Annotated in this window: 34 protein-coding genes and 1 riboswitch; of the genes, 5 read left to right on the top strand and 29 right to left on the bottom strand. The window is 45.0% G+C overall.

Features of this window, described 5'->3' with window-relative positions:
- Positions 1–217: 217 nt before the first annotated feature.
- From NE665_RS18040 to NE665_RS17985, 12 genes are all read right to left on the bottom strand, one after another.
- Positions 218–760: a DUF6560 family protein gene (locus NE665_RS18040; RefSeq protein ID WP_003432337.1), complete on the bottom strand. Its 543-nt coding sequence runs from the start codon at positions 758–760 to the stop codon at positions 218–220.
- A gap of 94 nt (positions 761–854) precedes the next feature.
- Entirely contained in the window at positions 855–1,238 is a 384-nt protein-coding gene (locus NE665_RS18035) for a YdcP family protein (protein WP_074441435.1), read from the bottom strand.
- Between the two features lie 15 nt (positions 1,239–1,253).
- Entirely contained in the window at positions 1,254–1,580 is a 327-nt protein-coding gene (locus NE665_RS18030) for a YdcP family protein (RefSeq protein ID WP_025487347.1), read from the bottom strand.
- A gap of 238 nt (positions 1,581–1,818) precedes the next feature.
- Entirely contained in the window at positions 1,819–4,872 is a 3,054-nt protein-coding gene (locus NE665_RS18025) for an SrtB-anchored collagen-binding adhesin (protein WP_074441434.1), read from the bottom strand.
- Between the two features lie 504 nt (positions 4,873–5,376).
- Positions 5,377–6,108 (bottom strand): ABC transporter permease, encoded by a 732-nt coding sequence (locus NE665_RS18020; protein WP_117443050.1) that lies wholly within the window; start codon positions 6,106–6,108, stop codon positions 5,377–5,379.
- Entirely contained in the window at positions 6,101–7,027 is a 927-nt protein-coding gene (locus tag NE665_RS18015; protein ID WP_117443051.1) for an ATP-binding cassette domain-containing protein, read from the bottom strand. Before NE665_RS18015 ends, NE665_RS18020 begins: the two co-directional genes overlap by 8 nt.
- A 68-nt stretch (positions 7,028–7,095) precedes the next feature.
- Complete coding sequence (locus NE665_RS18010) at positions 7,096–7,998, bottom strand: HAMP domain-containing sensor histidine kinase (protein WP_117443052.1); 903 nt, start codon at positions 7,996–7,998, stop codon at positions 7,096–7,098.
- A gap of 2 nt (positions 7,999–8,000) precedes the next feature.
- Positions 8,001–8,693 carry a response regulator transcription factor gene (locus NE665_RS18005; protein WP_117443053.1) on the bottom strand — a complete coding sequence of 231 codons (693 nt, stop codon included), beginning with the start codon at positions 8,691–8,693 and terminating at the stop codon, positions 8,001–8,003.
- Positions 8,694–9,295: 602 nt separating this feature from the next.
- Positions 9,296–9,478 carry a hypothetical protein gene (locus NE665_RS18000; protein WP_117443054.1) on the bottom strand — a complete coding sequence of 61 codons (183 nt, stop codon included), beginning with the start codon at positions 9,476–9,478 and terminating at the stop codon, positions 9,296–9,298.
- Positions 9,479–9,542: 64 nt separating this feature from the next.
- Entirely contained in the window at positions 9,543–10,337 is a 795-nt protein-coding gene (locus NE665_RS17995; protein WP_117443055.1) for a MerR family transcriptional regulator, read from the bottom strand.
- 75 nt (positions 10,338–10,412) lie between these two features.
- A complete protein-coding gene (gene murB / locus NE665_RS17990) occupies positions 10,413–11,330 on the bottom strand; it encodes a UDP-N-acetylmuramate dehydrogenase (RefSeq protein WP_256302591.1) in 918 nt (305 codons plus the stop codon).
- 104 nt (positions 11,331–11,434) lie between these two features.
- Entirely contained in the window at positions 11,435–12,385 is a 951-nt protein-coding gene (locus NE665_RS17985) for an NAD(P)-dependent oxidoreductase (protein WP_117443057.1), read from the bottom strand.
- 148 nt (positions 12,386–12,533) lie between these two features.
- Between NE665_RS17985 and NE665_RS17980 the strand changes: the two genes are divergently transcribed.
- The gene (locus tag NE665_RS17980; RefSeq protein WP_117443058.1) at positions 12,534–13,589 is read left to right on the top strand and encodes a lysylphosphatidylglycerol synthase transmembrane domain-containing protein; all 1,056 of its coding nucleotides are present in this window, start codon (positions 12,534–12,536) and stop codon (positions 13,587–13,589) included.
- Positions 13,590–14,008: 419 nt separating this feature from the next.
- On the opposite strand, the gene NE665_RS17975 is transcribed toward NE665_RS17980, so the two are convergent.
- The gene (locus NE665_RS17975; RefSeq protein WP_117443059.1) at positions 14,009–15,283 is read right to left on the bottom strand and encodes an L-serine ammonia-lyase, iron-sulfur-dependent, subunit alpha; all 1,275 of its coding nucleotides are present in this window, start codon (positions 15,281–15,283) and stop codon (positions 14,009–14,011) included.
- A gap of 122 nt (positions 15,284–15,405) precedes the next feature.
- Here NE665_RS17975 and NE665_RS17970 point away from each other — a divergent pair, with 122 nt between their 5' ends.
- Positions 15,406–16,278, top strand: coding sequence for a LysR family transcriptional regulator (locus NE665_RS17970; protein WP_117443060.1), 873 nt, complete (start codon positions 15,406–15,408; stop codon positions 16,276–16,278).
- Between the two features lie 278 nt (positions 16,279–16,556).
- Here NE665_RS17970 and NE665_RS17965 read toward each other — a convergent pair whose 3' ends face one another.
- Positions 16,557–17,528 (bottom strand): phosphotransacetylase, encoded by a 972-nt coding sequence (locus NE665_RS17965; RefSeq protein ID WP_118654570.1) that lies wholly within the window; start codon positions 17,526–17,528, stop codon positions 16,557–16,559.
- Positions 17,529–17,706: 178 nt separating this feature from the next.
- Between NE665_RS17965 and NE665_RS17960 the strand changes: the two genes are divergently transcribed.
- Both NE665_RS17960 and NE665_RS17955 read left to right on the top strand, forming a co-directional pair.
- Positions 17,707–18,057 (top strand): DsrE family protein, encoded by a 351-nt coding sequence (locus NE665_RS17960; protein ID WP_117443062.1) that lies wholly within the window; start codon positions 17,707–17,709, stop codon positions 18,055–18,057.
- A gap of 84 nt (positions 18,058–18,141) precedes the next feature.
- The gene (locus tag NE665_RS17955; protein WP_117443063.1) at positions 18,142–18,831 is read left to right on the top strand and encodes a phosphatase PAP2 family protein; all 690 of its coding nucleotides are present in this window, start codon (positions 18,142–18,144) and stop codon (positions 18,829–18,831) included.
- A 162-nt stretch (positions 18,832–18,993) separates the two neighbouring features.
- On the opposite strand, the gene NE665_RS17950 is transcribed toward NE665_RS17955, so the two are convergent.
- The 14 genes from NE665_RS17950 to NE665_RS17885 all read right to left on the bottom strand — a co-directional run bounded on the left by NE665_RS17950 (position 18,994) and on the right by NE665_RS17885 (position 38,499).
- Positions 18,994–19,659 carry a class I fructose-bisphosphate aldolase gene (locus NE665_RS17950; RefSeq protein ID WP_117443064.1) on the bottom strand — a complete coding sequence of 222 codons (666 nt, stop codon included), beginning with the start codon at positions 19,657–19,659 and terminating at the stop codon, positions 18,994–18,996.
- Positions 19,660–19,829: 170 nt separating this feature from the next.
- Positions 19,830–20,570, bottom strand: a complete 741-nt coding sequence (gene pflA / locus NE665_RS17945) for a pyruvate formate-lyase-activating protein (protein ID WP_117443065.1) — start codon at positions 20,568–20,570, stop codon at positions 19,830–19,832.
- A 61-nt stretch (positions 20,571–20,631) separates the two neighbouring features.
- Entirely contained in the window at positions 20,632–22,884 is a 2,253-nt protein-coding gene (gene pflB / locus NE665_RS17940; protein WP_021420860.1) for a formate C-acetyltransferase, read from the bottom strand.
- 104 nt (positions 22,885–22,988) lie between these two features.
- Positions 22,989–23,067: riboswitch (ZMP/ZTP riboswitch) on the bottom strand.
- A gap of 602 nt (positions 23,068–23,669) precedes the next feature.
- Positions 23,670–24,428 carry an SDR family NAD(P)-dependent oxidoreductase gene (locus tag NE665_RS17935; RefSeq protein ID WP_117443066.1) on the bottom strand — a complete coding sequence of 253 codons (759 nt, stop codon included), beginning with the start codon at positions 24,426–24,428 and terminating at the stop codon, positions 23,670–23,672.
- A 168-nt stretch (positions 24,429–24,596) separates the two neighbouring features.
- Entirely contained in the window at positions 24,597–27,815 is a 3,219-nt protein-coding gene (carB, locus tag NE665_RS17930; protein ID WP_117443067.1) for a carbamoyl-phosphate synthase large subunit, read from the bottom strand.
- A 2-nt stretch (positions 27,816–27,817) separates the two neighbouring features.
- Positions 27,818–28,894, bottom strand: coding sequence for a carbamoyl phosphate synthase small subunit (locus NE665_RS17925; protein ID WP_117443068.1), 1,077 nt, complete (start codon positions 28,892–28,894; stop codon positions 27,818–27,820).
- A 96-nt stretch (positions 28,895–28,990) separates the two neighbouring features.
- Positions 28,991–29,629, bottom strand: coding sequence for an orotate phosphoribosyltransferase (pyrE, locus tag NE665_RS17920; RefSeq protein ID WP_117443069.1), 639 nt, complete (start codon positions 29,627–29,629; stop codon positions 28,991–28,993).
- Positions 29,630–30,331: an orotidine-5'-phosphate decarboxylase gene (gene pyrF, locus NE665_RS17915; RefSeq protein ID WP_118654571.1), complete on the bottom strand. Its 702-nt coding sequence runs from the start codon at positions 30,329–30,331 to the stop codon at positions 29,630–29,632.
- On the bottom strand, positions 30,331–31,239 hold the full coding sequence (locus tag NE665_RS17910) for a dihydroorotate dehydrogenase (protein WP_117443071.1): 909 nt from the start codon (positions 31,237–31,239) through the stop codon (positions 30,331–30,333). The genes pyrF and NE665_RS17910 overlap by 1 nt, the downstream gene beginning before the upstream one ends.
- Positions 31,239–31,985 carry a dihydroorotate dehydrogenase electron transfer subunit gene (locus tag NE665_RS17905; RefSeq protein WP_117443072.1) on the bottom strand — a complete coding sequence of 249 codons (747 nt, stop codon included), beginning with the start codon at positions 31,983–31,985 and terminating at the stop codon, positions 31,239–31,241. Before NE665_RS17905 ends, NE665_RS17910 begins: the two co-directional genes overlap by 1 nt.
- Position 31,986: 1 nt before the next feature.
- Positions 31,987–35,202, bottom strand: coding sequence for a carbamoyl-phosphate synthase large subunit (carB, locus tag NE665_RS17900; RefSeq protein WP_117443073.1), 3,216 nt, complete (start codon positions 35,200–35,202; stop codon positions 31,987–31,989).
- A 1-nt stretch (position 35,203) separates the two neighbouring features.
- A complete protein-coding gene (gene carA, locus NE665_RS17895; RefSeq protein ID WP_117443074.1) occupies positions 35,204–36,283 on the bottom strand; it encodes a glutamine-hydrolyzing carbamoyl-phosphate synthase small subunit in 1,080 nt (359 codons plus the stop codon).
- Positions 36,280–37,572 (bottom strand): dihydroorotase, encoded by a 1,293-nt coding sequence (locus NE665_RS17890; RefSeq protein ID WP_117443075.1) that lies wholly within the window; start codon positions 37,570–37,572, stop codon positions 36,280–36,282. The genes carA and NE665_RS17890 overlap by 4 nt, the downstream gene beginning before the upstream one ends.
- A 36-nt stretch (positions 37,573–37,608) precedes the next feature.
- Positions 37,609–38,499, bottom strand: coding sequence for an aspartate carbamoyltransferase catalytic subunit (locus NE665_RS17885; RefSeq protein WP_117443076.1), 891 nt, complete (start codon positions 38,497–38,499; stop codon positions 37,609–37,611).
- 604 nt (positions 38,500–39,103) lie between these two features.
- Here NE665_RS17885 and NE665_RS17880 point away from each other — a divergent pair.
- Positions 39,104–39,355, top strand: a complete 252-nt coding sequence (locus tag NE665_RS17880) for an SdpI family protein (protein ID WP_233104751.1) — start codon at positions 39,104–39,106, stop codon at positions 39,353–39,355.
- Positions 39,356–39,715: 360 nt separating this feature from the next.
- Here NE665_RS17880 and NE665_RS17875 read toward each other — a convergent pair whose 3' ends face one another.
- A complete protein-coding gene (locus NE665_RS17875; protein WP_117443077.1) occupies positions 39,716–41,299 on the bottom strand; it encodes a tetratricopeptide repeat-containing diguanylate cyclase in 1,584 nt (527 codons plus the stop codon).
- Positions 41,300–41,765 lie beyond the last annotated feature (466 nt).

The following is a 41,765-nucleotide window of genomic DNA, read 5'->3' as shown; positions in this document are numbered from 1 at the left end:
TTTAACTATAGTTCTTTTCAACATATTTACATTCACAATTTCAAAGATCGAATACTATATTTTCAAGTATTTTATATTTCATACTTTTTCATAAATTACTACTTGACTTTAATATAGTTGTCTTTCTGGGTATGAAAAAAAGCAGTCAATCCTAAGACTAACTGCTTTGTGTATATGGATATGAAGTTTTCAAACTCGAATTTACTATTCCAGCAACTCAATTCGTATCTTTTGGCTCTGGAATAATAATCTCTTTTCCCTCTTTTTCCATCCGTTTTATAAAGTTATCAAAATGGTCTGTCATACCATCAACAAAAAATGCTTTTTTCTTTCTTCCATTGACATACACATTCATACCACCGCGTTTCATTTTACAATAAGATATGTCTGATATTTTCCAATATCTTCTAAAAATAAACATTTTAATAACCGTGATATTATCTTCTTCAACTTTTATCTCCCACACTCCCTTTAAAGGAGCAATCATACCAAAAAGAGTAACTCCAAACCAAATAATAGAAAATGGGATAATGAACATCAAATATCTTTTAGAACAAAAATTTTCAGGTTCACTCCAAAATCCCCAAATAAAGACAACAAGTACAAACAAAGCACCTATTGCACATATAAATGATACATCTGATATTGTTCGAATAGAAAATTTATTTAAAGATTTTGTTGTTTTATGATTTCTTTTTTGCATTATATCTAAAATAAATAAAACGATATATGCAACTAAAATTGTGCCTAAATATTTCATGTCTTACCTCCAAAACTTCATATTTGTCCGTTTCTTCATATCCATATTATAACAGTTCCATATATCCACTACAATGAAAATCTATTTAGCAAGCCTATTTTTTCGGCTGTCCCTGCGGTGTATGGTTCTGTGGACTGCCTGCGTTCTGGTTGCCTTTATTCTTCAATACAATATCCTCTGCCTTTACATACCAGTCCACATCTGCACCCGTATAGGTTTTTCGTGATACCGTATCGGCTACTGGATTGACAAGTTCCACAACTGCATTGTACGGAAATTCCTTTAACTGTACTTCTGGCGGTACAGATACGGGGATAATTCCTCCATGCAGACTGCACTTTAAATCATATATACGCTTTTTAAGCTGGGTACTCGGTGTCCCGTCCTCATTCTGCAAGAACACATCACGCACCGCTGTAAATTTTAATTCTCCAAATGTTTTTTCTTTGTCAATAACAAACCCGTTTGATAATCTCATAAATTCTTCACTCCTTTACTTTTCTTCAACTGCTACAATATCATCAGCAACTAATACATAATCGGTATGTCCCATATTCCCGATTGCGTAACCTCTGCCGTACAACTTCGGATTGACAAGTTTTACTTTCTGTTCATACTTGAACTTCTTTTCGCCAGCCTGCACGGGAATTTCTACCACAACATTTTCGCCTTTCTGTACGTCGGAATAAAGGTTATAGCTTCGTCTGGCTAAGACCCTGCGGTTATTTTTATCTCTTTCAAAGATAGGCTCGCTTTCGCCTGCAAATTCAAGAGTTCCAAAAGACTGTGCCATATCTGGCACGACATATTTCATTTCCATATTGTTTTACCTCGTTTCTTTCTATTTTTGATAAGTTAATTGATTGTGATTTCTTATTCTGGCGGTTTGGGAAGTACCAGCAATCCCCCAGATAGTAAAGGGTAAAATCAATGCTTACGCACCCTTGACTATCCGTGTTCTTGCAGGTTGTTGGCAGACAAGCCAGAATAAGCAAAAGTCTGCCGTTTGACCGCTTCGGCGGAGAGCGTGATTTTTCTTTCCTCATACCGTTACCGCCTTATGATTTTTTCATTTTACGGCGTTTGTAGAAGAAGATACCTGCCAGTCCAGCACCAGAGGTCAAAAGAAGTGCAAGCAGTCCGTAAAGGTTTGTGTTATCGCCCGTTTTGGGACTGTCGCTCGGTCTGTTTGGCTTTTCTGGTGTCGGTGGTGTTTCGGGTTTCTCTGGTTCGTCTGGAACTTCTGGCTTTTCCTTAAAGGTAATCGTCTGTCCCTTATCCTCAATGTCCTTATGTTCAGTAACTTTCTTCGGTTCGTCTGGATTGCTCAAGTCGTACAATTCCTCAAAAGTTACAAGCTGTTTGCCGTCAAGAGAAGTAGCGTCAAAGGTAAAGGCAACTTCCACTTTCATAGTTTCGCTGTCAGCAGTAAAAGTGTAATCACTTTCCACACGTTTTCCATTGATAAGAAGCTCTGCATTTTCTTCTTTCAACATCTGCCAGCCCACAAGTTTGTACTGTGTGCCGACTTCCAAGCCCTTTAAGGTTACGGTATCAATGATTGTAACGTCTTTTCCAGCTTCAAGCTCTTTGTTGCCGTCCTTGTCGGTAGCAGTCGTATGAATTTTGATGATACGCTCTGTGATTAAAACGGTCTGCCCGTCGTCCTCAATGTCCTTATGTTCCGCAACTTTTACGGGTTCGTCTGGATTGCTCAAGTCGTATAATTCCTCGAATGTTACCAGATTTTTACCGCCAAGCTCGGACGCATTGAATGTATAGGAAATTTCTACTTTCATTTCTTCATCATCAGCGACAAAAGTATAATCGTTTTCTACACGTTTCCCGTCAATGATAAGCTCTGTATTTTCTTCTTTTAACATCTGCCAGCCTTTGAGCTGATACTTTGTGCCTTTTGTAAGTCCGTCTAATTTGACAGTATCAACGATTGTTACCTCTTTTCCTGCAAGGATAGTCTTTTCGCCGTCTTTGCTGGTCGCTGTGGTATGGATAGAGATTTCTTTTTCGTATTCATCAGTCAGCGTTCCTAAATCGACCACAAGGTTATTTCTTGATACCACGATTTCAAAAGGTGGGATAAGTTCAAAACCTTTGTTACTGTCGCAACGCATTTCTTCAATGATGTAGGTATCATAAGGCAACGCACCCTTGCTGTCGTCTGGTTCAGAAGTTCCAAACCACACACCGTCCTCGCTGGTCTTTCCTGCGTTTGTATTGTGCTTATGTGAAGCCCAGTCAGCAGAAGTGGAGAATTGCCCGTTATCATCAGTTACCACTACATGATTTTCGCCCGTCGTCTTGCTTGTGATCCTAAAGGGAACATCAGCAAGACGCTTGTGTGTGCCTGCACCGATTTTTACACCCTCAATATCGCCACGCTTAATCTGATTGTAGATAGAATGGGCTTCGTCGGTTAAGTCCACGATTTTTCCATTTTCTGTGATTGCAAAATCAATCGGCTTCGCACCGTCTGTCAAATATCCGTCTGGTGCTTCGCTCTCAACGATACGGAAGTTTCCATAAGGTAAAAGGTCAGCAGAAGTAGAAGCGATACCCTCAATATCGGTACGAATTGTCTTTACCACTTCATTTTTCTTATAGAGCTTGCCCTCAACCAATACTGCATTATCATTTAAGGAAATGATGTCAAAGGCAGTATCTTTTAAAGTTGCACTTCCTTGTGGTTTGGTATCGCCCGTTTCTAAATCTCGTTTCTGAATTTTCACACCGCCACGGATAACCTTATCAGATACGGAAAACTGATTACTTCCAGTTAATACGGCAAGGTCGCCGTCCTCGGTAATCTGTGTTACATATAAGCCCTTAATTTGTTCGGACTTATCGCCAGCCTGCATATATGCACCCTCTAACAAGTAGCCGTTTGGAGCTTTTGTTTCTTCTACGGTTAGTGTTCCTAAAGGAAGAACGGCTTTCCCGTCCTGCATATAGAAGTTGTCGCCAGATACCTTGTATGCGTCTGCTAATTTTGTGATGTAGTGGGTTGACCCGTCGCTGTCTGTTTCAGCGATTGTCTTTGTAACCCATGTACGAGTAGCTTCGGCAGGGAGAGTGTCTTTGTTATAGAATCCTGCATAATACTTCCATGTAAATTCCGCACCTGCTAGAGAAGCGTTACCCTGCGGATTTTCTTTCTGTGTTTCCATATCTATCTTGAAAAGCTCAATCAAAGTGTCTGTTACTTTCGGTGTATCTGATACTTTCAAAGTCGCTGTTTTTCCAGCTTCAACCTTTAAGGAATATACAGTTTTATCTACTTTATATCCTGCTGGTGCGGATAATTCCTTGATATAAACTGTACCAGCCTTTACCTCTACAACATCTGTATTTCCGTTTTCATCAGTCGTAAGGGTGGCAAGCTGTTTCGTGCAGTCCTTATCAGAAAAGACACCGTATGTTGCACCAGCGATTGAGTAATTCCCGTTGCCGTCTGTAATGCTGGTATTACTGGAAGTCTTTTGCAGTTTCGCATTTCCGACATTCAGTTTCGCCCAGAATTGCCCCAATTCCTGCCCCTCGCCAGAGTAGATATAACCGCCACATTCATAGCGTCCTTTATTTTCTTTGGCAAAGGCTCTTGCACCAGAGAAAACTTCGTCCTGCGTTGCCTTTGGAATTTCATCATAAGAAGCTCGCACGTTATCGCATTGCCAGCCAAGATGTACGCTTAATCTCTGCCAGACAACAAGCTGTCTTAAAAGGTAGGCATGATTGTTGCTTATTCCGCTGTGGCTGTCTGTGTACTGTTTCACATATTCGATAGATAAGGCAACGTCGCTTATCTGGTCGGCACTCATACGGGTGCTTGCGTCAGCTCTGGTCTTGTAGCCGTTCCTAAAATCTGTGTTAATGTCGATACAGTAAGCGTCCTCGCCCTCAACGGTCAAATGTCCCTCGTTAAAGGTAGAACCAATCGAACCGTCATTCATTACTTTTTCAACGATACCGACACGCTCTTTTGACTCCGTCCAGTATTGCTTGCTTTCTGCATGAACGGGTGTCGTCGGTAAAGCAGTAACGACAGTTGCAAGAGCTAAGAAGCCCGTACACAATCGTTTTAACATCTTTTTCATAAATCTAATGCTCCTTTCATTTTGGGTAATAAAATAGCCGTCCAATAAGAACGGCTGGAAATAGAAAAGGAACGTCATGTTAGGCGTTCCATAGTCTATAAGTTATTCAATTTTTTCTTGTTTCAATACTGATGTGTTGTACCATATCTTTGCATATCTAGGAAAACTTGCGTATCAAGGCTCATTCGTTAGTAGTAAATAAGTAGTAAATTGATGTGTTTGTTTCCTTGAAAATGCTGATAGATACTGTGTTTTAGCGGATAATCAGATTTTTATTGTGTTTTTTTCTAAAAAATTCTTCCAGTATGTATAAATAGGTTTTCTTTTACCTCGTTCCCATGATAATACAGTATGATAGTCTACACCAAGATACTTCGCTACATCAGATGTCTTTAGCCCGTGTTCCTGTTTAAAGGCCTTTATAACACCACCATAATCACAATACAGGTATTCAAGTTCATAGTTCCCTATATGTATCAGCCTACACCTCACAGCTATTACCTCTTATAGATCCTGCTTGTTAAACTCATGAAGCGATAGACCTATTCCAACAATTCCAGCGCAAAGCACGGAAGCAATGCAAATATATAAATACTGGCTATTTTGCGGCAGCATAGTAGATATCTGTATTGCTAGCCACGGTACAAAACTTGCTACTGGAAGTAATTCCTCTGATACCTGTGCACCTATCGATTGCAATAATACAAAAACGAGCGTACACAGCATACTCGGATAAAATAATGTTCTCTGCCTTATAGCAATCCAGATAATCGGTAACGATGCAATGTAGCTTAAAAAACCAATTTGTGTGAATAACTGTATTGTAAAACAAATCGTCGCTGGTGTAACTTGTGTAGGGAACAACATCAATGAACCAACGATTGTCAAACACTCTGTAACCATCATAACGACGAAGCACCAGCAAAACCACACCGCAATTTTGCTCAATACAAAAGTTTTTCTGTTTACTGGTGCAGTAACAATATTGATAATGGTTTTTTCCCCATATTCTTTTTGCATGGACTGTGTAATAAAAAATCCACTCATAATAGGCAACACTACATTTACCAGCATAGAAACGGTCATAATCCATTCGTGATAATCAATTTTTGTTTTATCAATTAGGATCGACTTTAAAATCAGTAGAATAGGAATAGAAATTGTAACAGCAAAGCCAATAAGAGCCATGTTGTTTTTCTTTAATTTTAGAATTTCCGTTTGAAAGGCATCATTCAAATCTCGCACCCCCAGTCAATGAAGTAAAATATTCTTCCAATGTTTCATGTTTCCAATACAAGGATGATACTCCTACGCCATGTGAAACCAAACAATTTGCTAATTCTTCTGTATCCAAAGCTTCATCATATATTTCTATACAGTTTATATCTGTAACAGAATAGTTTTTACATTTCATTACATTCTCTAATAATTGCGCAGCTATAGGAACATGATTCACTTTAATTTCAATATACTTTTTATTCTTTTCTTCCAGTTCATTCATAGAAATTTCTTTCAATAAATGACCATCATGCAGTATTCCTATATCATCAGCAAGTAAAGAAATCTCAGATAAAATATGACTTGAAATAATAATAGTTTTCCCTTGCTCATGACACAATGACTGCAAAAATTTTCTGATTTCAACGATTCCCACCGGGTCAAGTCCGTTTGTTGGCTCATCTAATATTAAAATTTCAGAATCGTTCAAAATAGCATTTGCGATTCCTAGTCGTTGTTTCATTCCCAATGAATAAGAAGAGAATGGTTTCTTATCTTTATAAGGCAGTCCAACTATTTCTAAAGCACCTTTTACAGCATTCTTTTTGATTGTCCCTCTTAATCTGGAAAAAACTTCTAAATTTTCTGTTCCCGTTAAATAAGAATAAAAACCGGGTGTTTCAATAATAGAACCTATTCTTGTATAAATATCTTTTTCATTTCCTTTTAACTGTTTTCCGAAAATCTCTATTTCCCCAGAAGAAATAGAAATCAGCCCAAGAACCATTTTCATTATGGTAGTTTTCCCAGCACCATTTCTTCCTAACAATCCATATATACGCCCTTTTCTGACATTTAAGTTTATGTTCTCAACTGCTGTAATATCCCCATATTTTTTCGTCAGCTGTCTGGTAGCAAGAATAATTCCATCGTCCATTTTCTAGCCTCCTTTCTCTAATTAAATCACACAAACCTTGCCAAAACCTTGCCATAATTATGCTTTCTTCATGTTTTGTTAAATTTTAAATTGAAAGTTGTACCTTTTCCATAACAGCTATCTACCACGATGGTTCCATCGAGGGCAGTTATCAGTTCTTTTGCAATCGCCAATCCTAAACCATTACTATTTTCTGTGCGTGACGTATCACATTTATACAAGCGGTCAAATATAAAAGGTACATCCTTTTCTTCTATTCCAACACCATTGTCTGTGATAGCGATTTGTATTTCATCTTGGATCGCAAGAATTTGCACAATCAGTCTGTTTGCATGACTATGCTTTATTGTATTTGCCAATAAATTATTGATAATTCTATGATAAGCATTTCTATCCATGTTCACGTATAACGCTTTTTCTGGTATATCAAAATGAAAATCAATCTTATTTTCTTCAAATTTCATTATCCACTCAGCAAGGACTAATCTGGTCAATTCACAAATGTTTTCTGTTTGGAAATCATACACCCATTCTCCAGACTCTAATTTCAACCATGCAAACAAAGATTGTATATAATCACTTAAATATTGTGCCTTTTCATTGGCAATCTGTAAAAACCTCTGCTGTTCAGCATAACTCAAATCATCCTTTTCTAACACCTCTAAATATCCAACAAGAGAGGATAATGGTGTACGAATATCATGGGATAAACTGGTAACTAATTGTTTGTACGCTTTTTTTGACGCATTTGATGCTAATAGCTCGTTTTTATCCTTGATTACAATTTCATTGATTTTGTAAACAAGGTTACTCATTTCCGTATGTTCATGAACAATCAGTCGTCTATCTAAATTTCCCAAATAAATTTCATCAAGAATTTGTTCAATTTCTTTTATCTTTTTTCGTGTTTGATACAGATGATTTACGAGAGCGAGTATGCAAAGAGAAAGTATGATTACAAGATATATCATAATCAAACCCCTAAGCAAAAACGATACCCTATACCATGAATGGTTTGAATATAATCGATATCCAGTTTCTCATTCTTTATTTTCTTTCGTAATTTGCTGACAAAAGACATGATATTTCTATCATCATAAGAATACTCATTACCCCAAACATGAGTGTAAATTTGTTCTTTTGTAAACACTTTTCCCTGATTAGAAGCAAGAAAATATAATAAATCAAATTCCTTAGCTGTTACATAAACTTCACTGTCATTGATCCGTACCATCCTTGATATTACATCTATCTGCAATCCTTTAAATATTAAGGGGATGCTTTCTTCTGCTTGGTTATTGAAAACTGTAAATCTTCTGATAAGTGACTGTACCCTTGCAATAAATTCAGACATTAAGAAGGGCTTTGTCAAATAATCATCAGCACCTAATCTCAGACCAGATACCGTATCAGCTTCAGAGTCTTTTGCAGTCAACATTAAAACGGGGACATTATTTAATTTTCTTATCTCAGTCAAAACATCATACCCATTCATAACAGGAAGCATGATATCCAAAATGACTAGCTGATACTTTTGTTTCTTAAAAGTGTCAAGTCCTGTTTTTCCATCATGGCATACAATAATTTCAAAATTTTCTTTTTTTAATTCACGCTCTAACAGATTACATAAATCCTTATCATCATCAATAAGCAATATTTTATTCACGGCTTTTCCTCTTTTCATAATAGCAATTATCAAAACCTAGTTTATTTTGTAAATGTGTACAAATATTCTTCAGGTATAGGGCGCTCATTGCCAGCATTCTTTCTGAAATTTTCCTGCACATCTGGGTCTCACTTCATCAATCGCCGCTTCCATAAACGCTTGAACATCAAATTCTGTCCTTCCTCATTTTCTATCGCAAAATGAAGTATGTTTCCAACATTATGATAAAAATATACCGCGCAAAAGAAAATAAGTCAATAAATGAACTCGCTTGATCCTCCTATAATCTTCCTGTTACTCTCCTTATACAAAACAAGCTCATACGGTGAAACTAAAGCTGCCGTTGTCTGGTGATCAAGAACGAAGCTGAAACGCGCATTTTTTTTAGCTTATCCCATTCTTGACCTGAAGCATAGGATGATTCCAATGCTGAAAAAGAAGAAAGTCCTGTTTTGATAGGATGATTTCAGGCATCTGTCCCTTTTATTTCAAGCAAGCTAAGCCGTCAAACGAAACATCTTATGCCAATAGAAATTGCATATATAAAGACCTCCATCAGCATTCAATTCACTTGTATCGCACAGCCATTATAAAAAAAGATTTCAGAACACATCCTCTGAAACCTTTTTCTTACAAACATTATGGCCGATTCCTTTTTCAGGACTACATGTCCCTCTGCTAATCACATGAACCTGAATACCGTTTTTGAGCGGTGCTATGAAAAATCCAGTAATCACACCAAGCAGAAATGCATTCAGGAGATACGACTTCTGATGCTGTCCCATAAAAGCTCCTCCTGTAATCCCCTACAGAATAGCATGAAACATATACAAACGCAAGACTGATTCCCTATATCCTTGCGTATGGAATCGCCAACAGCTCCATCACCAGCGGTTCCTGTTCCTTTGAAAATGTGCGGTACACCTGACGGCTGTAAACCTCACCGCTCCGCTTCAGCTTATGCTCCTTGAAAAAAGAGCGAACCGTATCCGATATTCCTGCATCTGTCTGTAAATTGTCGAATGTGCATAAAATAGCATGCGTTGCCCCCCGCAGATGAAAATACGGATTTTCGCAATATTGTGCATATTCTGCACAATCCTTATAAATGCCGAAGCCCTTCTCGTTTCTCCAAACACCGTTTTCCTCATAGTAATGCGTGCTTTGGAAAAAGAGATCCGCATGATTGGAGAAATTGCGAAACCCCTTTGGCTGCTCTTGTGCAAAGGAGGACTGGATGCAATGCTTTGTCGATATAAAATACATATCCGGACGCATTCCATACATACACTTCCCCCTTGACTGCTCTGCAGTTTGTAGAATATCCAGGCAGTTCATCAAGTTGCTGGCTTTCATCTGCAAAATTCTCAGACGCTCCTGTGTAGCTTGCAGGGTATCCGCGATCACCTGCTCATAGGAATGCAGAGAACCATTCAGAAACTGTTCCCGTATCAGCTGCAGGCTGATTCCCATCTGTGACAGGCGCTGTATGTACAGCAGCTGGCTCAGCTGCTCCTCCGTAAAGTAGCGATACTTGGTCTGTGGATCCTTTTCCGGTCTGATCAGTCCCATGCGCTCATAATGTCGTATCGCTTCTGTTGTAACCCCCATAACCTTTGCAATATCGCCGATTTTATACATCATGGCATTCACCCCCTTGCTATTGTAATCCTCTTTCCAAATTCTGTATAGTAAAACACTCGGCTTTAACACACAGCATCATCGCTGATTTTTCAGAAAACGGATTTCACACTCCAGCTCATAGCCGCTATGTGCTTTGACCTCCTGCTGCACCTTGTGAATCAGCTCCAAAAAATCCTGACTGCTGGCAGCACTGCGATTGATGAGAAAGCCGGCATGCTTTGTCGATACCTGGGCATCATGAACCTTTGTACCCATCAATCCTGCATCCCGTATCAAAGCTGATGCATAATTACCCTGTGGACGCTTAAAGGTAGAACCGGCACTATAGGCATCCAGCGGCTGCTTTTCTCTTCGCCGCCGCATCAGCTCCTCCATTTGTGCCAGAATTGCCTCCTGCCTTCCAGGGGTCAATGCATATACAGCTTCCAGCACGATACCGCCATGCTTTGAAAATCGACTGTGTCGATATGACAGCTCCAGCTGTGCAGCGCAGCTTGTATGAAGACTTCCGTTTTCATCCATCCAAACAGCTTCCAGCAATACATCCTTTGTTTCTCCGCCATATGCGCCGGCATTCATATATACAGCTCCTCCGACGCTTCCCGGAATTCCGCAGGCAAATTCCAGACCACTTAAAGAATGCGCGGCACAAAATGCACTAACCGCCTTGATGGCTGCCCCGCTTTGTGCACGTACACGATTTTCCTTCTCCAGATGGATGCTGTTATAATTCGTTGACAGAACAATGACCATACCCAAAAAGCCTTCATCCATTGCCAGAACATTGCTGCCATTTCCAAGCAGAAACCATTCTATGCGATATTTCTTACATATTGCCAGACATTGCTGAATCTGCGCAATACTGGACGGCTCTGCCAGAATCTGTGCCTCACCTCCGATATGCAGGGTTGTATATTGTTTTAATTCGATATGTCTTCTCGCCGCAATCCCTTCATCCTGAAGAAACTGGAATGCCTTTTCTAATGTATCCACATGTATCATCCTCTCACCTCTATTATATGTAGAATCTGATAATGTTAAATAGAAATGCCCGTAAAATTCATATCCGCCGTAAAAGAAAGACTGCACACCGGCAGTCAGACAACGCGATTGATAACAGCTCCCTTTAGATATGCTTCAATATTACCAGCCACCAGCTGCAAAAGACGCTGTCTGGTTTCCAAACCCCGCCATCCCATATGCGGTGTAACAATAACATTTGGCATAGTAAACAATGGATTATCCTCACGCATCGGCTCCTCTTCCTGCACATCCAGGGCAGCTTTGGCAATCTGCTTGCTCTGCAAGGCAGCTATCAGCGCCTGTTCATCGATAAGGGCACCTCGCGCCGTATTGATGATCGCGGCAGAAGGCTTCATCATAGACAGATGAGCTTCATCAATCAGATGTCTGGTTTGCGAGGTAAGCGGACAATGCAGAGAAACATAATCACTTTCCTTCAGAAGCGTTGTCAGGGAAACAAAACGCACGCCCTCAACATGCTCCCGCGGTGTTCTTGTGTACACCAGAATATGCATGTCCAGAACCCGCGCAATACGGATTACCTCCTGTCCGATACTGCCATAGCCGATAACGCCCAGCGTCTTATCATTGACCTCGGTATGCTCCACCATCATATGCCTTGTGAAATTTCGGTAATCTTTATGTTCCAGCATTTGCAGCTGCTCGCGCATGGAGCTGCTGAGGCTTAAAAGCAGCATGATCGCCGTATGTGCCACACGCTTTGTGGAATAGGCAGGCGTATTGCAGACGATGATCCCCTTTTTGCGGCAGGCTTCCAGATCAATATTGTTATAGCCGGTTCCTGCCTCACAAATCAGTTGGACACTGTCTGGAAACTGCTCAATCAGTGCTTTGGATAGCTCCAGCTCCTTACTGACTACGATTTCACAGCCCTGAACACGCTGCAGAATCTGCTGGGAATCACTGTCCTCATAGGCTATAACCTCTCCCTTTATACAGCTGGTATCCAGCTTATGATCATAATTGATTCTTGCAATATTTAAAATACAGATACGATGCTTCATGTCTTCTCCTCCTGTAAGATACACCCTACATTTCGTAAATTGTCTTCCGATAGCTCTTTCCTTACATGACATTATTTTATCATGTTTTGCTAGGATATCTGTCTTTTTTTACAAAATTGTAGTATCCTTATGCATATGAGGTAAGATTATGAAGGAATGGTTGAAGCATACAGTAAAATATGTGCTGCTGGCATTGTTTGTTGCCGGCATGCTCTACATCAATATCAAAGACCATGCTGCGGAAATTATCGATACGCTGCAGCATTTGCAGCTGCGCTACACATTTGTGCTGATTCTGCTCAGTGCTTCCGTCTATGTGATTGGAGGAATCGGAATCTATGTGCTTTGCAGAAAGGTCAATCCTGCTTATCGTATGAAAAGCGGGATATCCAATTCACTGATTTCTCTGTTTCTGATGAATGTCAGTGCATCCGCTGTTGCAAAGGCGGCGCAAATGCTGTTATTCAAGGTCAAGAGCATTTCATGGGAACAGGGCTGCAGCATCCTTGTCATGGATCAGCTTCTGTATCAGATTTCCTATATGGCACTCAGCGCCTGCGCTGTCTTCATCAGCTGTGATCTTCTGATTCCTTTATTTCCGGAGGAAAGCATTCTGGCTCTGACCGGCTTTGTAATCAGTACCGTTCCCATTCTGGCAGTCGCACTGCTGTTTCTGTGTCCGGGAGTTTTCACAGGATTGAGCAAGGGCATCGGTTTTCTGATTGACAAGCTGCAGCTGCCATTTGATCAGCTGTCCATTCAGCAGGCATTGCAGCGCTTCGCGGACTCTCTGCAGACAGCAAACGGTCTGTATAAAAAAGATTATCGCCTGATGCTGAAGGTTCATCTGCTGAACACATTAAAGCTGAGTGTGCGGCATTCCCTGCCGCTTTTCATAGCATTCTTTCTGCAAATTGATATTCATCCGCAGGATATACCACTCTTTTTTTCGGCATCCTTTTTCGTAGATCTCATCTTATCTGCGCTGCCGGTATATGGCAAGCATGGCGTGGCAGAAACAACCTTTACCCTTATCTTTACGCCGCTTGTCACAGCAGCCCAGGCCGCCAGCATCATGCTGGTATGGCGGGCAATCACCTTTTATACCAATACCGTACTTGGCGGCATCTGTATGCTTTTATCACCGGATATCAGCCGCAGCAGTCTGAAAAAAATCAAACAGAATACCGAGATGTCTGCTTAACAGACGTCGATTGTTGAGCGCTGAGACAAACGCAGCCACCCACAGACACATGATTCTGCGGAAGCAATTACTGCTCCTGTGTTGCCACATCACGCTCACCATGAGAGAAAGTAATATGCACACAGTACAGCATCTTGTAGGAAACTGCAGCGATAAAAATTCCTGCCTGTCCGGAGAAAATGCATCCGGAATCCCTTTGCTTTTTACATGGTTATACGAGAACATCCCGTGCACAACCTTTGATAAGCTATCATTTATATATACTTTGCAGGCTGCAGAAACGTACAGCTGATACAGAAAACAGCAGGATCGCAAGCACAAAAGCCTTGCTGCTTCATCAAAAAAGCTGTCTGCGCCTCACATCGTTATGTACAGGTATCAGACAGCTTTTTATATCCAGTTCCTTTGCTTTTAAGCCGTTAATTTTGTATCATCAGCTTTATGATTTCATCATCTGTTTCCTTCATACCATCTCTTGCCAGCTGACCAACCCCCATGATGGTTTCCTCAATATCGCGGCAAACAATTCCCTCTCCACGATAAAACTGCTTCCCCTTTTGATACATCATGCAGCCCATGATCCCGGCATCAACCGCAGTTGATATTTTTGCTGCACAGGAGGGCTTGGCTCCATCACAGATCATTCCTGATGTTATCGCGAGTGCATTGACGATGGCATGGCAGATATGATCATAGTCTCCTCCCAGCAGATACGCGATTCCTGCTCCGGCTCCAGCACCCGCACTGACCGCACCGCAATAGGCGGAAAGGCGCCCGATATACTTTTTCTGATACAGTGTGGAGAGATTGGAAATCAGCAGTGCCCGGTACAGCTGCTCCTTGCTGGAATGAAGCTCCCTTGCATAGGCGATCACCGGTAGGGAGCAGGTCATCCCCTGATTTCCGCTTCCGCTGTTGATAATCACAGGCAGCTCACAGCCGCTCATTCTGGCATCACTTCCAGCCGCAGCCAGCGCACGCGCACGAATCTGTACACTGTCTCCATAGGTAGAGAGCAGCACAGAACCGATATTGGCTCCATAGGAATGGGCAAGTCCCTCTTCCGCTATTGCGGTATTGCATTGTATCTGGCGCTCCAGCACCGCCTGTACATCCGCAAGATCCGCTATTTGTGCAAATTCATAGATTCCCTGCATGGAAAACTGCATGGCATCCAACAGCTCCTGTGTATTCCTGTTCTCTGTCTTGTCCAGCACACACACTCCATCCTCTTCAATACGGACGATATTGGAATGCTCGTTCTGGATACATACCAGAACCGTATGCAAATCCCCCGTAACTTTGACACCAACCTGCAAAGCACAGCTGCACTGCTCATGATGCACATACATCGCTGTCTTTTCAAGAAATGCTTCCATTTGTACAATCTGTTCTGCTTGAACATGTGAAATAACCTCCAGACCAAGGGAAGGATCTCCGGCGATAATACCGATAGCGGCCGCACTTTGTATTCCCTTGCGCCCTCCGGTATTGGGCACTGTAACACTTTTCACATTTTTGATAATATTTCCACTGGCATAAATATCCACCTGTTTTATTTCTTCCTTCAGACGTGCAGCTGCCTGGGCTGCCGCATAGGCAATCGCAATCGGCTCCGTACACCCCATAGCCGGAACGAGCTCTTTTTTCAGCAGTGCCACATATCCTCGATACTGCGCATCCTGTTTTTTCATAAAATTTCTCCCTTTTCGCGTTTTGCGTTGACTTCTCTTTAAATGTATTATATCATCACCATATATTTATGAAAATTTTATATATTTTATAAGATGATTAAATTATCTTTATGGGAGGATTTATGGAACTGCGTACATTACGAACATTTCAGCGGGTAGCTCAGCTGAAGAGCTTCTCGAAGGCTGCGGCTGCACTGGGCTATACACAGGCTGCCGTCACCATTCAGATTCAGCAGCTGGAAAAAGAGCTGCATACACGGCTGTTTGACCGCTTCGGTAAGACGATTTCACTTACGCAGCAGGGTGATATCTTCTATGGCTATGCCTGCCGCATTATCGATGAAAGTGAAAAAGCCAAGCTGGCACTGCAGGAGGCACAGGAGCTGGAGGGGCATCTGCGCATCGGCATGACGGAATCGCTGTGTGCTTCCTCCTTCCCGGAGCTTCTGCATGCCTTTCATACGACGTATCCGCAAATCTCTATCAGCGTGGAAACCTCATCTCCGGAGATTTTACTGGATATGATGAATCACAACGAACTCGATATTGTATATTTTATCGACCGCAGACAGTATCATCCAGACTGGATTCGCGTCGTAGATGAACCGGAGGAAATCGTATTTGTGTGCCACCCATCCCATGCACTGACAAAACGAAAGTCGCTGATTCTCAAGGATTTATTACAGGAGGAGCTGATTCTTACGGAGAGTGCTGCCAGCTATCGCTATGAGCTGGATCAGTATGCCTTGTCTATCAAGCAGCAGGTTCACCCGTATTTGGAAATAGGAAATACTGAATTTATCATACGGGAGCTGTTAAGCGAACCGGAGATTTCCTTTCTTCCCGCCTTCTGTGTACAGCCCTATGTGGATCAGGGACGTCTGTCCATTCTACGACCGCGGGATTTTCAGCTGCGGGTATACCGCCAGATCGTATATCATAAAAGCAAGTGGCTCACTCCACATATGAATGCCTTTTTATCCTTTGCTTCCTAGCCTGTATTTGAAGCCGGTTTGCTGAATGTTGCGCTGCACAGCACCTTTGATCAGCCATTTTCAAAGCATGGGAAAAGATGGCATCCGCATGCTGCCGAATCGTAGGGGATGTTGAACGTTGTATCTTCTCACCCTTTCACCGTCCAACTATATACACGCAAATAGATGGAATCACTACATTTGACATATTTTTATACAAAAAATGGGAAACTATTTTCATCGCATTCCCATTTTTTCTTTTCGTATTTATTTTAGCAGCCTTGCAGCCTCCATCTTTTTCAGGAGCGATTCTCTACTGCCTGGACACCGGTTATGATGCCAATGGAATAGATCGTATCCACACTTGCTCTTCGTGTCAAAATATTTACCGGCTTGCGCAAGCCCTGTAAAATCGGGCCGAACATGGTAAAGCCGCCCAGCTCAACAGCAATCTTATAGCCGATATTTCCAGCATCGATATTTGGAAAAATCAGCGTATTCATTTCTCCTGCTATCGTAGATTCGCTCGCCTTAACCTTTGCGACGATCGGTGAGATTGCGGCATCCACCTGTATCTCCCCATCAACAGCGAAATCCAGCGGCATTCGTTTCAGATGCTCAGCCACAACACGCACTTTATCCACGCTTGCACCGCTTCCGGAGCCAAACGTGGAATAGGATAAAATGCCTACCTTTGGCTCAATGCCAAACTGTCGTGCTGTTCTGGCACACTGCAGGGTGATCTCGACCAGCTCTGAAACGGATGGATCCACATTCAGCGTACAATCACCCATAATATAATGAACGTTATCCCGTTCCAGCAATACACAGCTGGATACAGTCCGCTCGTTCTCCGCAGTTCTGATCAGCTGTAAAGCGGGCCGCATGGTTTCCGCTGTCGTTGCGATAACACCGCCGACCAGGCCATCGATATAGCCCAGCTCCAGATACATCGTTGAAAAATAATTGATGTCCCGCAGCTTTTCCTCACAGTCTGTTCTGCTCCAGTCACCACGGCGGATCATCAGCATGCGGGACACCATTTCCGCCTTATTTGCAAAGCTTTCTATATCAGCGATTTCCACACCGCTGATATCAACACCCATCTCCTTCGCATGCCATAGAATTTCCTTTTTATGACCAATCAGCACCGGCAGTATAAAGCCGTTCTCGACATGCCGTATAGCCGCACGGATCACATCGGGATTGGCACCCTCAGCAAATCCGATTCTCGGGTGCTTGCCCAATAGATGATGCTCCAGATTCTTCATATGCTTATCACACTCACCTTTCTTACACAGCTATTCTAACACTTGTGATACCGCTTTCAAATAAAAACTTTATGAATTTTTTCACAACATATGATAACCTGACAGGTTTCCCGCTTGCAAGTAAGAGCCAGGTATCGTACAATGACCATAAAGATAATCAAAAGGAGGAGGTCCTCATATGAACGTGGTATTTCACATTGATGAAGAAAAACGCTGGCCGCTTGTACAGGGAAATGTAACCCATATGCTTGCATATTGCGAACAGCTGCATCAGGATTCCCATATTGAAATCGTCGTTAACGGCAGAGCAGTCCGTCAGCTGAAGGAGGAGGCCGCTGAGCAGCTGGAATACAAAGCGGTTTTCTGTGATTTTATGAAGCGCGGTGTAATCATAGCAGCCTGCCGCAATGCGATGAAGGGGCAGAAGCTGGAGGAACAGGAGCTTTTAAACGGCGTATCTACCGTAGCAAGCGGTGTCGTCGAGCTGGCTGTCAAACAGCAGGAGGGATATTCCTACATCAAACCGTAATCCGGCACAGGTCGGATTTTTTTTTCATTTGAAATAAATGGAAATTCGTACTATAATAAATACCATTCGGAGAGGAGGATGTGCATGTTAAAAAAAGCGGTGGACTGGGTCAAAGAGCATCCGTATGCGCTGTGCCTTCTTTATTTTATCCCCTATCTGCTTTACTTTGAGCTTCTGGAGGCCTTTGCGGTTCCCAGATTTATCATACATTGCCCCATCGATGACTGGATTCCCTTTCATGAAGGCTTTGTGATTCCTTACTTTGCCTGGTTCCCCATGCTTGCAGCTTCTCTCGGGTATTTTCTATTTCATTCACGTAAGGATTTTTTGGACCTTTGCTTTATCATGTTTAGCGGTATGACAATCTGTTTGCTGATTTATACCATACTGCCCAACGGACTGCAGCTGCGTCCAACGATCGTACATGACAACCTGCTTGCACGAATAGCCGGTATGCTGTATGCCATCGACACACCAACCAATGTCTGTCCCTCCATCCATGTTTCCAGTACCGTGGCAATCATGATCATCGTCATGCGCTACCAAACGTTTTCCCATGCGGCGCTCGTCAAGAGTCTTACCCTGGTAAGCGGAATTGCGGTGTGTCTTTCAACGGTTGTCCTGAAACAGCACTCCATCATTGATGTCGTTTTGGGAGGACTTCTGACGCTGGCTTTATATAAGGTATGCATGCAGACAAACTGGAGAAAATATCTATATAAAATCCCATATAGGAAGCTTCTATATCGAAAATCCAAGTCCCCTGACCTTTAGCGTACACAAAAAGATGCAGACCCTCTGCATCTTTTTAATCCCATGATGATGTGAAACAAAGCAGTTACCTACGAAATCTCATAAGGGTGTGGAGTGATATTCACTCAATCCTACGTTAATTAAAAGCCCTTTCGCGATTGCTTCATGTGCAGACCATGTCTTTCAGGTAATGCTGGCATCATAAATTGATTGGATAGAGCTTTTCAGTAAAGCATCAAATTCCTCATCACTCTGTGTCACACAAAGCCCCTGCGATAATGCCCGGGAGAAGCTCGCAATCAGACCCGGATTTCTTGCCAGTTTTTCATTTGCTTCATCTCTTGTATATCCGCCGGATAATGCGACAATGCGAAGAACGTGCGGGTCCTCCATCAGCTCGCTGTAAAAGTCGTCAATACTTGGAATGGTCAGCTTAAACATAATGATTTCATCTGCTGTCAGCTTCGCCAGATGCTTTTTGATTTCCGCCTTCAGCAGAACCTCGCAATCTGCCTTATCGAATGCTTTGATATCTACCTCAGGCTCCAGAATCGGAAGAATCCCCTTCTGATTCCACAGATAATCCGCGGTGTACTCCCCCTTCACCTTTCGTTCCATGGTGTTTTCAAACAGAATAGCTGCGAGGATATGCTCGCTTGTAAAGGAAGGGCACGTCATTATTCTGGTTCTCATTTCATGAACCAGATCAAACATCTCTTCATCGCTATGATATGCATCCTCTGCAATACCATACAGTCGAAGTGCTTTCGGTGTACTGCCGCCGCTTTGATCAAGCGCTGCAATAAAACCTTTGCCTGTGTGCATGCGAATACGTCTTGGATCACTCATGATGATACCTCCTTCCATCTATTGTCATCATACCACTTTATGATATAGAAAAACAGTGCTTTTGAGAATTTTCAAGATATCGGTATGCAGCCCTTCCGCTACAACTGCACCAGCTCATAAAACAGTATGAAAAAGCCGGATTTTTCTGCAGCATCCGGCTTCAAAATTATTTATGAATCATACTGCGCTGTGTGCAGCAGCTCATTCGCATGCTCTACAAGTGCTTTGTCCGGAGGCAGGACATCCTTTAGTGCATAGGGATAGCCAAGCTCCTCCCACTTATAGGCACCCAGTGTATGATATGGTAAAATCTCAACACGCTCCACATTGTGCAAGGTCTGTAAAAAAGCATCCAGCTTGTGAAGATCCTCATCACTGTCATTGATTCCCGGTACGAGTACATGGCGTATCCAGACAGGCTTACCGATATCAGAAAGATATCTCGCCAGATCCAGAATATTGCGATTGCTTTGGCCCGTTAGCGCACGATGCTTATCCTCATCGAAAACCTTAAGATCGAGCAGAATAAGATCGGTAACCTCCATCAGCTGCTGAAACATCGCAAAGAATTTTCCTTCTCTGGTAAATGGATTTCCTGCCGTATCTAAAACCGTATGAATATTCTCCTTCTTCGCCTTTTGAAACAAATCCAGAAGAAAGTCAAGTTGTAGCAAAGGCTCTCCCCCGCTGACAGTGATACCGCCGGTTTTCCCCCAATAGCTGCGATAGCGCAATGCACGCTTCAGCAATGCCTCACTGTCTGTATCCGGCTCTTCGCATTTCCAGGTATCCGGATTATGGCAATATTGGCAGCGCATGGCACAGCCCTTTAGAAAAATAACAAAGCGCACCCCTGGTCCATCAACGGAACCAAAGGTTTCAATGGAATGAATTGCTCCTTTTACACTCATAAGATAACCTCCGTAAATGTAGAAAGGCCTGTTTGTATAACAGACCTCTTTGATTTGTTAATTACAGACTGGCGTGGCAGGTTCTGGAAATAACATCCAGCTGCTGTTCACGTGTCAGGTCAATAAATTTCACAGCATATCCGGAAACACGGATCGTGAAGTTTGCGTATTCCTCTTTCTCCGGGTGCTCCATAGCATCATGCAGCTTTTCAATACCGAATACATTGACATTCAGGTGGTGAGCTCCCTGATCGAAATATCCGTCCAGAACATGTACCAGATTATCGGCACGCTCATCCTCGTTGTGTCCCAATGCGTCCGGACTGATCGTCTGCGTATTGCTGATGCCGTCCAATGCATATTCATAAGGCAGCTTAGTTACAGAATTCAGGGAAGCCAGCAGACCATTCTGCTCTGCACCATAGGAAGGATTTGCCCCCGGTGACAGTGGTTCCCCGGCCTTGCGCCCGTCTGGGAGCGCTCCGGTAGCCTTACCGTATACGACATTGGAGGTAATGGTAAGAATCGAGGTTGTCGGCTCAGAGTCACGGTAGGTATGACGCTTTTCGATTTTCTCCATAAAGGTCTTCAGCAGCCATACTGCGATGTCATCTGCACGGTCATCATCGTTTCCATAGCGAGGGAAATCACCCTCAATTTCATAATCGATCACCAGTCCGTCTTCATCACGAACTGTTTTAACCTTGGCATATTTGATTGCTGCCAGGGAATCTACAACGTGTGAGAATCCGGCAATACCGGTTGCAAAGGTTCTGCGCACATCGGTATCGATCAGCGCCATCAAGGAGCTTTCATAATAATATTTATCATGCATGTACTGAATCAGGTTCAAAATGTTGACATACAGGTCAGCAAGCCATTCCATCATGTTGTCATACTTATGCATAACCTCATCATAATCCAGATACTCGCTTGTGATTGGGCGATATTCCGGACCAACCTGTGCCTTCGTCTTTTCATCGACTCCACCGTTGATCGCATACAGCAGACATTTCGCAAGGTTTGCACGTGCTCCGAAGAACTGCATTTCCTTGCCGGTCTGTGTAGCACTTACACAGCAGCATACCGCATAGTCATCGCCCCATACCGGACGCATAACATCATCATTCTCATACTGAACAGAGCTTGTTTCAATCGAGATGCGCGCAGAATATGTTTTAAAGCTTTCCGGCAGATGTGAAGAATACAGCACCGTAAGGTTCGGCTCCGGTGCCGGCCCCATATTTTCCAGTGTGTGCAGGAAACGGAAGTCAGATTTTGTAACCATGTGGCGGCCATCCATTCCCAGACCTGCCAGATCCAGTGTAGCCCATACCGGGTCACCGGAGAACAGCTGATTGTAGGAAGGAATACGTGCAAATTTCACCATACGGAACTTCATCGTCATATGATCGATCAGCTCCTGAGCCTCGCTCTCGGTAAGAATTCCTGCCTCCAGATCACGTTCGATATAAATATCAAGGAAGGTGGAAACACGGCCGACACTCATCGCAGCACCGTTCTGTGTTTTGATAGCAGCCAGATAACCGAAGTACAGCCACTGAACAGCCTCCTTCGCAGTTGTTGCAGGTCCGCTGATATCAAAGCCGTAAAGTGCAGCCATCGCCTTCATACCCTTTAACGCCTTGATCTGCTCCGCTAGCTCCTCACGCTGCCGGATGATGTCATCGCTCATCACACCGCAGCCGCAATTTGCCTTATCCTTCTGTTTTTGTTCGATCAGATAATCGATACCGTACAGGGCAACCCGACGATAATCGCCAACGATCCGTCCGCGTCCATAGGTATCCGGAAGACCGGTGACGATCTTGTTCCGTCTGGCAAGACGCATTTCCGGTGTATAGCAATCAAACACGGCATCATTGTGTGTCTTGTGATATTCGTGGAAGATTTCATGCAGCTTTTCACTTGGCTCATATCCATAGGTCGTACAAGCCTCTTCGCTCATTTTGATACCGCCGTATGGCATGAAAGCACGCTTCAGCGGCTTGTCTGTCTGCAAGCCAACGACTGCCTCCAAATCCTTTAATTCATCCTTGATGTAGCCGGGACCGTATGAGGTCAAAGAGGAAACGATTTCTGTTTCCATATCGAGAACACCGTTCTTTGCGCGTTCTTCCTTCTGCAGCTTCTGCAGCTCTTGCCACAGCTTGTTCGTTGCTTCTGTTGGTTCAGCCAGAAAAGACTCGTCCCCATCATATGGCTTGTAGTTGTTCTGAATAAAATCCCGAACATTGATTTCCTCTTTCCAGAGGCGGCCTGTAAAGCCTTCCCATTCTTTGCGTTCATTCATCATAAATCCTGCGTCCTCCTGTTTCATTCTGTTATGAAATGGTTTCGTAAGATAAATCATATGACTGATTCATCCACAAGAAAAGAGCCGACAGTTGTCCCGAGCTCTTCTGCCCAGACGGTCGGCTCCTATACATTATACTCCCTGTGGTCAATTCCACTTCCGTCAGTCATATAACTGACTAAACTGTATCATTTTTTTAGCCGAACGTCAATAGGCTTGCATACAAATTAAGCTTACAAAAAGGTAGACCGCCTGTTGCAGCTTACCGGCAGAAACAGACAGTCTTTTTATGAAGTCAGATGTTCTCTGGTTGTAAGGTTATAAGGAAAACAAAGACACTGCAATCTCTTTGTTAGTTTTATCTAACTCCATTTATAGAATACGCTATTTTACAGAATCTGTCAACAATAACCTTCTTGTTTTTTTGTTTCATACTCCACCTTATTTACTTCTGGCACCTATTCATGCAAAAGCAGTCCAATCTAAGCTCCCTTCTGCAGATGACAAAACGAAGAGGTTTTCATGTCCTCTTCGCTTGTATGTGAATCATAGTATGCCAACGGCATCAAAATCAGCTAAAGCGCTATGCGTAATCATCATACGACTGCGCAAGCAGCAGGGGCAGCGGATTGCTTATGTATTCCAGTCAAAACCACAGCAGCTCCTACGCTTTGTATGTAGGCGCTTCAAATCATACTGTTTCCTGGCTTCTTCTGGAAACTCGTTTTACAATACTTGGGCCTTTCGGGATGCTGCACAAGGGAAAATGCCTTATAGAAGTGTTATCCTACAAAGCCGCCGTCAACAGACAAGACAGCACCAGTGACATATGCTGCCAGATCACTTGCTAGAAACAGCATTGCATTAGCAATGTCTTCCGGATTTCCAATTCGCTTTAAAGGAATCGTTGATGCCATGGCATTGATCATATTTTGATCCAGTGCCTTTACCATATCCGTACCAATGATGCCTGGGGCAACTGCATTGATTCGGATTCCATAGGACCCAAGCTCTCTGGCAAGCGACTGCGTCATTCCATTCACTGCGAATTTACTTGTTGGATATGCACTACCGGACTGCTGACCAAAACGGGAGACCATCGAGCTTGTATTGATGATCACACCAGCCCCCTTTTCCTTCATCATCGGTGCGCACAGGCGTGAGAGACGGAAAACTGCATCGACATTGATTTTCATTACCTCAAGGAAATGAGAATCGCTGTAATCAAAGATAGAGTAAGCATCAGAAACACCTGCGTTGTTGATCAGAACATCAACCGTACCAAATTCCTTTTTGATATCCGCAAGCACCTCTGTAATTTCCTCTTCACTCTGTAAATCCGGATGGTATCCTCTTACCGGATAGTCCGGATTTTCTTCCTTTAGAGCTTTCATTGCCTTGTCAACGGTTTCCTGACGGGAGCCAAACATTGCAACCTTTGATCCATTATCCAAAAATCCTTTTACTGCCGCAAAACCGATACCGCGTGTTCCCCCTGTTACAACTACTACCTTGTCTTTTAAAGACTCGAATGTACTCATGAAAGCACTCCTTTCCTGTATGTTAAGTACACTATAGCACAACTGATTTTTAACTTCAACTTAAGAAAGGAAAAGACGAGCCACATAGAACCCGTCTTTTCCTTTCGCCTGAAATGTCAAAAAAGCTATTCGATTTTCCTTTACAAGGCTGCACTAAGCAATTATTTGCTAGTGCTCCAGCTCATTCATTGAAATGGTCGTAAAATTCAAGGCCTCCAGCACCTTTAATATCGCATTTGCCGTATCAAAGGAGGTGAAGCAGCTGATATTATTTTCTGCGGATACACGACGAATCAGGAAGCCGTCATTGGTTACCTCCTTATCCTCGCTGGACATGGTATTGATCACATAATTTACCTTCCCCCTGCGGATCACATCCAGGACATTCAAATCGCCCTCCTGGGAAATCTTATTAACCGTTTTCACAAACAACCCGTTTTCCTGTAAGAACTTCGCGGTTCCACTTGTCGCATAAATGCCATAACCGATGGCAGAGAAACGCTTTGCCATGCGCAGCCCCTCTTCCTTGTCGTCATCCGCAATCGTCATCAATACATTTCCATGATTCGGAATACGGATACCGCTGGCAAGCAGTGCCTTATACAGTGCTTTTTCCAAGGTAACATCACCACCCAGTGCTTCTCCGGTCGATTTCATTTCCGGTCCCAGCACCGTATCAACGCTGCGCAGCTTCGCAAAGGAGAACACCGGCGCCTTGACAAAAACACGATCCTCAAACGGACGGAGACCTTCCTCATAGCCTTGCTCAGCCAAGGAGTCACCTAGAACACAGCGTGTTGCGATATGACTCATTGCCACTCCGGTGATTTTGCTTAAGAATGGTACGGTACGGGAGCTTCGCGGATTGACCTCCAGAACATATACCATTTCCTCTTTTCCATCCTTTGGCGCCTCCACGATAAACTGGATATTGAACAAGCCGATAAAGTGGAATCCCTTTCCGATACGAATGCTGTAATCAACAATGGTGTCGCGCACCTTGTCGGAAATGGTCTGCGGCGGATAGACACTGATCGAGTCACCGGAGTGAATACCGGCCCGCTCGATATGCTCCATGATTCCCGGAATAACCACATGCTCACCATCGCAGATGGCATCGATTTCCAGCTCCTTGCCGACGATGTATTTATCCACCAAAATCGGTGCATCGTGGCTGATTTCCTTAACTGCTGTCGCCATATAAATACGCAGATCGTCATCATTGTGCACGATTTCCATCGCACGTCCGCCAAGGACATAAGAAGGGCGTACCAGTACCGGATACCCGATGCGGTTCGCAATGTCGACTGCTTCCTCAACCTCCACAGCTGTTTCCCCCTGTGGCTGTGGAATATCCAGCGTATGCAGCATTGCTTCAAACGCATGGCGGTCTTCGGCACGGTCAATATCCTTGAGGGAGGTTCCCAGAATCTTCACACCGCGCTCCACCAGCTTATCCGCCAGATTGATTGCCGTCTGTCCGCCGAACTGTACAATCACGCCCAGCGGCTGTTCCAGATCCACAACGTGCATAACATCCTCAATCGTCAGCGGTTCAAAATACAGCTTATCGGATATAGAAAAGTCTGTCGATACCGTTTCCGGATTGTTGTTGATAACGATCGCCTCATAGCCGCGCTCCCGCAGTGTCATTACACAGTGTACGGTCGCATAGTCGAATTCCACACCCTGTCCGATACGAATCGGTCCGGAGCCGAGAACGATGATTTTCTTACGGTCTGTACGGAAGGATTCCGTTTCCTGTTCATAGGTGGAATAGAAATACGGTGTCGCACTTTCAAATTCCGCTGCACAGGTATCTACCATTTTGTATACTGGTACGATGCCGTTATTCTTCCGCAGCTCATAGAGGGAGCGCTCCTTCATCCCCCACTTGCGGGCGATATAGGAATCCGCAAAGCCGTTTTCCTTCAACGTACGGAGTACGGAAAGATTTTGTGGATGTGCCATCATTTCCTCTTCCAGAGAAATGATATTCGCAAATTTATGCAGGAAGAACATGTCAATCTTCGTGATTTCATGAACACGTGCCAGCGATTCCTTGCGGCGAATCAGCTCAGCGATGCCAAACATGCGCAGATCATCCTTTACCGCAATCTTCTCCCACAGCTGCTCGGTTGTACAGGCATCGATTTCCTTATGATCGATGTGATCACATTTCATTTCCAGAGAGCGTACTGCCTTCAGAAAGCTTTCTTCAAAATTGCGACCGATGGACATAACTTCACCGGTAGACTTCATCTGTGTTCCCAAACGACGATCGGCCCTCTCAAATTTATCAAACGGGAATCGTGCCAGCTTCGTAACGATGTAATCCAGTGACGGCTCAAAGCAGGCATAGCTCGTCCTGGTAATCGGATTGATGATTTCATCCAACGTCATACCGACTGCAATCTTTGCGGCCAGCTTTGCAATCGGATAGCCGGTAGCCTTGGAGGCGAGCGCTGAAGAGCGGGATACTCTTGGATTCACCTCAATGATATAGTATTTGAAGTTATTGGGATCCAGAGCCAGCTGTACATTGCAGCCGCCGCATATTTTCAGGGCACGTATAATTTTCAGACTGGCATTGCGCAGCATCTGATGCTCACGATCGGACAACGTCTGCACAGGCGCCACAACCATAGAATCACCGGTATGAATTCCCACCGGATCGATGTTTTCCATGTTACAGACCATGATAGCATTATCGTTATTGTCCCGCATAACCTCATATTCGATTTCTTTAAAGCCTGCGATGCTGCGTTCAATCAGACACTGATGTACCGGAGACAGCTTTAATCCGTTATCCGCAATGATACGCAGCTCCTCTTCCGTATCCGCAAAGCCTCCACCGGTTCCTCCCAGTGTGTACGCCGGACGAACAACTACCGGATAGCCAATGGAATTCGCAAAGGCAATCGCCTCCTCCACGGTATGTACGATATCGCTCTCCGGTACCGGTTCGTTGATTTCATACATCAGATTCCGAAACAGCTCACGATCCTCCGCCTTGTTGATGGCAGCTAAGTCCGTTCCCAAAATCTCCACATCGTATTCCTCAAGGATACCTGATTCAGCTAGTTCAACAACCAGATTCAATCCGGTTTGTCCCCCCAGACTGCCCAGTACGGCATCCGGGCGTTCTTTATATATGATGCGGCTGGCAAATTCAAGGGTCAGAGGTTCAATATAGACACGATCCGCAATCGCCGTATCGGTCATGATCGTTGCCGGATTGGAATTGATCAGGACGACCTCATAGCCTTCCTCACGAAGGGACTGACAGGCCTGACTTCCGGCATAATCAAACTCCGCAGCCTGTCCGATGACAATTGGTCCAGACCCGATCACAAGTATTTTTTTCATATCTGTACGCTTTGTCATAATTACGCATTCTCCTTTTCCATCAGTTCCATGAATTGATCAAACAGATAATTCGCATCCTCCGGTCCCGGTGCAGCCTCCGGATGATACTGTACACTGAATACCGGGTAGCGTTTATGGCGGACACCCTCCACACTCTTATCATTCAGTGCCTGATGTGTCATTATCAGGTCTGTGCTCGCAAGACTTTCTACTTCCACAGCATAGCCGTGATTCTGCGAGGTGATTTCCACTTTTCCGCTGGACAGATTCAGGACGGGATGATTACAGCCGCGATGTCCGAATTTCAGCTTGACCGTATTGGCACCGCACGCCAGAGAAATCAGCTGATGTCCAAGGCAGATGCCGAATACCGGAACATGCTTGATCAGCTCGCGGATTTCCTTGATTGCGCCTGTCATATCCTTGGGATCCCCCGGACCGTTGCTCAGCATAATGCCATCCGGATGCAGGGCAAGAATTGCCTGTGCTGATGTATTATATGGTACAACAACAAGATCGCAGCTTCTGCGGGACAGCTCGCGGATGATGCCATGCTTTGCCCCGAAATCCATCAGTACAACCTTTTTCCCACGAGCTGGAATTGGAAATGGCTTCTGCGTGGATACGCGTGCAACCTGATCGTGCAAAAAATCAGTCTCCTTCAACAGCCTGACCATTGCTTCCACATCTGCATCCGCATCTGCCATAATGGCACGCATGGTACCGCTGCTGCGCAGCTTTCTTGTAATCGCGCGGGTATCCACATGGCAGATTCCCGGTATTTCCTTTAGCTTTAAAAATTCATCCAGTGTCAGATCGCATCGGAAGTTGCTTGGCTGCGCACAGTATTCCTTCACAACAAAGCCGAACACAGCAGGATCCAGACTCTCAAAGTCATCCCGGTTGATTCCATAATTTCCAATCATCGGATAGGTCATCATAACGATTTGACCGCAATAGGATAAATCGGACAGTACCTCCTGATAGCCGCTCATTCCGGTATTGAATACAAGCTCCCCTACCTGATAATGATCAGCTCCGAAGCCGCAGCCTTCATATACACTGCCGTCCTCCAGTATCAGTAAACGTTTTTTCATATAGCTCCTCCTGTAAGTCCTTACAATTGCCGTTTCCACCAAAAGGGCATAGAATACCTGCTGTATTCTATGCCCCAATGCATTGTGCTCTCTATTCTATTTTTCCATCCAGGATTCATCCTTCGGATCCTGTTTCCATGCCTTTAATTTCTCAAGGTCACCATCCTTGATATAGGCATTCTCCAATGCCACATCTATCAGTACATCATAATTGCTCAATGTCTTAAATTCACAGGAAATACTGTGAAACAGCTCTGTAGATGCCGGTAACAGATAGGTGAAAATTGCCACAACGCCCAGTACCTCGGCACCTGCCTCACGCAGAGATTCAATGACATCCTTGACGGAGCCTCCTGTTGAAATCAGATCCTCTACGACAACAACCTTGGCACCCTGTTCGATTTTTCCCTCAATTTTATTTCCTTTTCCATGACTCTTGTTGGAGCTGCGCACATAGCCAAACGGCTTCTCCAGCTTGTCTGCCACCATCGCTCCCCATGGGATACCGGCAGTCGCTGTACCGACGATGACCTCAGCCTCTGCATATTCCTGCTTGATCAGTTCTACAAAGCCTTGCACAACCACACTGCGCTTTTCCGGAAAGGAAAGTACCAGACGGTTGTCACAGTAGATTGGTGATTTGATTCCGCTTGCCCATGTAAATGGATCATTTGGCTGCAGAGATACCGCCTGGATATCCAGCAGATTCTTTGCGACAGTTTTTTCAATATTCATTTATTTACCCTCCATCGTTTTTTCAATTTCATGATAGGTAGCCACCGGATCGGCACTTTTTGTAATGCTTCTTCCCACGACGATGTAGTCACAGCCCTGTTCTTTGGCAAATGCCGGGGTTGCCACGCGCTTTTGATCATCCTTGGAATCATCCGCAAGACGAATACCCGGTGTAACCGTCAGAAAGTCAGACCCGCATGCCTCATGAATTGCCTTTGCTTCATGAACAGAGCACACAACACCGTCCAGTCCGCTTTCCTTTGCCAGCTTCGCATAGGAGATGACAACATCCTTTACATCTCCGGGAATCAGCAGCTCTTCATTCATTGCTTCCTGTGATGTACTTGTCAGCTGAGTTACAGCGATACAAAGCGGACGCTTGCCATGGACAGCTCCCTCTTCCAGACCTTCGATTGCTGCCTTCATCATGGCACTTCCACCTGCCGCATGCAGATTAACGATATCCACATCCAGCTTTGCCAGATTCTTCATACCGTTTTTTACAGTGTTTGGTATATCGTGCAGCTTCAGATCCAGAAAAATTTTGTGTCCGCGCTTTTTGATTTCATGAATCATTTCAAAACCGAACGCATAGGTAAGCTCCATTCCGACCTTCACATATACCGGTTCTTTAAATTTATCAAGAAAATTCATGACGTCTTCTTTTCTGGAAAAATCCAGAGCAACAATTGTTTTACTCATCAACGAAAACTCCTTCCAACAGCATCATTCAGACTGTTATTCCCATATTTCTTCAGGACCTTTGGCAAATCCTCTATTATTTTAACACAGCACAGCGGATCAATAAAGTTCTGCATTCCAACTTCAACCGCACTTGCTCCGGCATACAGAAATTCCAGTACATCCTCCGCACGCGTGATACCACCGACACCGATAATCGGGATATTGACGGCAGATGCCACCTGATGCACCATACGCAGTGCTACCGGTTTGATGGCAGGACCGCTCAGACCGCCGGTCACATTGGCCAGCAGCGGCTTTCCCGTATGCAGATCCATACGCATACCCATCAGGGTATTGATGAGCACCAGCCCATCTGCCCCTGCCGCTTCTACTGCCTTGGCAATCTCTACGATGTTGGTAACATTCGGTGACAGCTTGACATAGACCGGCTTTTGCGCCGCTTCCTTAGCCATGCGGGTGACACTCGCCGCCAGCTTGGGATCCGTACCCAGACCGATTCCCCCGTGCTTCACATTCGGACAGCTGATGTTCAGCTCATATGCCTTGACAACCTCGCTTTGATTCAGCTTCGTGATCACCTCGACATATTCCTCTTCACTGGCACCTGCCACATTGGCAATGATTTCCGTATCAAACTGCGCCAGCCATGGCAGCTCCCGCTCCATGATGACATCCACCCCCGGATTTTGAAGACCGATGGCATTCAGCATGCCGCACGGTGTCTCCGCAACACGCGGTGTCGGATTTCCGAATCGGCTGTGCGGTGTTGCACTCTTGATCGCAATACCTCCCAAAAGACTCAGATCGTACAGCTCGGCAAATTCACGTCCAAAGCCGAAGCAGCCGCTGGCCGGGATGATGGGGTTCTTCAGATGAAGTCCCGGTAGTTCTACATGCAGATCCATCAGTATTCCACCTTTCCGATTGGGAAAACAGGACCTTCCTTGCAAATGCGATGGTACATGTTTTCTTCCAACTTGTCCTTTGCCACACACGCCATGCAGGCTCCGATGCCGCATGCCATACGGCTTTCAAAGGACATATAGCCGCGGGTGTAGTGCGCTTCCACTGCTTTCAGCATCGGTCTTGGACCGCAGCTGCAGGTAAACTCTGTCGTGATATGATGCTCTTCGATGGCATCCATCACCGTTCCCTTTGTCCCATAGCTTCCATCCATGGTCGCTACCGCAACATGACAGCCCAGCCGCTGAAATTCATTCTCGTAAAATACGCTTTCCTGATCATTGAAGCCAAGCACCACATGAACAGAGGCATTGATATTACGGTATTGCTTTGCCAGCTCATACAGCGGCGGCACTCCCACACCGCCACCGATCAGCAGCACCTCATGCTCCTCCTCATGAATCGGATAGCTGCTGCCAAGGGGACCAAACACATCGATGATTCCCTGCGTGCGCAGCGTGGAAAGCTTGGCAGTGCCATCCCCTACCACCTTGTAGATGATGACAAAGCGTGTTTTATCTTCAACAGAACAGATGCTGATGGGGCGGCGCAGCATAAACCCCTCCACCGCTACATTCACAAACTGTCCCGGCTTCATATCCTTTGCAATGGATGCCTGTATTTCCATACGGTAGGTATCCTTCGCTAACTTCTTATTACTTAAGATCAGTCCTTTTTCTTCCTGCATCTTATCCCTCCAGTTCATTCATGGAAATGGTTGTAAAGGTTTGGGATTCCAGCACGCGCAGAATCGCATTGGCGGTATCCAGTGACGTGAAGCAGCTGATGTTATTCTCAGCGGCAGCACGGCGGATTTCAAAGCCGTCACGGTTCACCTCGCTGGAGATACTCATCGTATTAACCACATAATTGACGCGTCCCTTGCGGATGACATCAATGACATTGTTGTCCGTTTCCTCCTTCACCTTGTCTACGGTTTTCACATAGATGCCGTTGGAGGAAAGATACTGTGCCGTTCCCTTTGTCGCATAAATGCCATAGCCGATGGCTGAGAAGCGCTTCGCAATCTTCAGACCCTCCTGCTTGTCATCATCCGCAACCGTAATCAAAACATTTCCATGCAGCGGAATCTTTACCCCGCTTGCCAGCAGCGCCTTGTATAACGCCTTTTCCAGCGTCACATCACCGCCCAGTGCTTCTCCGGTTGATTTCATTTCCGGCCCCAGTGTCGTATCAACACTTCGCAGCTTCGCAAAGGAGAACACCGGTGCCTTGACGAAGACACGCTCACTTTCCGGATGCACACCTTCCTCATAGCCCTGCTCCTTTAGGGAATCACCAAGAACACAGCGTGTTGCTACATAGGACATTGGAACATTGGTAACCTTGCTCAGGAACGGTACGGTACGAGAGCTTCTTGGATTGACCTCCAGAACATACACTCTTTCTTCTCCGCTTTTCTTATCGGTTTCCACGATGAACTGTATATTATACAGACCGATGAAATGGAATCCCTTACCGATGCGAATCGCATAATCTGTAATTGTATCCTTCACCTTTTGGCTGGCTGTCGGCGCCGGATAGACACTGATGGAGTCACCGGAGTGCACACCGGCACGCTCGATATGCTCCATGATGCCCGGAATGTACACATGCTCACCATCACAGATCGCATCCACTTCCATTTCCTTGCCGATGATATATTTATCAACCAGAATCGGTGCATCATGGCTGATTTCCTTCACTGCCGTTGCCATATAGACACGCAGGTCGTCGTCGTTGTGCACAATCTCCATCGCACGTCCGCCCAATACATAGGATGGGCGTACCAGTACCGGATATCCGATACGGTTTGCGATTTTCACCGCTTCCTCAACCTCTACAGCAGTTTCTCCCTGCGGCTGCGGGATATCCAGCTTATGCAGCATTTCCTCAAATTCATGACGGTCTTCGGCACGATCGATATTTTCCAGGGAGGTTCCCAGAATCTTTACCCCGCGTGCAACCAGCTTGTCAGCAAGATTGATTGCCGTCTGCCCGCCGAACTGAACCACAACCCCCAGCGGCTGTTCCAAATCGATGACATGCATAACATCCTCAATCGTCAGCGGTTCAAAATACAGTTTATCGGAAATGGAGTAATCCGTTGACACGGTTTCCGGATTGTTGTTGATAACGATAGCTTCATAGCCGCGTTCACGAATCGTCTTCACACAGTGTACGGTCGCATAGTCAAACTCCACACCCTGTCCGATCCGGATGGGACCGGAGCCCAGAACGATAATTTTGCGGTTGTCACTGCGAATGGATTCATTTTCATGCTCATAGGTGGAATACAGATACGGCGTATGGGAAACATACTCCCCTGCACATGTATCCACATTTTTATATACCGGCGTAATGCCGTTTTGTTTCCTTGTATCATAGAGAGCTGCTTCCTCTACATGCCAGCTTCTTGCTATCCAGGAATCCGCAAAGCCCATTTTCTTGGAAGCCTTTAAAATCTCCAGATTCATAGGATGCTGCCGGATAAGTGCCTCCTGTGCAACGATATTTTTAAAGCGGTTCAGGAAGTAGCGGTCCATTTTTGTCACTGCGAAGATGTCCTCGATGTCAGCCCCTCTGCGCAGCAATGCGGTAATGACATAGATGCGCTCATCATCACACTGTGCAAGCTTCTTCCATAAGGCATCCTCATCCATCGCATTGATATCATTTTGTTCCAGATGATCCGTCTTCATTTCCAGAGAGCGGATAGCCTTTAAAATCGCTTCATCGAAGGTGCGTCCGATGGACATAACCTCTCCGGTCGCCTTCATCTGTGTTCCCAGCGTACGGTCTGCCTTCGGGAATTTATCAAAGGCAAAGCGCGGAAATTTTGCGACAACGTAGTCAATGCACGGCTCCACACACGCATAGCTGGTCGTTGTGACCGGATTGATGATTTCATCCAGCGTCAGGCCAACCGCCACCTTTGCCGCAAGCTTGGCAATCGGATAGCCGGTAGCCTTGGAGGCAAGAGCGGAGGAACGGGATACACGCGGATTGACCTCAATGACATAGTAGTTGAAGCTGTTTGGATCAAGTGCCAGCTGTACATTGCAGCCGCCACAGATTTTTAATGCACGGATGATTTTCAGTGCAGATGCACGCATAATGCCGCATTCTCTGTCCGTCAGTGTCTGCGTTGGCGCAACAACAATGGAATCCCCGGTATGAATACCGACCGGATCAACATTTTCCATATTGCAGACAACGATTGCATTATCTGCATTGTCACGCATAACCTCGTATTCAATTTCCTTATAACCGGCAATGCTCTGTTCGATCAGGCACTGGTGTACCGGAGAAATTTTCAGACCGTTGTCACAGATAACACGCAGCTCTTCCTCGCTGTGTGCAAATCCGCCTCCGGTTCCACCCAGCGTAAACGCAGGACGAACAACAACCGGATAGCCGTTCTCAGCAGCAAATGCAGCAGCTTCCTCGACGGTGTGGACAATCACACTTTCCGGAACCGGCTCCCCGATTTCATACATCAGCTCACGGAATTTATCACGATCCTCTGCCTTTTCGATAGCATCCAGTGCCGTTCCCAAAATCTCCACGTGGTATTCATCCAGAATACCGCTTTCTGCCAGCTCAACAACCAGATTTAAACCGGTCTGTCCTCCCAGACTACCCAAAATAGCATCCGGGCGCTCCTTATAGATAACGCGGCTTGCAAATTCCAGTGTCAGCGGCTCGATATATACACGATCCGCAATGACGGTATCCGTCATAATCGTTGCAGGATTGGAGTTGATCAGAATAACCTCATAGCCTTCCTCACGCAACGCTGTACATGCCTGACAGCCGGCATAGTCAAATTCCGCTGCCTGTCCAATGACGATCGGACCGGAGCCAATCACCATAATTTTCTTAATATCGCTTCTTTTCGGCATTCTATTCAGCACTCCTTTCCTTCATCAAATTGCAGAAATCATCAAAGATATAGGTACAGTCATCCGCACCTGGTGCTGCCTCCGGCTCAAAGGAGAAGGAGAACAGCGGATAGGTTTCATGGGTAAAGCCTTCTATGGAGCCGTCATTCAGCGCCGTGTAGGTTGTAATCAGCCCGGTTCCCTCAATGGATTCCGGTGTGACCTCATATCCGTGATTCTGTGCGGTAAATTCAATTTTCTGTTTTTTCAGATTACGCACCGGAGAAGAATTCCCATGGTGACCAACCTTCATTTTCACAACCGTTGCACCGCATGCAGCCGCTATAACCTCATGACCCAGACCGATTCCCAGCATCGGCACACTGCCCAGCAGCTCCTTACAGGTGGCTACCGTTTCCGGTATGTCCTGCGGTGCTCCCGGACCACCGCTGTAGACGATGCCATCCGGATGGATTGCCAGAATATCCTGTGCACTCATATTATAAGGTACGACGATCAGATCGCAGCCGCGCATATTGAATTCACGAATCACAGCAAACTTTGTTCCGATATCCACCATGACAACCTTCTGTCCACGGGATGGAATCGGGAACGGCTTCACTGTGGAAACCACCTGTACACCATCCTTAGGAAGCTCTGTTTCCCGCAGCTGCTTCACAAGCGCTTCTACATCAGCATCCGCATCTGCCATGATTGCCTTGCACGTACCGTGATCTCTAATTTTTCTTGTAATTTCACGCGTATCAATATCCGCTATACCGGGAATTCCCTTCAGCTTCATAAAGGCATCCAGCGTCATATCGCTGCGGAAGTTGCTCGGTGTCTCACAGTATTCCTTGACAACAAAGCCAAACATCTTCGGTGAGATACTTTCAAAATCATCACGGTTGATCCCGCAGTTTCCCATCGCAGGATAGGTCATCATGACGATTTGTCCATAGTAGGACAGATCGGAGATAATTTCCTGATACCCGCTCATACCCGTCTGGAAGATCAGCTCTCCCATCTGATACCGGTCGCCTCCAAAGGCGATTCCTTCGTAAACACTGCCGTCTTCAAGAATCAATAGTCGCTTTTTCATTTCAGCAAACCCTCCCTGTTATCGTATACGCAGATTCCATCCACAAATGTCTTTGCCGCAAAGCCGCTGCAGACAATACCGTCAAACGGTGTGTTTTTTCCCATGGAATAGAATCCCTGTTTCTCTATCTTTCGTACGCTGTCCAGATCCATCAATACAAAATCCGAAGCGTTTCCTTCTTTCAGTTTTCCCTTACGCTCCATCTGAAAGCGTTTTGCGGGCGCCTCGCTCATCCAGTACACCAGCTGTTCCAGCGTGAAGATGCCTTCTTCTTTCACAAAGCGGGTATACAGCAGCGGAAATGCAGTTTCCAGCGCAACGATGCCAAAGGGAGCCTTCTCCATTCCTCTGCTTTTTTCTTCCTCACTGTGCGGAGCATGGTCGTTGGCAATCATATCAATGGTACCGTCCAGCAACCCCTGAATCAGAGCCTGACGGTCCTCTTCCCTGCGCAGTGGCGGGTTCATCTTATGATTGGCGTTCTCCACGTCCATTTCATTGAGCAGCAGGTGATGTGCCGTTACCTCCCCGCTGACATTCAGCCCGTCCTTCTTTGCCTTGCGCAAAGACTCCACACTTTCCTGCGCACTCATGTGGCATACATGATAGCGGCAGCCGGTTTCCCTGACAAGTGCTAAATCCCGTTGAAACTGTGCATATTCACAGGCACTGGGAATCCCGGTAAGACCAAGCTGTTCACTGCGAATGCCCGCATGCATGCAGGCATTCGGCTTGCGATAGCTCATATCCTCGGTATGGGCAACGATGATACCGTCAACATCGCGACACTTCTGCATGGCTGCTTTCATCATGTCTGCTGTTGCTACACCGACACCGTCATCACTGAATGCATGAATGCCCATAGCATGCAGTCCTTCCATGTCACTCAACTCCTGACTCGCCTCCGCCTTCGTGATGCAGGCATAGGGAATCACATGGACAAGGCTGTCCTGTTTGATTTTCGCCAGATATGTCTTCATCGTTTCCGTATTATCCGGATACGGGATGACATTGGGCATCGCCATGATGGTTGTAAAGCCGCCATGAGCCGCTGCCGCAGTTCCGCTGGCAATCGTTTCCTTATGTGCATAGCCCGGCTCACGCAGATGGGCATGCACATCGATCAGCCCGGGGAGTAGTACACAATTTTCTGCCGGGATGACCTCCTGTGCCAACGCAGGATCAATATGCTCTGCAATCTTTACAATCTGTGTTTCATCGAAAAGCACATCCATCCGTTCTGTTTCATTTCCTTTGGTAATGATACGGGCCTGCTGAATTAGTTTCATAACTGCACCTCTTTCCTTGTTCATGCGCTATGTATGCTATTTATCAAATGGATAGCCGAGCGCGCGTTTGATCACTGCCTTGCGCACAAGGACTCCATTGCTCATCTGTTTGAAGATACGGCTGTTTTCCGCCTCCACCAGATCGCTGTCGATTTCCACACCACGATTGACCGGTGCCGGATGCATGATGATGGCATGCGGCTGCATCATGGCAGCACGCTTTTTCGTCAGACCGTAGCGCTCCAGATATTCCGCCTTGCTCATCGCCATGGTTTCTTCATGACGCTCATGCTGAATGCGAAGCATCATAACGGCATCCGCCCATTGCACTGCCTCATCTACCGGTTTGTAATATGCATCCTTTGCGACCCATTCATCCGGGCCAGAGAAGGCAACCTCTCCCCCCAGCATGCCAAGCGCTTCCTTGATGCTGTTCGCAACACGGGAATGTGCAATATCACCGATGACAGCCACCTTGATGCCCTCAAATGTCTGAAATTCCTGATAGATGGTGAGCAGATCCAGCAGACACTGGGTCGGATGATTCCCACAGCCGTCTCCGGCATTCAGGATCGGAATCCGGATATCTTCCAGCTCCCTGAAATATTCATCCTGACTGTGACGGATGACCACAGCATCGAAGCCGATGCTTTCAAATGTCTTGACCGTGTCGTACAGCGTTTCCCCCTTTTCCACGCTGCTTCCCTGTGCAGTGAAATTTTCTACACAGGCACCCAGCTGATGCTCTGCGCTGGCAAATGAGAAATGTGTCCGCGTGCTTGGTTCAAAAAAAAGATTAGCAACCAGCGTTTTACGCGGAAATTGCCAATCTGATTGAGAACTGGAAAAAGCAGCAGCATCCTCAAGAATGTGAAAAATCTCTTCTTTCGTTAAGTCACAGATTCTCAGTAAACTGTTCTTGTTCATATGCTATCCTCCTGCCGGTCCTATCAAAAAAAGGTCCATTTTGATACACAAAAGGACCCTTTCTATACACTTCAGGTTTGGTGTTCGCCTTCATAACCTCTCTGGATTATCTTAAAGGACCTTTTATCACTCAATATTTTACCATATATCTGTCGTATTGCAAGATTTTTTTACACAGGTTGAAGAGATTGGACTTTTTCTGTTTTATATTGTATGTGATAAGCGTTTTCAGCAGGTCTGCGTGAATGCAATGATTTCCCTGTCCCGCTTATCCTATGCAAAAAAAAAACATGGAACAGCCTCCTCGCTGAGGCGGTTTGCATATTGTACAAGATTGCTCTGCTTATCTCCGTTTCCTTTCACATCGTTTTTCTGCCAACAATGAAAGCAAGTCGCTTTGCAGCTGACAGCAGTTCCCCATGACGTCGGGTTTAAATAGTGCTATACTATATTTAGATGGGAGGTGTTCCATATGGCTTTCTGGCTGTTTATGCTTATTATGAATCTTCTGATTCCCTTGACCATGATAGGCTTTGGCTTTTTATTCCAAAACCATCCCCCAAAGGAAATCAATGGGGTTTACGGATAATGCACAGCCCTGTCCATGAAAAATGAAGACACATGGAAAACCGCACATCTGCTATGTGGCAGAATCTGGTTTGTCTGGGGATGGATTTGTGCGATTTTCTCTCTTCCTTGTATGCTGTTACTGTATGGAAAAAGCGATACAGCATGTGGCATCTATGGCAGCCTTCTCTGTTTGCTGCAATGCATTATCCTTCTTCTGACGCTGCTCCCTGTAGAACGCAGCCTGCATAAAATTTTCAATAAGGACGGCATCCGTATGACAGAATAACGAGGGGCATAGGATTCTATGCAAAAGCAGGCGCTGTTTTCCTCTTCCCATTTAAACAAGTGAACCATCTTTTGTAGAAACCTGTTATCCTTTTGAATAGCAGCAATGAAGCTGCGGCTTTCTTACAGCAGCCTGTTCATCCTTATCAAGCTAAAGCAGGAAAAACCTCGTTTACAAGCATATCCATGATTCACTGCTTCTCAAACAGCGTAAAGAAAAGAAGAAATAAGCTCCTGCATCGGAATTTACTTCTTCTTTTTTGCTTTCCATATATTTTTACCCTGATATGAGTATCCCACCAATAGATGCCCATATCCTTTTTTATGCCGTCGCTTGGCATCATCTGTTTTTCAGGGAAAGTCAAAGAGTCCCTTGCCCTGTGTAAAGTGATCCCTTTGTACGATTCGCCTTTGTTCGATACAACGCAGCGTCTGCTTCCTTTAACAGCTTTCTTTGATCCTTTTCCCTGTCCGCAGTAAACGCATATCCACAGGATAAGGATAACACTGCAGCGGTATATGATCCTGCATGCTCGATGTGCTTCTCGGCAACTGCCCGCTTTACCGTATCCAGGATGTGCTTCACCTCTTTTTCCTCCTGATTCAGAAAGATAATGGAAAATTCATCACCGCCATAGCGATAAGGCCGTATACCGTCCCCCTTCACCGACAGCAGTGTGCGGCCAACCTCCACCAGTGCCTGATCCCCCATCTGATGACCATACAAATCATTGTATTCCTTAAAATAATCGATATCCAGCATAGCGATTGCAAGAGTGTCCGCTTCAAATAGCTGCGAACTCTCCATATCATGGTTGAAGCAGCGCCGATTCCATACATGTGTAAGATCATCGAGATTCATCGTTTTTTCCAGCGCTTCGTTTTCCTTCTCCAAATCCACCTGTACCGCCTTACTGCGATGCAGCTCCATTTTCGCAGAAAGTCCTGCACTGTAATCGTCCACATCCATATCCTCGATGGCCAGTATAATTTTATGAAATTCACTATAGGCCTTATATTGCTGCGCTTCATTACAGAATTTCTCACAGTATTTTACAATCAGCTTCTGCAGCTCCTTCCTTGATTTGATATCATCATCCTGATTGATATCCGCAAGTATCTTCAAGCATTCCTCTGCATAGTCACGCGCATTGATATCCAGCATCATATCACAGACATTGGTAATAACCTGATGTACCAGCAATCGATTTTCCACCTTTTGCTGTATCTCAAACAGCTCCTTCGTCAGTGCTCTGAACTTCTCATCCTTTTTCATATAGTATTCCATCAGCACACAGTACCGGTATAAAAGCAGCATTCCTTCTACAAACGCTTGCTGATCGATCCGTTGAAACAGTGTGATATATGCCTGTAGCTCCTTTAGGTTATGCAGCTTGAATGAGCAGTTGCACAGGTTGGTCAAGGAAACCGCTCGGGAATATGCTGTATTCTCTTTTTCCTGTGCCAGCACATCATAGCTTTTCCGATAGAAGACAACAGCCTCTTCATAATTGTGTTTTAAATCAAAGCAGGTGGCTATGTTATTGTAAGCGGATGCCATCTGCATATAATTTTGATTTTTTTCTGCAATATCCAGAGATTTCAGATAATAATCCAGGGCCGTGATTTCATCATATATAGCATTGCAAAACATCCCGTAGAAATTGTAAATGCGAATGAGGAGATCATCATACTGCTGTGCTTCACAAAGTGATTTTGCACGGGACAGATAAAGAATACAGCTTTTATTATCCCGGACTGCCAAATAGCAATCCGCAAGGAAGGTATAGGAAAAGGCGAGCGCATAGCGATCACTGGTCAGCTTTGCCCTCTCATTCAGAGTAAAGCAAAGCTCCTGTTCTTTTTCCAGATCAATCAGGCGTACACGAAGAATCTCATCCTGAATCTTTTTCGTACTCCACTTCTGATACCTGCTATCTGCCATAGCACTCACCCCTGCCTGTTGTTTATGTAGATATTATTACATTCTCAGGGGAATCTTACAAGCGTTTTCTACTCTCAAAAGCAATGCAAATTTTCCTTTCCGAAGCAATAACGAAGCAATATTCAATCCATGTCACAGCAGCGTCATGGAAAAGGATTATCCTATTCCCATATCCGACACAGCAATATCTTCACGGAAGTGCAATACCTCTGCTGTTTTATGCGTTTCAGTCACCTTTCGATATACAGCGACTTATCCGTTTATGGAAAACATGCTTCTATTCGTTATGCTTTTTTATTTGAACTAGCTGAGGCTGCAAAAAAGGCAGATACTACAGCTCAATGGCATCAACCTAAGGAAATGTGGTTGATGCCATTTTTAAATATTGTGTCTTAACTACAAAATAACTGAAGGAATCATATTTTTTGGTACACAAAAACTCATTGATTATGCGTTAGAATTTTTC

Source organism: Clostridium sp. DFI.1.208 (assembly GCF_024463855.1).
In the GTDB taxonomy this organism is placed as follows: domain Bacteria; phylum Bacillota_I; class Bacilli_A; order Erysipelotrichales; family Erysipelotrichaceae; genus Clostridium_AQ.
The sequence above is the reverse complement of the archived record's forward strand: the minus strand, read 5'-3'. Positions and strand labels throughout refer to the sequence as shown.

Coding starts and splice junctions, on each gene's coding strand:
- NE665_RS18040 (WP_003432337.1), bottom strand. CDS start 760: ATGAAATATTTAGGCACAATTTTAGTTGCATATATCGTTTTATTTATT.
- NE665_RS18035 (WP_074441435.1), bottom strand. CDS start 1,238: ATGAGATTATCAAACGGGTTTGTTATTGACAAAGAAAAAACATTTGGA.
- NE665_RS18030 (WP_025487347.1), bottom strand. CDS start 1,580: ATGGAAATGAAATATGTCGTGCCAGATATGGCACAGTCTTTTGGAACT.
- NE665_RS18025 (WP_074441434.1), bottom strand. CDS start 4,872: ATGAAAAAGATGTTAAAACGATTGTGTACGGGCTTCTTAGCTCTTGCA.
- NE665_RS18015 (WP_117443051.1), bottom strand. CDS start 7,027: ATGGACGATGGAATTATTCTTGCTACCAGACAGCTGACGAAAAAATAT.
- NE665_RS18010 (WP_117443052.1), bottom strand. CDS start 7,998: ATGATATATCTTGTAATCATACTTTCTCTTTGCATACTCGCTCTCGTA.
- NE665_RS18000 (WP_117443054.1), bottom strand. CDS start 9,478: ATGGGACAGCATCAGAAGTCGTATCTCCTGAATGCATTTCTGCTTGGT.
- NE665_RS17995 (WP_117443055.1), bottom strand. CDS start 10,337: ATGATGTATAAAATCGGCGATATTGCAAAGGTTATGGGGGTTACAACA.
- NE665_RS17985 (WP_117443057.1), bottom strand. CDS start 12,385: ATGAAGCATCGTATCTGTATTTTAAATATTGCAAGAATCAATTATGAT.
- NE665_RS17980 (WP_117443058.1), top strand. CDS start 12,534: ATGAAGGAATGGTTGAAGCATACAGTAAAATATGTGCTGCTGGCATTG.
- NE665_RS17975 (WP_117443059.1), bottom strand. CDS start 15,283: ATGAAAAAACAGGATGCGCAGTATCGAGGATATGTGGCACTGCTGAAA.
- NE665_RS17970 (WP_117443060.1), top strand. CDS start 15,406: ATGGAACTGCGTACATTACGAACATTTCAGCGGGTAGCTCAGCTGAAG.
- NE665_RS17965 (WP_118654570.1), bottom strand. CDS start 17,528: ATGAAGAATCTGGAGCATCATCTATTGGGCAAGCACCCGAGAATCGGA.
- NE665_RS17960 (WP_117443062.1), top strand. CDS start 17,707: ATGAACGTGGTATTTCACATTGATGAAGAAAAACGCTGGCCGCTTGTA.
- NE665_RS17955 (WP_117443063.1), top strand. CDS start 18,142: ATGTTAAAAAAAGCGGTGGACTGGGTCAAAGAGCATCCGTATGCGCTG.
- NE665_RS17950 (WP_117443064.1), bottom strand. CDS start 19,659: ATGAGTGATCCAAGACGTATTCGCATGCACACAGGCAAAGGTTTTATT.
- pflA (WP_117443065.1), bottom strand. CDS start 20,570: ATGAGTGTAAAAGGAGCAATTCATTCCATTGAAACCTTTGGTTCCGTT.
- pflB (WP_021420860.1), bottom strand. CDS start 22,884: ATGAATGAACGCAAAGAATGGGAAGGCTTTACAGGCCGCCTCTGGAAA.
- NE665_RS17935 (WP_117443066.1), bottom strand. CDS start 24,428: ATGAGTACATTCGAGTCTTTAAAAGACAAGGTAGTAGTTGTAACAGGG.
- carB (WP_117443067.1), bottom strand. CDS start 27,815: ATGACAAAGCGTACAGATATGAAAAAAATACTTGTGATCGGGTCTGGA.
- NE665_RS17925 (WP_117443068.1), bottom strand. CDS start 28,894: ATGAAAAAACGTTTACTGATACTGGAGGACGGCAGTGTATATGAAGGC.
- pyrE (WP_117443069.1), bottom strand. CDS start 29,629: ATGAATATTGAAAAAACTGTCGCAAAGAATCTGCTGGATATCCAGGCG.
- pyrF (WP_118654571.1), bottom strand. CDS start 30,331: ATGAGTAAAACAATTGTTGCTCTGGATTTTTCCAGAAAAGAAGACGTC.
- NE665_RS17910 (WP_117443071.1), bottom strand. CDS start 31,239: ATGGATCTGCATGTAGAACTACCGGGACTTCATCTGAAGAACCCCATC.
- NE665_RS17905 (WP_117443072.1), bottom strand. CDS start 31,985: ATGCAGGAAGAAAAAGGACTGATCTTAAGTAATAAGAAGTTAGCGAAG.
- carB (WP_117443073.1), bottom strand. CDS start 35,202: ATGCCGAAAAGAAGCGATATTAAGAAAATTATGGTGATTGGCTCCGGT.
- carA (WP_117443074.1), bottom strand. CDS start 36,283: ATGAAAAAGCGACTATTGATTCTTGAAGACGGCAGTGTTTACGAAGGA.
- NE665_RS17890 (WP_117443075.1), bottom strand. CDS start 37,572: ATGAAACTAATTCAGCAGGCCCGTATCATTACCAAAGGAAATGAAACA.
- NE665_RS17885 (WP_117443076.1), bottom strand. CDS start 38,499: ATGAACAAGAACAGTTTACTGAGAATCTGTGACTTAACGAAAGAAGAG.
- NE665_RS17880 (WP_233104751.1), top strand. CDS start 39,104: ATGAAAAATGAAGACACATGGAAAACCGCACATCTGCTATGTGGCAGA.
- NE665_RS17875 (WP_117443077.1), bottom strand. CDS start 41,299: ATGGCAGATAGCAGGTATCAGAAGTGGAGTACGAAAAAGATTCAGGAT.